Genomic DNA, 57,225 nt, shown 5'->3' with positions numbered 1-57,225 from the left:
ACAGCTGCCTGGTCTTCAGCGCCGAACGCGACGGCGAGGCCCTCGGGTTCGTCCTCTTCCTCCGGGCCGGGAACGCCCTGTACGCGCGCACCGCGGGCTTCGACGAGGACCGGGCCCGGGGCGTCTACTTCTCCCTCACCTACCACGAGGCGGTCCGCTGGTCCCTGGCCAACGGCGTCCGGGAGATCTGGTACGGCCTGGCCGCCTACGAGGCCAAGAGGCTGCGTGGCTGCGACATCGAACCGCGGCGCGGCTGGTTCCGCTTCGCCGGCGACGGCCACCGCACCCTCACCGACACCGTCCGCCTCCAGGGCGTGAGCGAGGACGAACGGCTGCGCAGCCTCGGCCCCCACCGCACCACCACACAAGGAGACTGAGCCGACATGCCCCTGACCCCTACCCCGTACATCTGGATGGACGGCGAACTGGTCCCCTGGGACGACGCCACCGTGCACGTCCTCACCCCGAGCCTGCACTACGGCTGGGGGGTGTACGAAGGCATCCGTGCCTACGCCACCGAGACCGGGTCCGCCGTCTTCCGGCTGCGCGACCACATCTCCCGGCTGCGCGACTCCGCCCGCGTCTACCTCATGGAGCTGTCCTGGACCGACGAGGAACTCGTCGAAGCCGTCCGCGAACTGGTCCGGGTCAACGGCCACGACTCCTGCTACATCCGGCCCATCGCCTACCTCGGCTACGGCGAGATGGGCGTCGCCCCCCAGCTCGACGCCGTCCGTATGTCCATCGCCGTCTGGCCCTGGGGCTCGTACCTCGGCGACACCGCCGAGAGCGAGGGCTGCCGCCTGATCGTCAGCAACTGGCAGCGCAACTCCAACCAGACCGTGCCGCCGCTGGCCAAGGCGACCGGCGCCTACGTCAACAGCGCGCTGGCCAAGGTCGGCGCCCAGCGTGCCGGATACGACGACGCGCTGATGCTCACCGCCAACGGCCATATCGCGGAGGCGTCGGCCGCCAACCTCTTCCTCGTCCGTGACGGCGAACTCATCACGCCGCCCGTCAGCGACGGCATCCTGCCCGGACTCACCCGCGACTGCGCCCTCACCTTCGCCCGCGACCTCGGGCTGAAGGTCACCGAGCGCAGCGTCCCGCGCAGCGAGGTCTACATCGCCGACGAGGCCTTCCTCACCGGCACCGCCGCCGAGATCGTTCCCGTCGCGTCGGTGGACGAGAGGCGCGTCGGCTCCGGCGTCGGCCCTGTCACCAAGCAGCTCCGCGACCTCTTCCACGAGGTCGTCCGGGGCCGCGACGAGAGGTACGCGCACTGGCTGGAGCGCGTGTGACCGGCGAGGTCCTCAGCGCGTCGAAGCGGGCGGCGGCGCGGCTGGAGGCCGCCGCCGCCGGGCTTCCCCCGCTGCGAGCGGGGCAGGAGTCGCTGAACGAGGAGATCTGCGACCGGCTCATCGACCTGGCCGCCGCACGCGCCGCCGTCGCCCGGCCGGCGGACGACGAGGGCGGTCATGACGCGGCGGCCCGGTCCGTCGACGCCTGCGTGTGCCGGGCCGTCGAGGACGACGTCGTACGGACCCTGTCCCGGACCGGAACACGGCTGGACGGCGGGCCGTCCCTGGAGGCCGCCCACCGGGAGGTCGCCCGGATCGTCACCCGCCTCGCCGAACCGGACCACTACGACGCGGTGTGCGCCCTGCTGCGGGCGGGGCTCGGGGGCCGGCCGGACGGCCGGGCCGCCGGTGCCTGGGACATCGCGGACGAAGCCCTGCGCGGTCTGGTCTCCGTCCGCGCCGAGTGGGCCGGCGCCGATCCCGCCTGCACGGTGGCGGGCGGCTGGGTCCTGGTGGACCGCGTCGCCCGGATTCGGCTGACCGCCGCGCTCCTCGCCCAGGCGCGAGCCCGGGGCGGGAACGACGCCGAGCAACTGGTCAACGCGGCCCGCAGATACGCCTGGAACTGGCTGCGGCTGCCCCCACCGGAGGCGGCCACCGCCGTTCATGTCCGCCGGACCGGTGAGCTGGCGGCCTGGATCGGGGCCTTCGCCGCCGGGGGCCCGGCCCAGGAGGGCGGTGCCGGATGAGCGAGTCCCCTGCGAGCCGGTCGTCCGGCCCGGGAACGGACGGGGCGGCGGACCGGCCTGCCGGCCGGATCCTGCGCCTCGCGCTCGCCATCCTGCCCCGGACGTCGGCCGGCCGGAAGCTGGCCGCCGGAGCCGTCGCCGACTCCGTCGGCTCCGGCATGTTCCTGGCCGCCTCCACGCTCTACTTCGTCACCGTCGTCGGGATCCCGGCCACCCAGGTGGGCGCGGTGATCTCCATCGCGAGCATCATCGGACTGATCAGCCCGGTGCCCTTCGGCCGACTGGCCGACCGCGTCGGACCCACCCGTGTCTACGTCATCCTGCTCGCGGCCCGGGGCGTGGGGTACGCGGGCTTCGCGCTGGTCGACAGCTTCTGGCCGTACGCCGTCCTGACCTGCGTCCTCACCGCCCTGGACCGAGGCTGCTCGCCGTTGCAGCAGGTCGTGGTCGGACTTATCGAGGGCGGCGAGAACCAGGCCCGCACCATGGCCTCCATCCGTTCGGTGCGCAACATCGGACTCACCGCCGGATTCCTGCTGGCCGGAGCGGTGCTCGCGATCGAGCACCGGGCCGCGTTCGCCGCCCTGTTCCTCGGCAACGCCCTCACGTTCTTCGTGATCGCGCTGGTCGTCGAGCGGCTGCGCCGAAGGGTGGAGGACCCGGCGGGGGCCGTCACGGTGAAGAAGGCCGTGCCGCTCGCCGAGGAGACAGCCGCAGAGCCGGACCCCGAACCGGCCCCGGTGCGCAGCCCGTTCCTGGACCTGCGCTTCCTGCTGTTCACCGTCTCCAACGGGATCCTTTCCCTGCACGACTCGGTGCTCTTCCTGCTGCTGCCGCTGTGGCTGACCACGGCCACCTCGGCGCCCGCTTCGGCGGTCTCGGTGCTCCTCGCCGTGAACACGGTGCTCACCGTGGTGCTCCAGGTGTACGTGGCGAAGTTCGCCGACACCACCGCCCGGGCGCTGCGGCTCATCTGGTTCGCACTGGTCCCGCTGCTGCTGTCCTGCGGGGTGTTCGCGGGCGCGGAGCACGTCCCGGCCTGGCCCGCCGCGGCCTTCGCGGTGATCGCGGTGGTCCTGCTGACGGTGGGCGAGAACGTGCACTCCGTCGCGGTCTGGAACCTGTCGTACGACATGTCACCGGCCCCCGCCCGCGCCCGCTACCTGGCGACCTTCAGCCTGGGCGTCACCGGCCAGCAGATCGTGGGGCCGGTCCTGATGACCGCTGTGGTGCTGCCCCTGGGGACGGCCGGCTGGGCCCTGCTGGCCGGAGTGTTCCTGCTCGCGGGTCTCGGCCTGCGCGCCACCGGCGGCCCCCGGCCGGAGCCCGCCGTCGACCACGCCCCCGCCCCGGCGCCCGCCGCCACCGCGAGGGCCACCGGCTCTCCGGCTCCCACCGACACCCCGACCACTCCGACACTCTCCGAGGTGGAGTCATGACCGAACATGTCCTCATCGTCGGCGGCGGGCGGGAGATCCCCGGCCTGATCCGCGAGACCGGCGGCCCCGGCACCGCCACCACGATCCTGTGCCGACTCGACCTCGTGCCCAAGATCCGCAAGCCCGCCCAGCACGACCGGATCATCGGCCTGCGCAGCGGAGCACCCGACGAGGAGTGGGTGGCGCTGGCCGCCGCGGTGCACGCCCGCCACCCGTTCACCCGGGTCGGCACGTTCGGCGAGCGGGACCAGGACCGCGCGGCCGCCGTCGCCGACGCGCTGGGGCTGCCCTGCCACAGCCCGCGGACCGTCGCGTGGGTGCACGACAAGCACGCGATGCGCCGGCGACTGGCGGAGACCGGGGTCGACACGACGCCGGTGGCCAGGGTGCCCGACGCCGCTGCGCTGCGGGCGTTCCTCGACGAGCACGGCACCCCGTGCGTCGTGAAACCCGCCCAGGGTGCGGGCAGTTTCGGCGTCTCGGTGGTGCGCGACGCCGAGGAGGCTGACGCGGCCTTCGCGCGGGCCTCGGCCGACTTCGCGCTCATCCCGGACGCGGGCGTGCTGGTGGAACGCTTCCACGAAGGGCCCCAGTTCAGCGTCGAGGCGTTCTCCGAGGACGGCGAGCACGTGATCGTGGCGATCACCCGCAAGTTCTCCGACCCGGTGGGTTTCGTCGAACTCGGGCACGTCGTCCCCGCCGCACTGTCCGAGGACGAGACCGAGGCAGTGCACGGCTACGTCCGGGCGCTGCTCGACGCCCTGGAGATCGGCTACGGGATCACCCACACCGAGGTGGTGCTGACCAAGGAGGGCCCCCGGGTCATCGAGACCCATGTGCGGCTCGCCGGCGACGAGATTCCCTACCTCGTTCAGGACGTCACCGGGGTGGACCTGATCTCCTGCGTGGCCCGCCAGACGCTCGGTCTGCCGGTGCTGGACGACATCCGTACCGCCCTGGCCGACCCGACCGTGGACCGGCGCCCGGAGGCGATCTGGTTCGCGGTACCGCAGGCGCGCGGCCGGCTGGACTCGATCGGCGGGCTCGCGGAGGCGGCCGAACTGCCGGACGTCGTCGCCGTCGAGGCCCTGCTGGAGCCGGGCGACGAGGTGGGCGGGCTGGAGAGTTCCGAGTCCCGCGCCGCGTTCGTCCGGGCCAGGGGAGCGGACGAGGCGGAAGCGGTCGAACGGGCGCGGAGCGCCGCGCTCGGGCTGGACTTCACCGTACGGGTGTCCGGCGGCGCCGGGTCCGCCGCCGCGGAGTGGGTCTGACATGACGACCGACGCCGCACGACCGCGGACGACCGGTCCTTCGGTCACCGCGGGCCGGGGGCTGGCCGAGCGCGCCCGGGCCGTACTGCCGCCCGGGGCGCACGCGTTCTACGCCGCGGGGGCCGACGAGGGGATCAGTGTGGCGGAGGCGGCCGGGGCCTGGCGGACCCGGCGGTTCGCCCCGCGGGTGCTGCGGGACGTGTCGGCCGTCGACACCGGCACGGAGCTGCTCGGCAGCAGGCTCGCCGCCCCTGTGCTGGTGGGCCCGACCGCCTTTCACCGGATGGCCCACGACGAGGGCGAGACGGCCACCGCGGCGGGGGCGGCGGCGGCCGGTTCACTGATGGTGCTCTCCTCCCGGGCGACCCGGCACCCGGAGGACGTCGCGGCGGTGGCGGGGCCGTGGTGGTACCAGGTCTACTGGCTGCGGGACCCCGATCTCACCCGCCGTCAGGTGGAGCGGGCGACGGCGGCGGGGGCACGGGCCCTCGTCCTGACCGTCGACGCCCCCTACGTGCCGCCCCGGGACACCGGCGGGCTCCCGCTCCCGCTGCCGCGGGACGACGAGCTGTGCCGGTCGGTGGGGGTCGCCACCCGGCTGCCCGGCTGGGAGCAGGACCCGTCGGTCGGGTTCGGCGCCATCGCCGAGCTGCGCCGGATTTCCGGTCTGCCGGTACTGGTCAAAGGGGTGCTCCGGGCGGACGACGCACAGGCCTGTGCGGCGGCGGGGGCGGCGGGCGTCATCGTCTCCAACCACGGTGGCCGTCAGCTGGACCGGGCGATGCCGAGCGCCGACGCGCTGCCCGCGGTGGCGGCGGCGGTCGGGGACCGGGTTCCGGTGCTGGCCGACGGCGGCATCGAGACCGGCACGGACGTCCTGGCCGCGCTGGCCCTTGGCGCGCACGGCGTTCTGATCGGCCGTCCGGTGCTCTGGGCCCTGGCGCTGGACGGCGCCGACGGCGTGGCGTCGCTGCTGGACTCCTACCGGAGCCAGCTGCGGACGGCCATGGCCCTGGCCGGGGCGGCCACCGTGGCCGGCATCGGCGCGGACCTGCTGCACCGGTAGGGCCCGGAGGCCGTGGGGACCGCCCGGACGAGGCGAACTGCAACGGTTGGGCACAACGTCGGGTACAACCGGCTCAGCCGGTCGGCGGAGGTGTATACGCTCACCCCACACGTCCGACATACGCCTCCCAGGAGCAGCACATGCACGGCTACGGCCCCATGCCGCAGCAGCCGACGACATCGCGGCCGTCCCCGGCGACGCTCACGACGGTGCGCGTGATCCTCGTCGTGGTGACCGTGCTGAGCTGCGGCCTGTTGGGCTGGGCGGCGATGCTGCGGCTCGCGATCGTCACCCGCAGGCCGCGCGACTGGTTCCTGCTGGTGGTCGTGATCGCCCTCACCATCGGGCTGTTCGCCTTCATCATGGCCACACCGGACGACCCCGACGAGATGTCGGACGCGGCGGCGGTGTTCATGCTGTTCTGGGTCGTCGGCCTGCTGGCCGGGGTGATCACCTACTACCTGTACACGGAGATACGGCACTACAACGCCCTCGGCGCCCCGGTCCCGTACGGCGCGCCCACGCACCCGGCGCCCCCGCTCCCGTACCACCAGCAGCACCTCGCCCAACACCAGCCGCACCAGCCCCAACAGCACCAGCCTCAGCCTCAGCAGCGTCAGCAGCCCAACCCGTACACCGCGCCGACCACCCCGCCCACCCCCACGCCCGCGCCCCAGCGCCTCGACCAGGTCCGGGCCGAGCTGGACGAGCTGAGCGACTACCTCCGTAAGGGGAACAAGGACAGCAGGGACGGCGAGGGCCGGTGAGCGGGCGGACCATCGCCGACCGGTACGAGCTGGCGGCCATCCTCGGCCAGGGCGGCATGGGCCAGGTGTGGACGGCGTACGACCGGCGCCTCGACCGCCGCGTCGCCGTGAAGCTGCTGCGCCCCGACCGGGTCGCCGGGCCCACCGGCAGCGACGCGGCCGACGAACTGCGCAGCCGGTTCGTCCGGGAGTGCCGGGTCACCGCCCAGGTCGACCACCCGGGCCTGGTCACCGTCCACGACGCGGGCAGCGACGGCGACGACCTCTACCTCGTCATGCAGTACGTCGAGGGCGCCGACCTCGCCGACCATCTGGCCGGGCAGGACCCGTACCCCTGGCCGTGGGCCGTCGCGGTCGCCGCCCAGCTCTGCGCGGTGCTCTGCGCGGTGCACGCCGTGCCGATCGTCCACCGGGACCTCAAGCCCCGGAACGTGATGGTCCGCCCCGACGGCACCCTCACCGTCCTCGACCTCGGCGTCGCCTCCGTCCTCGACACCGACACCACCCGCCTCACGCACACCGGTTCGCCCATCGGTTCCCCGGCCTACATGGCCCCCGAGCAGGCGATGGGCGGCGCGGTCGGCCCGCGCACCGACCTGTACGCCCTCGGGGTCGTCCTGCACGAACTCCTCAGCGGTGACGTGCCGTTCGCCGGGTCCACCGCGCTCGGCGTCCTGCACCGCCACCTCTACGAGGCCCCGGTCCCGGTCCGGCAGAAGCGCCCCGAGGTGCCCGTCGCGCTGGAGGCCCTCGTCCTGCGGCTGCTCGCGAAGGACCCGCAGGACAGGCCCGCCTCCGCGCAGGAGGTGTACGAGGAGCTGGCCCCGCTGCTGCCGAAGCACGGCACCCCCGCCGGGCCGCTCGACCCGACCCGGCCGTTCCTGCGGCCGCACGCCCCCTGGCCGGACCGGGCCGCCACCCCGGCCCCCGTGCCCGCGCCCGCCACGTTCGCCGCGCCGCCGCCCGTCTCCGCCGCGACGCGGCCGGCCCTCGGCGGCCCGCCGTCCTTCACCCCGCCCCTGGCCGTCCTCCCGTCCCCGGCCTCGACCCCGGTCCCGGCCGTCCCTGCCCGCCCCGCCACCCCGCCGCCCGGCAGGCTGGACGTCGCGCGGGCCGTGGACGAGGTGAAGAAGCTGCTCGGCGAGGGCCGGATCACCCAGGCCGTGGACGTACTCGGCGCCACCCTCCCGGCCGCCGCCGCCGAACACGGCGAGCACTCACCGGTCGTCCGCATCCTGCGCAAGCAGTACGCCGCCACGCTCATGGACGACGGCCAGTACCGCCGCGCCCTGCCCGAGCTGCGCCGCCTCGCCGAGGACCGCACCGCCGAGGCGGGCCCGGCCGACCCCCAGGCCCTCCAGTTCCGTTACGACGCGGCCCAGTGCCTGGAACAGCTCGGCGAGGCCGGGGCCGCGCTGGTCGAGTACCGCGCGGTCCTCCCGTACTACGAGAACGCCTACGGGCCGATCACCGCCGACCCCGGCCGCGCCCTCGACATCCGGCACCGCATCGGACAACTGCTCCTGGCGGTCGGCGACCACACCGCGGGCCGGGCCCAGCTCCAGGCGCTGCTGTACGACGCCGAGCGTACCTACGGGCCGCACCACCCGCTGCCCATGGACCTGCGCCGCCTGCTCAGCCACCAGCGGGACGTCCGCGGCGGCTGACCACATCCCCAACTCCTCCGGAATCGTTGGTCGAATCAGTGGCACGCACCACATCCACTGCCTAACATCGATCACCGCAAGGCTTTGTGCACCGATGCACAAACTCTCCCCGGGAGGCTCCTTTGCACCGCCGTCGTCGCACCGCGCTCGTCGTCCTCGCCGCAACGCTCGTCTCCGCGCCGCTCCTCGCGGCCTGCGGCAACCAGGCCCACCCCGGTGCCGCGGCCGTCGTGGGCGGCGAGCGGATCACGGTGGCGGCGGTCCAGGAGCGGGCCGCGGAGGTCCGGACCGCCCAGGAGAACTCCCCGCAGGCGGCCCAGCTGGTGAACAAGTCGGGCCAGCTCAACCGCGCCAAGCTGCACGGGCTGATCTTCGGCCGGATCCTCGACCGCGCCGCCGCGGACGCGGGGGTCACGGTCTCCCGCAAGGAGATCCAGGAGATGCGGCAGGCCGGCCTCGCCCAGCAGGGCGGCGAGGAGCAGTTCGAGGCGATGATGCTCCAGCAGCGCTGGGTGGCCCCGGACCAGATCGACGCCGACATGCGCCAGGAGGTCCAGCTCCCGAAGCTGGCCCGCGCACTCGGCGCGGACCTGGGCACGCCCGCCGGCCAGCAGGTCGTCGGCGAGGCCCTCACGAAGGCGTCGAAGGCCCTCGACATCGACGTGAACCCGCGCTTCGGCGCCTGGGACGACCAGAAGATGCAGCTCGGCAACTACAGCGCGCCGTGGATCACGCAGCGCACCGAGTTCACCCCGGAGCAGCCGACGGAGGCCTGACCGTCCCGGCTGCGCAGGGCGGCCCGTCGGCTGCTCGCGGAGCCGGAGGCGGGTTCCCTCTCTCGGGACCGACGGGCCGGAGGCAGGTCCCCTTCCGGAGGTAGGTTCGCAGGGTGAACGCCGAAGCCCCCGACGCCTCCGTCGAGACCCCCGCCGACCCCGGCCGCATCGTCCTGCTCACCGCCAGCCACCGGGTCGCGCCCGGCCTGCTGTCCTGGCCGGCCTGGCAGACGCTGCACGCCGCCGACCGCGTCCTCACCGCGGACCCGGACCAGCCGCAGCTGCCCTACCTCCGCGAGGCGGGCGTACGCGTCGAACACACCACGCCCTCCGCGGACGAGCTGGTCGCGGACTGCGCGGGCGGCCGGACGGTCGTCGTCCTGACCGGCGGCGAGGGCAACGGCCCCCTCACCGACGGCCTGGCCCGCCTCGGCGGCTCCGGCCGGGTGGCCATGCCGGACCTGGAACTGCTCCCCGGCTCCTACGATCTGCCCGGCGCCCGCCTCCTCGACCTGGTCCAGGTCATGGACCGGATCCGCCAGGTGTGCCCCTGGACTTCGCAGAAGACGCACCGGGGCCTCGCCAAGTACGCGATCGAGGAGGCGTACGAACTGGTCGAGGCGATCGAGGTCGGCGACCGGGACGCACTGCGTGAGGAGCTGGGCGACGTCCTGCTCCAGGTCGTCTTCCACGCGCGCATCGCGGAGGAGGACCCCGAGGAGCCCTTCGCCATCGACGACGTGGCGGGCGGCCTGGTCGAGAAGCTGATCCACCGCCACCCGCACGTCTTCGGCGACGAGACGGCGGAGACCCCCGAGGACGTCCACGCGCACTGGCTGCGCACGAAGGCGATCGAGAAGCAGCGCACCTCGGTCACCGACGGCGTCCCCCTGGGCCAGCCCGGCCTGGCCCTGGCCGCAAAGCTGGCGAGCCGCGTCCGCGCGTCCGACCTGGACGTCCCCCTGCCGACAGGCGACACCATCGGCTACGACCTGCTCGCCCTGGCCGTGGAAGCCGAGGCGAACGGCACCGACCCGGAGGCCGCCCTGCGCGCGGCGGCCCGGGCGTACCGGGACGCGATCGTGGCGGCGGAGGGCGGGGCGGGTTAGTACGGTGACGGCAGGGGCTTGACGAGGGGCGGGGGTTGGGTGTGGCCGAGGACCGGGAAGCGCCGGACGTCACGGTGGTGGGCGTGGGCAACTCCGTCTCGGGGGGCGCCTTCCAGGGCCCGGTCGTCCAGACCGGGACCCTCAACGGCGGCATGCACACCTACTACGCGCAACAGCCGCACACCGGCCTGTCCCCGGTCGCCGAATGGCCCCGGCTGGACGCGGCCGACCCGATCGCCTCCGGCGTGCGGCGTACCCGGCGGATCGGCGATGAGCCACCGCTGCCCCCGTACGTCGCCCGGGACGGCGACGCCTTACTGAAGGAGCGGGTCCGCACCGCCGCCAGGTCCGGTGGGCTGGTCCTGGTGACCGGCGAGCCGCTGTCCGGGAAGAGCCGGACCGCCTGGGCGGCGATGCTCGCGAACCTGCCGGGCACGAACCGCCTCCTCGCCCCTGCGGCCGGCACGGACCTGCGCGGCCTGCCCGCCGTGCTGCGCGGCCGGGGCGAGGACCGGTGCGTGATCTGGCTGGACGAGCTGGAAGGCCACCTCGGCGAACACGGCCTCACCCCGGCGCTCCTCGCCGAACTCGTCCGCCTGCGCGTCCCGGTGATCGCCACGATGAGCGACGATGCGTACAAAGCCCACCGCTTCGGCGGACAGGCCCGCGCCCGGGTGCTGGTCGGCGTCGACCCGGTGGAGCTGAGCCGCATGTGGACGCCGCAGGAGCTGAAGCGGCTGACCGGGGCACGCGAGGACGGGCGGCTGGGAGACGCGTCCTACTGGTGCGAGGACGACGGTATCGCCGCGTTCCTCGCCGTCGGCCCGGAGCTGTGGGACGAGTGGTGGTGGGCCCGCCGTCCGAACGCCCACCCGCACGGCCATCTGCTGGTGCGCGTCGCCATGGACCTGGCCCGGTGCGGAACGGACGACACCCCGATCCCGTCGAGCCTGTTGCGCGAGGCGTGCGCACTGTACGGGCCGGAGGCCGCGCAGGCGGCCGGGGAGTCGTTCGAGGACGCTCTCGCGTGGGCGTCCGAGGTCCGGCACGGCGTCACGGGAATGCTGGTCCCGGGTGCCGAGCCCGACACCTGGAGGTCCTTCGCGTCCCTGCACCGGGACGCGGTGTCCCGTCCGGACGCTCCGCCCGTGCCGCTGAACCTGTGGCGCTACGCCCTGGAAGCCGTCCGGGGCAATCCGGAGCTGCGCGAACTCGTGGTGGAGTGCGCCCAGAGCGAGCTGGAGGGCGAGGCGGACGGGTGCCCGGAAGTCGGCCTGGTGCTCGGCCGTCTCTACGAGGCGACCGGGCAGGGCGAGTACGCGGAGGAGTGGTTCCGGCACTCCGCCGACGCGGGCGGCGTGGAGGCCGCCCGCATCGTGGGGCAGGCACTGGCCGACCGGGGAGAAGCCGTACCCGCCATCACCTATCTGGAGCGCGCGGCGGAGGCCGGTGACGCCCAAGCGCGGGCCCGCCTCGCCTGGCTGTTCGCCGACCGTGCCGTCTACTGGCTGGACCGGCTGGGGGAGTCCGGTTACGAGGACGCACAGGGGGCCGCAGACAGGCTGCGGAAGGTCGTCAAGTCCCCGCCCGATACCGTCAAGGAGTGACCGACACCCCCGCCTGCCCCCACAGCTCCACCACCCCCGAGCCCGCCCCCGAACTCTTCACCTGGGAGTTCGCCGCCGACCCCTACCCCGCCTACGCCTGGCTCCGCGAGCACCGCCCCGTGCACCGCACCGCCCTGCCCAGCGGGGTCGAGGCCTGGCTCGTGACGCGGTACGGGGACGCCAAGCAGGCGCTCGCCGACGCGCGGCTCTCCAAGAACCCGGCTCACCACGCCGAGTCGCCGCACGCCAAGGGGAAGACGGGGATCCCGGGGGAGCGCAAGGCGGAGCTGATGACGCATCTGCTCAATATCGATCCGCCGGACCACACCCGGCTGCGCCGGCTCGTGTCCAAGGCGTTCACCCCGCGCCGGGTCGCGGAGTTCGCGCCCCGCGTGCAGGAGCTGACGGACCGGCTCATCGACGGGTTCATCGAAGAGGGGAAGGCCGATCTGATCCATGACTTCGCCTTCCCGCTCCCCATCTACGCCATCTGCGACCTGCTCGGCGTCCCCCGCGAGGACCAGGACGACTTCCGGGACTGGGCGGGCATGATGATCCGGCACGGCGGCGGGCCGCGCGGCGGGGTCGCCCGGTCGGTGAAGAAGATGCGCGGCTATCTCGCCGAACTCATCCACCGTAAAAGGGAGAATCCGGGCGACGACCTGATCTCCGGGCTGATCCGGGCCAGCGACCACGGTGAGCACCTCACGGAGAATGAGGCGGCCGCGATGGCGTTCATCCTTCTCTTCGCCGGGTTCGAGACGACCGTCAATCTGATCGGGAACGGCACCTACGCCCTGCTGCGCCACCCCGAGCAGCGCGCCACGCTGCAAGCTTCGCTGGACGCGGGGGACAGCGCCCTGCTCACCACCGGGATCGAGGAACTGCTCCGGTTCGACGGACCGGTCGAGATGGCGACCTGGCGGTACGCCACCGAGCCGCTGACCCTGGGCGGCGAGGAGATCGCCGCCGGGGACCCCGTACTGGTGGTGCTCGCGGCCGCCGACCGCGACCCGGACCGGTTCACGGATCCGGACACGCTGGACCTTGCACGGCGTGACAATCAGCACCTCGGTTACGGGCACGGCATCCACTACTGCCTGGGGGCTCCGCTGGCCCGGCTCGAAGGGCGGACCGCGCTGGCCACGCTCCTGAGACGCCTCCCTGACCTGCGACTTGCGGAAGAACCTGCCGATTTGCGCTGGCGCGGCGGACTCATCATGCGCGGACTGCGCACGCTCCCGGTCGCGTTCGAGCCGGGAAACCGTTCCGAAAAAAGTGACACGCTGTCAACTCTGTGACTTTCACGTGATCTGCGCTGCATCGACTTGTGACACACGTTCGAGTCCCGCTAGGTTCACGGTTCGACGCGTCGGTCGCACGTTGCTCACGCGTCACTTGTGCGCCGACGCAGGCACGGAATCCCGCTGCGCGGCGCTCAGGTCACTCGCTTGTCAGTCGCACGGAAGGCATACCCATGGGCTCCGCGAACGGCAGACACCGCCGCCCTCGCCAGGCACCCGCCATCGTCGTCGCCGCAGGGGTGACGGGATCGGCCATCGCCATCCCGCTGCTCGGGGCGAGCGGCGCGTCCGCCGCCGAGGCCTCCACCTGGGACCGGGTCGCGGAGTGCGAGAGCGGCGGAATGTGGAGCGCCGACCTCGGCAACGGCTACTACGGCGGGCTCCAGCTCTCGCAGGAGACCTGGTCGGCGTACGGCGGCACGGAGTTCGCGCCCCGCGCCGACCTCGCCAGCCGGTCGCAGCAGATCTCCGTCGCCGAGAAGGTCCTGGACGACCAGGGCCCCAAGGCGTGGCCGAGCTGCGCGGTGATCTCGGGTCTCGCGGTGGACGGCAGCCTCCCGGGCGTCGACCCGGGCACCTCGCCGGCCCCCGACCCGACGACCACCCCGACCGACGAGGCGGACGCACCCGACGAAGCGGATGAATCCGGCAAGTCCGGCAAGGGTGAGAAGAAGGGTAAGGGCGACAAGGGGGACGAAGGGAACGAGGGGGGTAAGGCCGGCAAGGGGGACAGCGCTGACGCGGAGAAGGGCGGCGGCTCCTCCGACCCCTCCGCGACCCCCACCACCCCGCCGTCCTCCGGCGCCCCCGACGACTCCTCCGCCCCCGACGCCTCGAACGGCAAGGGCGGCAAGCACCGCGGCGCCCCCGCCGAGGAAGCCGGAGCGGGTCAGGACGACGCCCCGCGCGGATCCGGCCGGCACGCCTCGCGCGGTGACGGCGACGCGCGGGACGGTGCCGCCGCCTCCGGTGCGTACACCGTGCAGCCCGGCGACAACCTCTGGGCGATCGCGAACGCCCAGGAGCTCCCCGGCGGCTGGACTGGTCTGTACGAGACCAACAAGGACCTCCTGGGCTCCGACCCGGACCTGATCCTGCCCGGCCAGAGCCTGGATCTGGGGCTGGAGCAGGGCGCCGACGAGTCGGCCGAGGAGCCCGCCGCCAACTGATTCAATTCGGGAAAAAGCCCCGAAAGCAGAGGCAGTTAAGAGGCCTATGTCCACTTTGCATAAGTGAGACATGGGTCTCTTTGCTTCAACTCACGCACCCCTTCCGGCCCATTCGTACACATCACCCCCGACCTGCGGAAACGACCCACCGGCCGCCGCGAGTTCGGGTTGATTGCCCCCTATGTCCATCTTTGAATGTCGGGGTTGCCTGTGTTTACGGTCTAAGCCGCTCGCACCGCGGGCCCCGTCGACCGTCACGCCGAATCCTGCCGTCGGTCGAAGGGAACAGACGCGTAAGCGCCGTAGGCAGGAGCGGGGGACCCAGGTAGGCCGCCGGGTCCGCACGGCCCCCTCCGAGGGGGCGTACGGGACCGGCTAGGGGTGAAGCCGTGCGCAAGGACGCACGGCCGGGCAACTCATCAGCCCGAACCCGACAGCTCACCTCGTAGGCGTCGGTGAGGAGATTCGTTCCATGCTGCTGAACAGCAAGGGCAAGCACCGCCGCCCGTCCAAGGCCACCCGTATCGCCACCCTCGCGGGTGTCACCGGTGCCGCCGTCGCCGTCCCGCTGATGGGCGCGACCAACGCTTCCGCCGCCTCCGTCGCCACCTGGGACGCCGTCGCCCAGTGCGAGTCCGGCGGCAACTGGTCCATCAACACCGGCAACGGCTACTACGGCGGACTTCAGTTCTCGCAGTCGAGCTGGGCCGCCGCCGGCGGTACGCAGTACGCCGCGCGCGCCGACCTGGCCTCCAAGGACCAGCAGATCGCCACCGCCGAGAAGCTTCTCGACATGCAGGGCCCGGGCGCCTGGGCCTGCGCCGGCGCCGGCGGCCTCACCAACGACGGTGTGGACCCGGGCGTGAACCCCGGCGGCTCCGGCCAGGCCGAGAGCAAGCCCGAGCAGGCGCAGCCCCAGCGCCAGGCCGAGCAGCCCACCACGCGCAGCGAGCAGCGCGAGGCCCCCAAGGCCGAGAGCAAGAAGACCGTCACCACCCCGACCGGCGAGAAGGTCAAGAAGGGTGACGGCGAGTACAAGGTCAAGGCCGGCGACACCCTGAGCAAGATCGCCGAGAAGGAAGGCGTCAAGGGCGGCTGGAGCAAGCTCTTCAAGCTCAACGACGACATCGTCGAGGACGCGGACCTGATCTTCCCGGGTCAGCAGCTCCACCTGAAGTAATCGCCGTCTCTCCTCCCCGGAGGAGAAGTGTCCGGCGGCACTTCTCCTCGCACGGCTTCCCGGCCCGGCGCGCTCTTCCCCCCAGCGCGCCGGGCCGGGTTCTTCGTGGACGGCGGGCGTCCGGGGGCCCGCATGCGTTCACCTCTTGTTGTTACCGCTCAGTAGATATCTAGAGTTCTGTCCCGTTATGCAGGCCCTTGGGTCCTTTTTCGTCCCAGGAGGCGGGCGGTCGGCCGACGGATACGGCCGGGCCGGATAGGCTCGGGTCGCAAGGCCACAGTGACCCTGCACAACCAGTGTCAGATCCCAGAAGGAGATGCCTCGTGCCGTCCATCGACGTCGTCGTAGCCAGGGAAATCCTCGACTCCCGGGGTAACCCCACGGTCGAGGTCGAGGTCGGCCTCGACGACGGCAGCACGGGCCGTGCTGCCGTTCCGTCCGGCGCCTCCACCGGTGCGTTCGAGGCCATCGAGCTTCGCGACGGTGACCCCAACCGCTACCAGGGCAAGGGCGTCGAGAAGGCCGTCCTCGCCGTCATCGAGCAGATCGGCCCGGAGCTCGTCGGGTACGACGCCACCGAGCAGCGCCTCATCGACCAGGCGATGTTCGACCTGGACGCCACCGAGAACAAGGCCTCGCTCGGCGCGAACGCCATCCTCGGCGTCTCGCTGGCCGTCGCGCACGCCGCCTCCGAGGCGTCCGACCTGCCGCTCTTCCGCTACCTCGGCGGCCCGAACGCGCACCTGCTGCCCGTTCCGATGATGAACATCCTGAACGGCGGCTCGCACGCCGACTCCAACGTGGACATCCAGGAGTTCATGATCGCCCCGATCGGCGCGGAGTCCTTCTCCGAGGCCCTGCGCTGGGGCGCGGAGGTCTACCACACGCTGAAGAAGGTCCTGAAGACCAAGGGCCTGTCCACCGGACTCGGCGACGAGGGCGGCTTCGCCCCGAACCTGGAGTCCAACCGCGCCGCCCTGGACCTCATCGTCGAGGCCATCAACGAGGCCGGTTACGTCCCGGGCCGCGACATCGCGCTCGCGCTCGACGTCGCCGCGTCCGAGTTCTACAAGGACGGCGTCTACGAGTTCGAGGGCAGGTCCCGCTCGGCCGCCGAGATGACCGAGTACTACGAGGAGCTCGTCTCCGCGTACCCGCTGGTCTCCATCGAGGACCCGCTGTACGAGGACGACTGGGCCGGCTGGAAGGTCATCACCGACCGCATCGGCTCCAAGGTGCAGATCGTCGGCGACGACCTCTTCGTCACCAACCCCGAGCGCCTGGCCCGCGGCATCGAGGAGGGCTCCGCCAACGCCCTGCTCGTCAAGGTCAACCAGATCGGTTCGCTGACCGAGACCCTGGACGCCGTCGAGCTGGCCCAGCGCAACGGCTTCAAGTGCATGATGTCGCACCGCTCCGGCGAGACCGAGGACGTCACCATCGCCGACCTCGCCGTCGCCGTGAACTGCGGCCAGATCAAGACCGGCGCCCCGGCCCGCTCGGACCGCGTCGCCAAGTACAACCAGCTGCTGCGCATCGAGGAGATCCTCGACGACGCCGCGGTGTACGCGGGCCGCTCCGCCTTCCCGCGTTTCAAGGGCTGACCCGCAGCGTCGAGCCGGTGGCCTCCGCCCGTCCCCGCACCCGGTCCCGTACCGTGTGCGGGGACGGACGTATGTGATGGGGAGGCGGGGAGACATGGCCGGCAAGGACCGTGACCGGTTCTCCACCGCGACCAGGCTGCGGCTGCTCGGCGAGCAGACCGCGGCCCGCGTGTACCGCTCCCAGAACCGCCGCCAGGCCCGCCGCTCCCGGCTCACCGGCCGGGCCGCGTTCCTGGCGCTGGTCGTCTGCTCCCTGGTGGTGGCGCTCGCCTACCCGATGCGGCAGTACGTCTCCCAGCGCGACGAGATCGCCGAGCAGGAGCGGCTCTCGCAGGAGGCGCAGCGGCGTACCGAGGAGCTGCGGGACGAGAAGGCGCGGCTCCAGGACGACGCGTACATCATGCGGCTGGCCCGCCAGCACCTGCATTACGTCCTTCCCGGGGAGACCGGCTACACCGTGGCCGACCCCGACGCGGCGAAGGACCGCCGGTCGGAGCCCGGCGCGAGCGGCCGTCCCTGGCACTCCAACCTCTGGGACGGCGTGGACAGCGCCGACCGTGACGACCGCGACTGACCGACCCGCGACCCCCCCTTCTTCACGAGCTTCGAGCAGAACCAAGGCAGGCATGGAAACGCCCCCTCCGCAGACCGAGTCCACCAAACCCACCGACGCGGACATCGCCGCGTTCCAGCAGCAGCTCGGCCGCCCGCCGCGCGGGCTGCGCGCCATCGCGCACCGCTGCCCCTGCGGCAACCCGGACGTGGTGGAGACCCAGCCCCGTCTGGAGGACGGCACGCCGTTCCCGACGACGTACTACCTGACCTGCCCCCGGGCGGCCTCGGCGATCGGCACGCTGGAGGCCAACGGGGTCATGAAGGAGATGACGGCCCGTCTGGAGACCGACCCGGAGCTGGCGAAGGCCTACCGGGCCGCGCACGAGGACTACATCACCCGCCGCGACGCCATCGAGGTCCTGGAGGGCTTCCCGAGCGCGGGCGGCATGCCGGACCGGGTGAAGTGCCTGCACGTGCTGGTCGGCCACTCGCTGGCCGCGGGCCCCGGGGTGAACCCGCTGGGCGACGAGGCCATCGCGATGCTGCCCGAGTGGTGGGCCAAGGGCCCCTGCGTCGCGCCGTGCACCGGGGACCGTGAAGGGCAGGACGCATGACCCGGGTCGCCGCCGTCGACTGCGGTACGAACTCGATCCGGCTCCTCGTCGCCGACCTGGACCCCGCCACCGGCTCCTTCACCGAGCTGGACCGGCGGATGACGATCGTCCGCCTCGGCCAGGGAGTCGACCGGACCGGCCGGCTCGCCCCCGAGGCGCTGGAGCGGACGTTCGCGGCCTGCCGCGAGTACGCCGCCGCGATCGAGGAGCTGGGCGCGGAGCGGATCCGTTTCGTCGCCACCTCCGCCTCCCGCGACGCCGAGAACAGCGCCGACTTCGTGGCCGGGGTGCGGGACATCCTGGGCGTCGAGCCCGAGGTGATCACCGGCGACCAGGAGGCCCAGCTCTCCTTCGACGGGGCCACCAAGGAGCTGGCCGGCAGTGACCATCTGACGAAGCCGTATCTGGTCGTCGACATCGGCGGCGGCTCCACCGAGTTCGTCCTCGGCTCGGACGAGGTGGAGGCGGCCCGGTCCGTCGACATCGGCTGCGTACGGATGACGGAGCGTCACCTCGTCGTGGACGGGGCCGTGATGGACCCGCCGAGCCACGAGCGGGCCGCCGCGATCCGCGCGGACATCGACGCCGCCCTCGACCTCGCCGAGCGGACCGTCCCGCTCACCGGAGCGGGCACCCTCGTCGGCCTCGCGGGCACCGTCACCACGGTCGCCGGGATCGCGCTGGAGCTGGAGGAGTACGACTCCAAGGCCATCCACCACTCCCGGGTCTCCCGCGGCCAGGTCCGCGCGATCACCGAGCGCCTTCTCCGGTCCACGCACGAGGAGCGCGCCGCGATCCCCGTGATGCACCCGGGCCGCGTCGACGTGATCGGCGCCGGGGCGCTCGTCCTGCTCGCGGTGATGGAGCGGACGGGAGCCCACGAGGTCGTCGTGAGCGAACACGACATCCTGGACGGGATCGCGTGGAGCGCCGCGGGCTGACCGGGCCTGCCGCTCAATCGCTTCATCACATGCACCTTTGAGCCGCCCACCGGCTTCGGTGGGCCGCTCGGGGGCCTTCTCCGGGGCGCACCGCGAGAAAGTTCGTGAACTTCTTCACAAGGAATTGGGCTCTGTCGGGCGCGGTTCGTGGCCCGTACGCCCCTATGGGGCACCCCCGGGGTCGCGGAGGGGTGTCGCGGGCGTGTTCCGGGGGTGTTACGCCGGAGTGGACGGGGACCGTGGTTCGCCCCGTTCGGAGGGTCAAGGGCCTGCTCACAAGCGGTGAAGAACGTTTCCCGCAGTGTCGTGGTTCCCTTTCGTACCCATGACCTGGGTCACGTGGGCGGCGAAGTGTAGCAGAGGGTCGGCCAATCCTTGTGAAGGGGCTCACGAGCACCCCCCTGGGGCGGGGTGGATACTCGATGGCATGAGCACCACGGAGCGTCCCAGGATCCTCGTTGTAGGCGGTGGGTACGTAGGCCTGTACGCAGCTCGTCGCATTCTGAAGAAGATGCGATACGGAGAGGCGACCGTCACGGTCGTCGACCCGCGGTCGTACATGACGTACCAGCCCTTCCTCCCCGAAGCTGCCGCCGGCAGCATCTCGCCTCGGCATGTCGTCGTCCCGCTGCGACGCGTGCTGCCCAAGGCTGAGGTTCTCACCGGTCGTGTCACGACCATCGACCAGGACCGCAAGGTCGCCACGGTCGCGCCGCTCGTCGGCGAGGCCTACGAGCTGCCCTTCGACTACCTGGTCATCGCGATGGGCGCGGTCTCCCGCACCTTCCCGATCCCCGGCCTCGCCGAGCAGGGCATCGGCATGAAGGGCATCGAGGAGTCCATCGGCCTGCGCAACCACGTCCTGGAGCAGCTGGACAAGGCTGACTCCACGACCGACGAGGACGTCCGCCGCAAGGCGCTGACGTTCGTCTTCGTGGGCGGCGGCTTCGCCGGCGCGGAGACCATCGGCGAGGTCGAGGACATGGCCCGCGACGCGGCGAAGTACTACACCAACGTGAAGCGCGAGGACATGCGCTTCATCCTCGTCGACGCCGCCGACAAGATCCTTCCCGAGGTCGGCCCGAAGCTGGGCGCCTACGGCAAGGAGCACCTGGAGAGCCGCGGTGTGGAGATCTACCTCTCCACCTCGATGGACTCCTGCGTCGACGGCCACGTGGTCCTGAAGAACGGCCTGGAGGTCGACTCCAGCACCATCGTGTGGACCGCCGGTGTGAAGCCGAACCCGGCGCTCGCCCGCTTCGGTCTGCCGCTCGGCCCCCGCGGCCACGTCGACACCACCGAGAAGCTCCAGGTGCAGGGCACCGACTACATCTGGGCCGCGGGCGACAACGCCCAGGTGCCGGACATGGTCGGCCGCCGCGCCGGCAACCCGAACGCCTGGTGCCCGCCCAACGCCCAGCACGCGCTGCGTCAGGCGAAGGTCCTCGGCGACAACGTGATCTCCGGCATGCGGGGCTTCCCGCAGAAGGAGTACAGCCACGCCAACAAGGGTGCGGTCGCCGGTCTCGGTCTGCACAAGGGCGTCGCGATGATCGTCATGGGCAAGGTGAAGATCAAGCTCAAGGGCCGTCTCGCCTGGTACATGCACCGCGGCTACCACGGCATGGCCATGCCGACCTGGAACCGCAAGATCCGGGTCTTCGCCGACTGGACGCTGGCGATGTTCCTCAAGCGCGAGGTCGTCTCGCTCGGCGCCATGGAGACGCCGCGCGAGGAGTTCTACGAGGCCGCCAAGCCGGCCCCGGCTCCGGCCGCCGCCAAGTCCGAGGGCGAGAAGGCCAAGGCCTCCTGACCCTCCGGTGACCGCTCCGCGAGGAGCACCCCGTACGACGCCCGAAGGGGCCGTCCGCCATCCGTGGTGCGGACGGCCCCTTCGGCGTATCCGGCGACCCGCCCGGGCCGGGACCGGGAACGGCGCGATGGCCCGCTCCCGCCCCTATGGATGGCGCGTACACGTGCTTTGCCGTTTCGTTGCCCGGTAGCGGGATGACGCGGTGTGCGGGAAGAGTTGACGCAGGTGTACCTCGCGACGGCGCTTCGGGGTGTCGCGGCGGGGCTTACGAGCATGTCTGTTGCCTGTTGTTGCCTGCTGTTCCTGTTGTGCTTGCTGTGCTTGTCGGGGAAACACCACGGAGGTGTGCGCCATGGCAGACGCCGCGTCGCGGCTGACCGCTCTCGCCGAAGAGTTGCTCTCGGAACCCCTGCCGGTCCGGATCCGGGCCTGGGACGGCAGCGAGTCGGGACCGCCCGACGCCCCCGTCCTCGTGATCCGGCACCGCCGCGCCCTGCGCCGGCTCCTGTGGAAGCCCGGCGAACTGGGCCTGGCCCGCGCCTGGGTGGCCGGGGAGATCGACGTCGAGGGCGATCTGTACGACGTGCTCGGCCGGATCGCCGGGCTGCTCTGGGACCGGGGCGCCGACGCCAAGGACACCGTCCACCCGGTCCGCGACCCCAGGGTCCGCGCCTTCGCCCGCGGCCTCCTCGGCCTCGCCGGGCCCTGGCCGCCGCCCGCCCCGCCCGCCGAGGAGGTGCGCCGCCGCACCGGCCCGCTGCACACCAGACGCCGCGACAAGGAGGCCATCAGCCACCACTACGACGTCGGCAACGACTTCTACGCCCTGGTGCTCGGCCCCTCCATGGTCTACTCCTGCGCCTACTGGCAGGACGGCTCCACCCTGGAGGACGCCCAGCGCGACAAGCTCGACCTGGTCTGCCGCAAGCTCGGCCTGAAGGAGGGCGACCGGCTCCTGGACGTCGGCTGCGGCTGGGGCTCGATGGCCATCCACGCCGCCCGCCACTACGGGGCCCGGGTCACCGGCGTCACCCTCTCCCGGGAACAGGCCGCCCACGCCCGTAAACGCATCGCCGAGGAGGGCCTGACCGACCGGATCGAGATCCGCGTCCAGGACTACCGGGACGTCAGCGACGGCCCGTACGACGCGATCTCCTCGATCGGCATGGCCGAGCACGTCGGCTCGGTCCGCTACCGGGAGTACGCCGAGGTCCTCCACGCCCTCCTCAAGCCCGGCGGCCGCCTCCTGAACCACCAGATCGCCCGCCGCCCCGAGAAGGACGAGGACGCGTACCACATCGACGCGTTCATCGACTCCTACGTCTTCCCCGACGGCGAACTCGCCCCGGTCGGCCGCACCCTGGCCACCCTGGAGGAGGCCGGCTTCGAGGCCCGGGACGTTCAGGCGCTGCGCGAGCACTACGCGCTGACCCTGCGTCAGTGGGTGGCCAACCTGGAGCGGCACTGGGAGCAGGCCGTACGCGCCACCTCCCCGGGCCGGGCCCGCGTCTGGCGGCTCTACATGGCCGCCTCCGCGCTCTCCTTCGAGCACAACAAGATCGGCGTCAACCAGATCCTCGCGGTGCGCCCGCTGGACGGCGGCGGCTCCCGGCTGCCGCTGCGCTCGCGCGCCTGGACGGAGTCCGCCGAGGGCGGGGTCGCCTGACCCGTACGAGGGCGAGGACGCCTGACCCGTACGCGTACGAACGCACGGGCGAGGGGCCGGTGCTCCGCTCCCCAGCGGTGCACCGGCCCCTCGTCGTCCCCTGTGTCCCGGATGTGTCCCGGCCCCGGGCCCGTGGCTACTCCGTCTTGATCGCCGTCAGCATGTTGAGCTTCGCGGCGCTGCGGGCGGGCCACAGTGAGGCGAGGACGCCCACCAGGCCGGCCAGGAGCAGGAAGATGCCGAGCCGGTCCCACGGGATGACCAGGGCGTAGCCGGGGATGTCGGCGGACAGCGTCCGGCCGATCGCCCAGCCGAGGAAGACACCCAGGCCGACCCCGATCACCGCGCCGAAGACCGAGATGACGACGGCCTCCAGACGGATCATCCGCTTGACGCGGCCCCGGTCGAGACCGATCGCGCGGAGCATGCCGATCTCCTGCTGCCGCTCGAACACCGACATCGCGAGGGTGTTGACGACCCCGAGGACCGCGATCAGCAGGGCCATGGCGAGCAGCCCGTACATGATGTTCAGGGCGGTGTTGATGAAGCCGCCGAACATGTCACGGATGTCCTGCCGGTCCATGACGCTCATCGCCGGGTTGTCGCCGAGCGCGTTCACGAGGGACTGCTCGTTGGCCTTGCTCGCGCCGCCGTCCGTCTTGATCCAGATCTCGCGGATCTGCGGGCGGGTGGAGGCGCTGTACTTGTCGGCCATCTCCTTCGGGATCACGAAGGGCGAGAGGAACTCGTTCTCCTTGTAGGTCGCGCCGACCTTCAGCTCGCCCTTCTTGTCGTTGTCGAACTTCACGGGAAGGGTGTCGCCGGCCTTCCAGCCGTGCTTCTTCGCGGTCTTGGAGCCGATCGCGACCTGGCCGTCCTTGAGCGTGGACAGCGAACCGGACTCGGTCGTCAGGGAGAAGACCTTCTCCACATCGCCCGGGGTGACGCCGGAGGCCGAGAAGTAGTCGCCGTCGACCTCGAACCACGCCGCCTGCTGCGGGGAGAGCGCGGAGACGCCGTCGGCCTTCGACAGGGCCGTGAGCGCGGACTCGTCGAGCGAGTCGCCGCTGGCCATCGTGATCAGGTAGTCGGCCTTGATGTTGTCCGTGGTCATCTTGTCGATGGCCTGGCCGAGCGTGACGCCGAGCACCGAGATGCCGGTGACCAGGGTCAGCCCGATGGCCAGCGCGGAGGCGGTGGCTCCGGTGCGCCGCGGGTTGCGGACCGCGTTCTGCGAGGCCAGCTTCCCGGAGACGCCGAACACCTTCTTCAGCAGCGGCCGGACCAGCGCGATCACCGGGCGGGAGAGCAGCGGGATCAGGATGATGACGCCGATCAGGGCGAAGAACGCGCCCGCCGCGACCAGCTGCCGGCCGGAGGTGCCGCCCGTCGCGGCGCCGCCGACGATGCCGGCCGAGCCGAGCAGGGTGATCACGCCGCCGATCGAGTTCCGTACGACGAGGGACTTGACGGAGGCGGCGGCGTGGACGCTGCTCATCGCGGCGACCGGGGCGATCTTCGCGGCCCGGCGGGCGGGCAGCCAGGCGGCCAGCACGGTGATGAGGATGCCGACCGCGAAGGCGGAGACGACGGCGGTGGGCGAGACGATCAGCGGACCGGCCGGGATCTTGCCGCCCAGCAGGCCCATCGCGGAGCGCAGACCGGTGGCGAGGCCGAGACCGAGGAGGAAGCCGATGACGGAGGCGAGGGTGCCGACGAAGGCGGCCTCCAGCAGCACCGAACGCTTCACCTGGCGGCGGGTGGCGCCGATGGCCCGCATCAGGGCCAGCTCACGGGTCCGCTGGGCGATCAGCATCGTGAAGGTGTTGGCGATGAGGAAGACGCCGACGAACAGCGCGATGCCCGCGAAGGCCAGCAGCATGGTGTTGAGGCTGGTCAGACCGGACTCGATGTCCTCGGCCTGCTTGTCGGCGAGCGCCTTGCCGGTCTGCGCGGTGGCGTCCTTCGGCAGCAGCGGCTCGATCGCGTCCAGCAGCTTCTGGTCGGAGACGCCGCCCGCCGCGGAGACCGTGGCGTTCCGGAAGACACCGGGCTTCAGGTAGAGCTGCTGGGCGGTCGCGGTGTCGAACAGCACGAGGCTGCCGCCCGCGTTGACCGCGCCGTCCTCGGTGGTGAAGATCCCCGAGAGGGTGTACTCCTTCACCGGGCCGTTGGTCGCGACCCGCACCGGGTCGCCGACCTTGTACTTGCCCTTGCTCGCGGTGTCCTTGTCGAGCGCGACCGAGCCGCTCTTCACCGGGCCCGAGCCGTCGGTGAAGTCGTACTGGGTGTCCTTGCCGTCCTTGCCGGGGGAGAAGTTCGCACCGGTGTTGGACCAGCCGTTGCCGATCAGCTTGCCGTCGGGGTCGGCGACCCCGGCGAAGCCGTCGACGCGGCCGGTGGCGGAGGCCACGCCGTCCAGGGCCCGGATCTTCTCCAGGGTGGCGTCGTCGATGCCGGGGGTCTTCTCGTCGTCGCCGGCGAACGTCTCGATGGAGACGGCGACGTTGTCGTAGCTCTTGGCGGACTGGTTGCGGAAGGCGTTGCCGAGGGTGTCGGTGAAGACCAGCGTGCCGGAGACGAACGCTACGCCGAGCATGACGGCGAGCACGGTCATCAGCAGCCTGGCCTTGTGCGCGAGCACATTGCGCAGGGCGGTACGGAACATGTCTGTGTCCTGGGATGGGGTCCGGAAGGGGAGGGCGGGGGCGCACGCGGGTACGGGGCCGGGGTGCGGCGGCCGTACGCGTCAGCCGTGCGGCGGCCGGTCGCGGTGACCGGCCGCGGGCGTCAGCTCGTGCGGTCCTTCGCGTCGAACGCCTTCATCCGGTCGAGGACCCGGTCGGCGGTCGGCTGGATCATCTGGTCGACGACCGCGCCGTCCGCGAGGAAGACGACCCGGTCCGCGTAGGAGGCGGCCACCGGGTCGTGGGTCACCATCACCACGGTCTGGCCCAGCTCGCGCACCGAGTTGCGCAGGAAGCCCAGCACCTCGGCGCCGGAGCGGGAGTCCAGGTTCCCGGTCGGCTCGTCACCGAAGATGATCTCGGGCCGCGCGGCCAGGGCGCGGGCCACGGCGACGCGCTGCTGCTGACCGCCGGAGAGCTCGGTCGGGCGGTGCTTCAGCCGCTCCGAGAGACCGACCATGTCGATGACCTTCTGGAGCCACGCGGCGTCCGGCTTACGGCCCGCGATGTCCATCGGCAGGGTGATGTTCTCCAGCGCGGTGAGCGTCGGAAGCAGGTTGAACGCCTGAAAGATGAAGCCGATCTTGTCCCGGCGCAACTGGGTGAGCTGCTTGTCCTTCAGCGTGGACAGCTCGGTCTCGCCGATCCGCACCGAGCCGCTGCTGAAGCTGTCGAGCCCGGCGACGCAGTGCATCAGCGTCGACTTGCCGGAGCCCGACGGGCCCATGATCGCGGTGAACTCGCCCTGCGGGAAGTCCACGGTCACCCGGTCCAGGGCGACGACCTGCGTCTCGCCCTCGCCGTAGACCTTCGACAGCTCCGTGGCGCGGGCAGCCACCGCGGTGGCGCGGTGAACGGTGGGGGTGGTGGTCACTGGGACGCTCCTGGTTCGGGTGATGCGGATGGCCTGGGCCGTGGTGAGGCGGGGCGCTGACGCCATGCCTCGGGGACTTACTCCATCCTTACGGTCCGATCGCCTCCGGTCGTCACTCCCGAAGCCCGTTCCCGGGGCCCTCTTGAGTCGCATCACGGGCGTGAATCCGTCCTCCTCGGGTATGACATCGACCCTGAGCGGAGTAGTGCCGGCGCCCCACGGTCACCCAGCGTGAGCGGACGGGGGTGCCGGCGGAGGACGGTCGCGACGGCGGGAGGGCGGCCCCGGAGCGGTGTCGGCCACCGGGCCGGAGCGGGGCGGCGGCCGAGGGTGGCGCACGCCCTGGCGAGGCCTGGCGCGGACCTGGCGCGTTGGGCCGTACGAGTGCGGCGACTTTCCGTCATTCCGCTGCGGCGCGCACACCGCCCGGGATCGGTCGCGGGCGTGTGGTCAGCCCGGCCCCATGTGCTGACGGACCCTCAAGCGGTCAATAAAATAAGACAACATCGCGCCACTGTTCCGCTGATCGAGGGACGGCCCCCGATAGGGTCGGTAGCCAGACGCGGAGCCGCGCGGCACGCCCGGATGGTGGAACGTAGACACGGCGAGCTTAAACCTCGCTGCCCCTCGGGGGCGTGCCGGTTCGAGTCCGGCTCCGGGCACCACGCACCGCACGCTGCGTGACCCGGGCGGCCCGGACCGTGACCGCACCATCGCCCCGCATCCCCGCCACCGGACCGCCTCGGGACCCGGCCGGGCCCCCGGCGGGCGGTCCGTCACGGATGCCGGAAAGATCCTCCCCGGGCACTAGGGTGATTCTTTTGCCTACCCATTACTCTTGTGGCAAGGCCACGCAGTGTGGCCATGGAGGAGTGAGATGAGGAGCAGCAACCCGGTCTTCTCGCGACGGGGGTTCAGCCGCGACAACGGCCACGCGGGCTTCAACGCGGCGCCGCAGGCCGGGGCCCCCGCGACGGGCAACCCGTACGCACAGGGCACCGCCGCCAACCCGTACGCCACGAACCCCTACGCGCAGACGGACATGCACGGCGCCCCGCAGGCGCCCGCCCGTACCGACGTGATGACCATCGACGGCGTGGTGACGCGCACGGCGATGACGCTCGGCACCGTGATCCTGGCCGCCGCCGTCGCGTGGTGGGTCATGCCGGTCGACGAGGCGAACCTGAGCACCGCCTACGGCGTGGCCATCGGCGCCGCGCTCATCGGCTTCGTGCTGTCGCTGGTCAACTCGTTCAAGCGCCGGCCCTCGCCCGCGCTGATCCTGACGTACGCGGCGTTCGAGGGTGTCTTCCTCGGCATCGTCAGCAACATCGTCAGCATGTACGTCGCCCCCGGCGCCGCGATGCAGGCGGTGCTCGGCACCATGGCGGTCTTCGCCGGTGTGCTGATCGCCTACCGCACCGGTCTGATCCGGGTCACGCGCCGCTTCTACGGCTTCGTGATGGCGGCCGCCATCGGCTTCATGCTGCTGATGATGGTCAACCTCCTGTTCGCCGTCTTCGGCGGTGGTGACGGCCTCGGCTTCCGCAGCGGCGCCCTCGGTGTCGTCTTCGGCATCGTGGCCATCGTCATCGGCGCGTGCATCCTCGCCCTGAACTTCAAGCAGGTCGAGGACGGCATCGCGTACGGCGCTCCCCGCGAGGAGGAGTGGCTGGCCGCGTTCGGTCTCACCGTGACCCTGGTGTGGATCTACATCGAGATGCTGCGCCTGGTCGCGATCCTCAGCGGCGACGACTGAGCGACCTCGTAGTACCCGTAGTACCCGCAGAACCCAGTAGCACCGGAACGGCCCGCAGGCACCGCGCCTGCGGGCCGTTCCGCGTTCGCGGGTGCCGGGCCGTTGGCCGGGGCGCGGGAGGGGCGCGTAGGGTCGGCCGGGTGCTCGATACGACGCCCCTGATCCTGGCCGTGGACCGTTTCGCCGACCGGCTGCGCTCGGCCCCGCAGAGCCGCCTCCAGCGCGGCGCGGCCGCCGAGGCGCTGGCCGCCGCCCGGGAGCTCGCCGTACGGGCCCAGCGGCTGGAGAACCCGGCCGCCGAGCCGCGCGAGCTGCCGGACGCCGGGCTGTTCGCCGTGGGCGACCAGCTCGCCGTCGCCGGGCGGGACCTGGCCGTGGCACTGGAAACGGCCCCGTCCCAGGAGCTGGACGAGGCCGTGCGGTATGTCGACGAGGCGGCGGCGCGGGCTTTCGCGTGAGCGGCCCGCGCCCGGCGGTCAGAACGAGGCGATGACGCGGTCGGCGAGGATGTACACGTTGTCCTCGCCGCAGGAGAAGGTCAGCGCGTAGGCGCCCGAGACGCCCGAGCCGCCCAGCAGCACCGGCTGCCGGCCCGCCCGCAGCGCGTCCGCGAGCCGCTCGGCGGTCTCACGGTGGCCCGGGGTCATGCAGAGCGTGGTGCCGTCGGCGAAGACGTACACATCGAGCGTGCCCAGCGGGCCGGGCCGCACATCGGTCAGCTCGGTCGCGGTGTCGGCCAGCTCCTCAAGACGGTTCACGGTGCGCTCGTGGTCGGTGACCACCGGCGTCTGCACGGGGACGAAGTCCGGGTGCGAGGGGTGGCGGCGGCGGGCGGCGGCCAGCTCGGGGGAGTCCTCGGGGAACTCCGCGGTCTCCGGAAGCCCGGTCGCCAGGTCCGTCGAGAGCTCCGTCTGAAGCTCCGTCGGGAGATCGGTCAGCTCGCCGGCCTCGTGCTCCGCGAGGGTCCGCTCGCTCAGCTCGACGAGCTCCTCCATCGCCTCGGCCGCCTCCAGGTCCATCGACTCCAGGCCGGCGAAGTCGGCCTGCCGGGGCAGGTAGTACGGGGCGTCGTCGCCCAGGCCCGGCAGACCGCCGAGCAGGGACGGGGCGTCGGCGGCGTCACGGGCCTCCTGGGCCGCCCAGAAGGCGCGCGCCTCGGCCAGCTCGCGCTCCCGCTCCTCGGCGAGGGCGTCGGCGACGGCCGCGCGTATCTCCTCGGCCGGGGTGGCCGTACTGCGGCTCTGCGGTGGCACCGAGGCGCCGGAAGCACGGCCCGCGGCCAGCTCCGTGCGCAGCGCCGCGACCTGCTTGCGCAGCCCGTGAGCGGCGTGCAGTGCGGCGGCGCCGACGGCCGTGGCAGCGGCGGTGGTCAGCAACAGGGCAAATGACATGGCGCTCACTGACATACTCCCGGTCTCAATCGATACCCCCGACTTCCTACATCAGCTTGGCCTGTACCGGTACGGGCTGTCAGTGCATTACGTCACGAAATGGACAGGTCTTTCGGTCCGATGTTTAGCCCCAAACCGGCCTGACCTGCGAAAACGACTCTCCCCCGGGACGCAGATCACATCCTGGGGGAGATTCGGTCACGGTCGGAGCTCGGAGAGGTTAGCTCAGCCGCTCGATCACCATCGCCATGCCCTGGCCGCCGCCCACGCACATCGTCTCCAGGCCGAACTGCTTGTCGTGGAACTGGAGGCTGTTGATCAGCGTGCCGGTGATGCGGGCGCCGGTCATGCCGAAGGGGTGGCCGACCGCGATCGCGCCGCCGTTGACGTTGACCTTCTCCAGCGGCAGGCCGAGGTCCCGGTAGGAGGGGATGACCTGGGCGGCGAACGCCTCGTTGATCTCGGCGAGGTCGATGTCGTCGATCGTCAGGCCGGCCCGCTTCAGCGCCTGCTTGCTGGCCTCGACCGGGCCGTAACCCATGATCTCGGGGGAGAGGCCGGAGACGCCGGTGGAGACGATCCGGGCCAGCGGGGTCAGGCCCAGCTCCCGTGCCTTGGTGTCGGACATGATCACCAGGGCGGCCGCGCCGTCGTTGAGCGGGCAGCAGTTGCCCGCGGTGACCAGGCCGTCGGGGCGGAACACCGGCTTCAGGCCCTGCACGCCTTCCATGGTGACGCCCGCGCGCGGGCCGTCGTCCTTGGCGACCACGGTGCCGTCGGGGGTGGTGACCGGGGTGATCTCCCGCTCCCAGAAGCCGTTCTTCAGGGCTTCCTCGGCGAGGTTCTGCGACCGTACGCCGAACTCGTCCATGTCCTGGCGGGTGACGCCCTTCAGCCGGGCCAGGTTCTCCGCCGTCTGCCCCATCGCGATGTACGCGTCCGGGACGAGGCCGTCCTCGCGCGGGTCGTGCCAGTCGGTGCCGGTCTGCTCGGCGCGGGCGGCGGTGCGGGCCTCGGCGTCGGCGAACAGCGGGTTGTGCGTGTCCGGCAGGCTGTCGGAGTTGCCCTTGGTGAAGCGGGACACCATCTCGACACCGGCCGAGATGAAGACGTCGCCCTCGCCCGCCTTGATCGCGTGCAGCGCCATCCGGCTGGTCTGGAGCGAGGAGGAGCAGTAGCGGGTGACCGTACAGCCGGGAAGGTGGTCCATCCCCATCTGTACGGCGATGATGCGGCCCAGGTTGTTGCCCTGCTCGCCGCCGGGCAGACCGCAGCCCAGCATCAGGTCGTCGATGTCCTTCGGGTCCAGCTCGGGGACCTTGGCCAGCGCGGTCTGGATGATCGTGGCGGTCAGGTCGTCCGCGCGCAGGTCCTTCAGGGATCCCTTGAAGGCGCGGCCGATCGGCGAACGGGCGGCAGAGACGATCACGGCTTCGGGCATCACGCGGCTCCAAGGGGCTGGAAGGCTGTGTGGACGGCAGAACTCCTCTGGAAGTTACCCGGACGTATCGCCGGGGTCACCCGGCAGGCCGTGTGATGCGGAACTCTTTTCTAAGCGCTTGCTCAGCACGGCCTGCCGCGTTGGGCGCCATCCGTCACGCGTGCCCGTGGGCGGCGTCCGGGTGGGTGTGCGGGGTGGGTTCCGTGGAGGCGGGCAGACGCCGCCGCCTGCGGTGCTTGAGGAGGGCCCAGGGAGCCCGCGCCCCCGTGACCTCCGTACCGGCCTCCCGGGCCGCCTGGGACGCGGCCTTCGCCACCGGGAGGATGTCCTCGCGCCGGGCGCCGTCCAGCCGGTCGGTCTCCGGCCACAGGCCCAGCACCGCGCACAGCGTGGGCAGCACCGCCATGGCCGCCGTGGCATACCCCTCGGCCGAGGGGTGGTAGTTGTCCGGGCCGAACAGCTCGCGCGGGTTCGCCGCGAACTCCGGGCCCAGCAGATCGCCCAGCGACACCGTGCGCCCGCCCTGCTCCACCGTGCCGATCGTCTGCGCCGCCGCCAGCTGCCGGCTCACCCGCCGGGCCAGCCAGCGCAGCGGCTGGTAGACCGGCTCGATCGTGCCCAGGTCCGGGCAGGTCCCGACGACCACCTCCGCCCCCGCCGTCCGCAGCCTGCGCACCGCCGTCGTCAGACAGCGCACCGACTGGGTCGCGGGCATCCGGTGGGTGACGTCGTTCGCCCCGATCATGATCACGCAGACGTCCGGGACCCGCGCCGGATCCGCGAGCAGCAGCGACACCTGCCGCTCCAGATCGTCCGAGCGGGCCCCGGGCAGGGCCACGTTCCGCAGGTCCACCGGCCGCTCGGCCACCGCCGCGAGCCCCGAGGCCAGCAGGGCGCCCGGAGTGTGCCCGGCCCGCCGCACCCCCTGGCCCGCGGCCGTCGAATCCCCGAGCATCCCGAGCCGTATGGCGTCGTTCGGCCCGGCGAACGCCACTCCGTACCGCCCGTCCGCGCTCGGCGGAACCGGAGCCGTACCCCCGCCCACCTGCCTCTTCGCGAGCTGGACCTCCGCCAGGAACACGCCCACGGCCGCCGCACCGATCAACCCGATGCTGCCACCGCCGTAGGCCGCGCCCGCCGCGATCCGCCGTGCCACCCTTGCCCTCGACACAGTCCGGTCCACCTCCTCCTCGCCGTACAGCCGTACACGTACCTACTTGCCCCGCTCGGGGCCGCGTGTACTCCTTCCCGTACGCACAGTGCGTCCCGTACGCATACTCTGGGCCGGACCATCTCGGAGATCCCGGAGTACACGGTGCAATTCCACGATTCGATGATCAGTCTTGTCGGCAACACCCCGCTGGTGAGGCTGCGCAACGTCACGGCAGGTATCCAGGCGACCGTCCTGGCCAAGGTCGAGTACTTCAACCCCGGCGGGTCCGTGAAGGACCGCATCGCGCTGCGCATGATCGAGGCGGCCGAGCAGAGCGGGGAGCTGAAGCCCGGCGGCACGATCGTCGAGCCGACCAGCGGCAACACCGGCGTCGGCCTCGCCATCGTCGCGCAGCAGAAGGGCTACAAGTGCATCTTCGTCTGCCCGGACAAGGTGTCCACGGACAAGATCAACGTGCTGCGCGCGTACGGCGCCGAGGTCGTGGTCTGCCCCACCGCCGTTGACCCCGAGCACCCGGACTCGTACTACAACGTCTCCGACCGGCTGGTCACCGAGACGCCGGGCGCCTGGAAGCCCGACCAGTACTCCAACCCGAACAACCCCCGCTCGCACTACGAGACCACCGGTCCCGAACTGTGGGAGCAGACCGAGGGGAAGATCACACACTTCGTCGCGGGCGTCGGCACCGGCGGCACCATCAGCGGCACCGGGCGCTACCTCAAGGAGATCAGCGACGGCGCGGTCCAGGTCATCGGCGCGGACCCGGAGGGCTCGGTCTACTCCGGCGGCTCCGGGCGGCCGTATCTGGTCGAGGGCGTCGGCGAGGACTTCTGGCCGAGCGCCTACGACCGCAATGTGACGGACGAGATCGTCCCGGTGTCCGACAAGGACTCCTTCCAGATGACCCGCCGCCTCGCCAAGGAGGAGGGCCTGCTCGTCGGCGGCTCCTGCGGCATGGCGGTCGTCGGCGCCCTGGAGGTCGCCAAGCGGCTCGGCCCCGACGATGTCGTCGTGGTGCTGCTCCCCGACAGCGGGCGCGGCTACCTCAGCAAGATCTTCAACGACGAGTGGATGGCCGACTACGGCTTCCTGGAGGACTCCGGCACCTCCGCCAACGTCGGCGCGGTCCTGGACTTCAAGGAGGGCCCGATGCCCTCGCTCGTCCATATGCACCCGGAGGAGACGGTCGGCGAGGCCATCGACGTGCTGCGCGAGTACGGCGTCTCGCAGATGCCGATCGTGAAGCCGGGCGCCGGCCACCCGGACGTGATGGCCGCCGAGGTCATCGGCTCCGTCGTGGAACGGCAGCTGCTGGACGCGCTGTTCACCCAGCGCGCCTCGCTGACCGACCCGCTGGAGAAGCACATGTCGGCCCCGCTGCCGCAGGTCGGCTCCGGCGAACCGGTCGAGGACCTGATGGCCGTGCTCAGCGGCGCGGAGGGCGCCGACGCGGCGATCGTGCTCGTCGAGGGCAAGCCGAAGGGCGTCGTGAGCAGGCAGGACCTGCTGGCGTTCCTCGCCAAGGACGCGGGCACGGCGAAGGCCTGACGGGCCGTTCCCGCCGCCCGGCCGGACCGGGCGACGGGGCTGCGGGACAGCCGGGCGACGCGCCTGGGGCAGGCCGGGCACAGGTCGGCGTGGGGCCTCGGGACAGCCGGGCGGCGCGCCTCGGGCAGGCCGGCCGCGGGGCTTCGCGAAAACGGTACGAGCGCGTCACGTCCGCGCAGCACCCGCTTAACACGGCTCCGGCACATTGGTGGGTGTCGGCAGGGGAAACCCGCCGGCACCCAGAACGGCGACACCGGACTACGGAGCGGCTCCCGGACCTCCACCGTCGCCCGGACGCGGGCATCCGGCCCTGACCCGGACCGCGTCCCTCGCGGGGACCGCCGTCGTCCCGCCCCCCGGGCAACCGGGGGTGCGGCGGTCCCCGCGACATAACCTTCGGGCTCGCCCCTTCTCCATCCCCCCGCCGGGCTCAGTCCTTCCAGTCGGACGACGTCCGTTCGTCCCGGCGGCGGAACAGCCCCCCGCCCCGCGCCGCCTGGAACGCGTTGACGCCGACGATGCCGAGCCAGGCCACCACCAGCCCCTCGATCCCGGCGTTCACGACGCCGATCGCGGACAGCGGGACGGCCAGGATCAGCGAGACGATCCCCAGCGCATGCCGCTCCCCGAAGCTCTCCGGCTCCGCCGGGCGCGGCCCCCGGGCGGTGCTCGTCTGCTGCTCGGCGAGCTGGCGGCGGACCCGGCGGTCGAGCGTGGAGTCGAGGCGCTGCTCGACCTTCTCCAGGAACGATTCGATGAGCACGGCCTCGTACTCCGCGCCCAGCTCGCCGCGGGCCTGGAGGGTGGCGGCGAGCTCCTTCTTGAGCTCGTGGTCACGGGCTTCCATACGAATGACGTTACGGAGTCCGGGCCCCCATGACAGTAGGGCTAGCCCCCGAATCCCGTGGGGCTAACCCCCGCACAGGGCTCCTGCATATGGACATACAGCGACCTTCCTGGCTGAATAGAATGGTCGGCGCCGGTCGGGCGCGACGGATCCAGCAAGGGGACACCATGAGCGGGAGCAGCCCCACCGCACGGTTGCAGCGGCTCTTCGAGGGCCACCGGCTCACGCCCACCCAGCGGCGCATCGCGCACTGCATGGTCCGCCGGGCCGCCGACGCGCCGTTCCTCTCCAGCGTCGAGCTGGCCGAGCTGGCCGGGGTCAGCCAGCCCTCCGTCACCCGCTTCGCCGTCGCCCTCGGCTTCGACGGCTATCCGGCGCTGCGCAGGCATCTGCGCGAGGTCGCGCCCGCCGAGCCGGAGCAGGAGGAGGCGGGGGAGCGGTACAACGAGTACCAGCAGGCCGTCCGCGCCGAGATCGAGAACCTTCAGCACCTCTGTGACGTGCTCGCCGACCCCGCGCCCGTCGAGCGGGCCGGCCGACTGCTCGCCGGCTCCCGGCCCCTGCCGGTGCTCGGGCTGCGGGCCGCCTCCTCGCAGGCGCGCGGCTTCGGCTATTTCGCCGCCAAGGTGCACCCCGACGTCCGGGTGCTCGACGAGGGCGGCAGCATGCTGGCCGACCGGATCGACTCCGCCCGCCGGGCCGGGGCCACCGCCCTGATGTGCTTCGCGCTGCCGCGCCACCCCAAGGAGAGCGTGGACGCGCTGGCGTACGCCCAGGACCAGGGGCTGACCGTCGTGACGGTCGCCGACTCCGCGTTCGCGCCCGTCGCCAAGCACAGCGATCTGCTGCTCCCGGCGGCGATCGGCTCCGGGCTCTCCTTCGACACCGTCTGCGCGCCGATGCTGCTCGGCCGGGTGCTGCTGGAGGCCATGTGCGACGGACTTCCCGACGCCCAGGCGCGGCTGGAGGAGTTCGACGTACGGGCGGCGGCGCGCGGCCTGTTCGTGGAGTGAGGGCCCCGGGCCCCGCGCCGCCCCGGACGTGTCAGACCTCCAGCTCCGACTCGATCTTCTTCAGCTGGTGGCGGGCCATGGCCAGGTTGGCCCGGCTGGCGTCCAGCACCAGGTAGAGGAACAGGCCGTTGCCGCCACGGGTCTTGAGCAGCCGGATCAGGTGGTACTGGGTGCCCAGGGTGATGAGGATGTCCTCGATCTCCTCCTTGAGCCCCAGGTGCTCCATGGTGCGGAGCTTGGCGCGGATGACGTCGGTGTTGCCCGCGGCGGCGACCTCCAGGTTGAAGTCCTTCCCGCCGCCGAGCGTGCCGAGAGCCATCCCGCTCGTGTAGTCGACGAGGGCGACACCCGTGGTGCCCTCGATCGAGCTCATCGCTTCCTTCAGAGACGCTTCGGTGTTCGCCATGGTGGCTCGTTTCCTTTCCCTGGCCGGTCGCGGTGACCGGGTCCGTTTCTGTGCCGGCCGCTGGGCCGGCTTCCTTGCGGGCTGGTGCTCGGGCTTCTGCGTGATGGCTGAGTCCCGGTGGGTGTGGCGGTACGGGTGGGGGGAATCGGGCGACCGCTGCGCGAAGGTGCGTTACGTGGGGCGTTGCGGCAGGGCGCGGTCGGGTGCGGTGGCCGGGCGCGGCGGCGCGGCCCGGGTGGCCGCGGCGGCGGGGCGCTCGACGCGCTCCAGTGCGGTGTCGACGAGTTCGCCGATCCGGGCGCCCGCGCGGCGGCCCTCCAGATGGAGCCGGCCGACGTTGATGCGGTCCTCGGCCAGCAGGGTGAGGACGGCGGATGAGCCCGCGGCGTAGGTGGCGATGTAGCCGCTGCCGCCGCGGACCAGCAGTTCCCGGAAGCCGCCCCGGCCGGTGGCGTCGGTCATGCGGATGGAGACGCCGAGGGCCGCGGCGGTGAGGGCGGCGACGCCCTCCGCCTCGACGCCCGGGGTGTCGTGGGCCAGGACGAGCCCGTCGGTGGAGGCGGCCAGCGCCCCGGAGAGCAGGGGGACCCGGGCGCGTAACCGCTGGAGCTCGTCGAGGACATCACGCACTTCGGCCTCGGGCACCATCAGCTGTCTCCTCCCGGCACGCTGTCTGAGCGCGCGTATCACAGGGCCTCCAATGCGTCTCGGAGTCGGCGCAGCAGGGCGATATCGGGGTCGGCGGTCACCTCGGGGAGCGTGATCCGGCCGGGCGTCTCGGCGGCCGGCAGGGGCTGGGCGCGGACCGCCTCCACCAGGCCGGCCGCCGCGAGGCGCCGCAGGTCGACCAGGATGTGGAACGCGGAGCGGCCCAGCGCCTGCGCGATGTCCGAGGCCGTACGGACCCCGTCGACCAGGTCCAGGAGCCGGCGCTGCCGGGCCGGGACCAGGGCGTCGGTGCGGTGCGCGGTCCGCAGGAGCGGGGCGCTGTCGCAGGCGGGGTCGGGCCAGATCCGGTCCAGGAACTCCCGTCTGCGCAGTGTCTCGCGCTCCACGGCGGCCACCGGCACGGGCCGCACCGGACCGATCCAGTGCGCCACCCCGTAACGGAAGCGGGCGGGCGTCCCGGTCGGGGCGAGCGCGAAGAACGCGGCGTCGTACAGCGCGCCCAGATGGCACAACTCCAGCGCCCCGCCCGGCACATGGCCGCTGTCCACGAGATAGCGGCCGACCCGGTGGCCCGCCCCGGCCTGCGCCACCGCGTCCCACCAGCCCTCGTGCCGCAGGGTCCCGCCGGTGGTGAGCAGGACGTCGATGCCGGGGGTGGCGGGGCTCTCGGCGTGCACCACCTGGCCGTCGGCGAGATAGAGCGTGCCGCGGTCGCGCATCAGGGCGCCGGTGGCGCGCTCGGCGGCCAGGCGCTGGAGCATCGGGGAGAGGACCGGGAGCCGGTCCGTCCCGGGGACGTCGGGGGCGGCTATCGCGCTCATGCCAGCACCAGCCGCTCGGCCAGTTCGCCCAGCCGCCTCCGGGCGAGCGCGAGATTGCCCGCCGAGCGGTCCAGCCACAGATGCAGGAAGACGCTGCTGTCGAATGCCGTCTCCACGAATCGGAGCATGTGGTATCCGTCGTGGGTGGTGACGATGACGTCCTCGACGGGGGTGCTCGGTGACTCCGCGGTCCGTTCGCCTTCCGCGCCGAGGTGGGCGAAGGCGGGCTGTTCCGCGGTCATCCGGGCGACCTCCGCCGTCTCGGCGGCGGTCGCCTCGTGGTCGCCGTTGGGGGAGTCCCCGATGGTGCCGAGGGCGAGACCGCTCGTCCAGTCGACCACCGAGGCGCCCCGGGCACCGGGCAGCCTCATGACTTCGAGCAGGCACTCGTCGATTCCGGGCACGCGGATTTCCCCTCCCGACGTGGCGTACGGCTGTAACGCAGAGGCTACGCAACGTGCTCACGGCTGGTGGAGGTTCTGGCATTTTCCTTTGGTACATGCCCTCCGGGGTGTAAAGGAGCGGCTGAAATGCGGTGGCCGGGGGGTGTGGTGACGTCCGGTCAGGAGGCGTCGGCGCCGGACCTCTCGCGGGCGGTCATCACCGCCTTGTTGAGCACCCAGAGCCCGATCCCGATGAGCAGCAGGATTCCGGCGCGTATGTACACGTCGGAGCCCCGGTCGGCCAGGGGGCTCGCCAGGACGAGCGAGGTGAGCGCACCGAGCACCGGAAGCGCCGTGGGCGTACGGAAGTGGCGGTGGCCCACCGGGCCCCTGCGCAGCACCAGTACGGCGATGTTGACCACGGCGAAGACGCAGAGCAGCAGGAACGAGGTGGTGTCGCCGAGCCCCTCGATCTCGCCGGTGGAGACCAGGCCGATCGCCAGGGCGGAGACGAAGACGATCCCGACCCAGGGGGTGCGCCGGCCGGACAGCACCTTGCCCATCGTGGGCGGCAGGATGCGTTCGTTGGCCATGCCGTAGCAGAGCCGCGAGGCCATCATGAGGTTGATCAGGGCCGAGTTGGTGACGGCGAACAGGGCGATCAGCGCGAAGAGTTTCGGCGGGAAATCGACGCCCCCGGCCTTCACCACCTCCAGCAGCGGGCCGCTGGACCCCGACAGGGTCCGGGAGTCGACCAGGAGCGAGGAGATCAGGGCGACCAGGACGTAGATGGTGCCGGTGACGCCCACGCCGATGAAGATGGCGCGGGGGAAGTTGCGGGCCGGGTTCTTCGTCTCCTCGGCCATGTTGACCGAGTCCTCGAAGCCCACGAACGCGAAGAAGCCGAGCGCGGTGGCGCCGAGGACGCCGGTGAGCAGGGCGTATCCGGTGCCGCCGGTCTCGATCTGGGTCAGCCGGGAGGGTTCGCCCTCGCCGCTGAGCACGGCGTACGCGCCGATCGCGATGATCACCGCGAGCCCGCTGACCTCGACCAGGGTCAGGACGACGTTCGCCTTGACCGACTCGGAGACCCCGCGCAGGTTGATCGCGGCGAGGGCCAGGATGAACAGGATCGCGATCAGGGTGGGCGGCACCGCGTCGGTGAACTCGCCCAGGTAGTCGCCGCTGAACGCCCGGGCCGCGGCGCTCGCCGAGGAGAGGCCCGAACACATGACCATGAAGGCGATGACGAAGGTCAGGAAGGGGACCTTGAACGCCTTCTGGGTGTAGAGCGCGGCCCCGGCCGCCTTCGGGTACTTGCCGACCAGTTCCACGTACGAGGCCGCCGTCAGCAGCGCGACGACGAAGCCGATCGCGAACGGCAGCCACAGCGCGCCGCCGATCTTGCCCGCCACGTCTCCGGTGGTGGCGTAGATGCCGGTGCCGAGGATGTCGCCGATGACGAAGAGGATCAGCAGCTTGGGGCCGAGGGCGCGCTTGAGCGGCGGCGATCCGCCGTCCTTCTCGGGCGGCTGCGCACTTGGGGGTGGGTCGGGAGTGCTCATCGATGCCTCCGGGACGGCCGCTGGGACGGGTAGGAAACACGCCTTCCCGGCCGCGACGCGAACCCCACCTGTTGACTACGACTATTCAGAGCATCAGGATGTGAATAGATTTCCACCGTCGCGAGGAGGCACCGCCATGTCAGGACCCCGCCCCGTACGGGCACCGCGCGGCAGCGCGCTGACCGCCCTGGGATGGCAGCAGGAAGCCGCCCTGCGCATGCTCCAGAACAACCTGGACCCCGAGGTCGCCGAGCACCCGGACAAGCTCGTCGTCTACGGCGGCACGGGCAAGGCGGCCCGCGACTGGCGCTCGTTCGACGCGATGGTCCGCACGCTCCAGACGCTCAAGCAGGACGAGACGATGCTCGTCCAGTCCGGGCGGCCGGTCGGCGTCATGCAGACCCACGAGTGGGCGCCGCGCGTCCTCATCGCCAACTCCAACCTGGTCGGCGACTGGGCCAACTGGGAGGAGTTCCGCCGCCTGGAACAGCTGGGCCTGACCATGTACGGCCAAATGACCGCCGGGTCCTGGATCTACATCGGCACTCAGGGCATCCTCCAGGGCACCTACGAGACCTTCGCCGCCGTCGCCGCGAAGAAGTTCGGCGGAACGCTGGCCGGGACGATCACCCTGACCGCCGGGCTCGGCGGCATGGGCGGCGCCCAGCCGCTGGCCGTCACCATGAACGACGGCGTGGCGATCTGTATCGACGTGGACCCGCGCGCCATCGAGCGCCGCATCGAGCACCGCTACCTGGACGTGAAGGCCGACAGCCTGGAGCACGCGCTCCAGCTCGCCACCGAGGCCCGCGACGCTCGCCGCCCCCTCTCCATCGGCCTCCTCGGCAACGCGGCCGAGCTGCTGCCCCGGATGCTCGCCGAGGGCGCGCCGATCGACATCGTCACCGACCAGACCAGCGCCCACGACCCGCTGGCCTACCTGCCGCTCGGCGTCGACTTCGACGACATGGCCACCCTCGCCGCCGAGAAGCCCGCCGACTTCACCCAGCGCGCCCGCGAGTCGATGGCCCGCCATGTGGAGGCCATGGTCGGCTTCATGGACGCCGGTGCCGAGGTCTTCGACTACGGCAACTCCATCCGCGGCGAGGCCCAGCTCGCCGGGTACGACCGCGCCTTCGACTTCCCCGGCTTCGTCCCCGCCTACATCCGCCCCCTCTTCTGCGAGGGCAAGGGCCCCTTCCGCTGGGCGGCCCTCTCCGGCGAGGCCTCCGACATCCACAAGACGGACAGGGCGATCCTGGACCTCTTCCCGGAGAACGAGTCGCTGCACCGCTGGATCAAGATGGCCGGCGAGCGCGTCCACTTCCAGGGGCTGCCCGCCCGGATCTGCTGGCTCGGCTACGGCGAGCGCGACAAGGCCGGCGAGCGCTTCAACGACATGGTCGCCGGCGGCGAACTGGCCGCCCCACTGGCCATCGGCCGCGACCACCTCGACTGCGGCTCGGTCGCCTCCCCGTACCGCGAGACCGAGGCCATGCTCGACGGCTCCGATGCCATCGCCGACTGGCCGCTCCTCAACGCCATGGTCAACGTCGCCTCCGGCGCCTCCTGGGTCTCCCTCCACCACGGCGGCGGCGTCGGTATGGGCCGCTCCATCCACGCGGGCCAGGTCTCCGTCGCGGACGGCACGAAGCTGGCGGGCGAGAAGATCCGCCGCGTCCTGACGAACGACCCCGGCATGGGCGTCATCCGCCACGTCGACGCGGGCTACGACATCGCGGAGTCCGTCGCCGCGGACAAGGGTGTACGGGTCCCGATGACGGAGGGCAACTGATGCCCACGGGCACCTCGGGGCAGGGTCCGGCCGGTGCGGCCGGGCCCACCCCTCCCGCCCCGGGACGGCAGCCGTGGCGTGCCGGGGACTCCTTCCTCTCGATGTGGCGGGAGCTGGCTCCCGTCGGGCGCCACCCCGACAGCGGCGGCTACCGGCGCTACGCCTGGTCGGCGGCCGACCTCGACTGCCGGGCCTGGTTCCGTACGCAGGCCGAGGCGCGCGGGCTCGCGTACGAGACCGACCGCAACGGCAACCAGTGGGCCTGGCTCGGCGACCCCCTGGCCGGGGACGCCGTCGTCACCGGCTCCCATCTGGACTCCGTCCCGGACGGCGGGGCCTTCGACGGCCCGCTCGGCGTGGTGTCCTCCTTCGCCGCTCTGGACGAACTCCACCGCAGGGGAGTGGAGTTCACCCGGCCGCTGGCCGTCACCAACTTCGGTGACGAGGAGGGCGCCCGCTTCGGCCTGGCCTGCGTCGGGTCCCGGCTCGCCGCCGGACAGCTCACCGTCGCCGACGCCCACCGCCTGCGGGACGCGGACGGGACCACCCTGCCCGCCGTCATGGAGGCGGCCGGGTACGACCCCGGGACCATCGGTCCCGACCCGGAACGCCTCGCCCGGATCGGCGCGTTCGTCGAACTCCACGTGGAGCAGGGCCGCGCCCTCGACCTGACCGGCGACCCCGTCGGCATCGCCTCCGCCATCTGGCCGCACGGCCGCTGGCGGTTCGACTTCCGGGGCGAGGCCAACCACGCGGGCACCACCCGGCTCGTCGACCGCCGCGACCCGATGCTCACGTACGCCGAGACCGTGCTCGCCGCCCGCCGCGAGGCCGAACTGACCGGCGCGCTCGCCACGTTCGGCAAGATCGCGGTCGAGCCCAACGGGGTCAACGCCATCCCCTCCCTCGTGCGCGGCTGGCTCGACTCCCGCGCCGCCGACCAGGCCACTCTGGACGCCGTCGTCACCGGCGTCGAGCGCGCCGCCCGGGAGTACGCCGAGCGGGCCGGGATCGATCTCGACGTCGTACGCGAATCGTTCACGCCCGTCGTCGAGTTCGAGCACGCCCTCCGCGACGAGCTGGCCAAGATCCTGGAGGGCAGCGGCGACACGGGGCGGCCCGTGCCCGTCCTCGGCACCGGCGCGGGCCACGACGCGGGTATTTTGTCCGCCTCGGTGCCCACCGCCATGCTCTTCGTACGGAACCCCACCGGCATCTCGCACTCACCCGCCGAGCACGCCGCCGAGGACGACTGCACGGCCGGGGTCGAGGCACTCGCCGACGTACTGGAAGGTCTCGCGTGCAGCTGACACAACGGACGGCGGGCGCCCCCGTCACCGCGACCTACTGGATGGACCACGCCTGGCTCGGCACGCACGTCGAGCCGGGCGTCACCCTGGACGTCGCGGACGGCCGCATCGCCGGGATCAGGACCGGGGTCGAGACACCCCCGCCCGGCGCGACCGCGCTGCGCGGCCTGACCCTCCCCGGCCTCGCCAACACCCACTCCCACGCCTTCCACCGGGCCCTGCGCGCCACCGTCCAGGTGGGCACCGGGACCTTCTGGACCTGGCGCGAGCTGATGTACCGCACGGCGGCGAAGCTCACCCCGGACACCTACTTCGACCTGGCCCGCGCCACGTACGCCGAGATGGCCCTGGCCGGCATCACCTCCGTCGGCGAATTCCACTATCTGCACCACGCCCCCGGCGGCACCCCCTACGCCAACCCGAACGCCATGGGCGAGGCGCTCATCGCGGCCGCCGCCGAGGCGGGGATCCGGATCACCCTGCTGGACACCGCCTATCTCGCCGCCGGATTCGGCGAGCGGCCCAACCGGCACCAGCTGCGCTTCTCCGACACCACCGCCGAGGCCTGGGCGGAGCGCGCCGCCCTCCTCAAGGGCGACGACCACACGCTGATCGGCGCGGCGATCCACTCCGTCCGGGCGGTCCCGGCGGACCAGCTGGACACCGTGGCGCGGTGGGCCGAGGAGCGGGAGGCCCCGCTGCACGTCCACCTCTCCGAGCAGACGGCGGAGAACGACGCCTGCCGGGCCGCCCACGGCCGCACCCCCACCCGGCTGCTGGCCGACCACGGAGTCCTCGGCCCGCGCACCACCGGCATCCACAACACGCACCTCACCGAGGCGGACATCGAACTGCTGGGCTCCTCGGCGACGGGCACCTGCATGTGCCCCACCACCGAACGCGACCTGGCCGACGGCATCGGCCCCGCCGCCGCCCTCCAGAAGGCGGGCTCGCCGCTCTCGCTGGGCAGCGACAGCCACGCCGTGATCGACCTCTTCGAGGAGGCGCGGGCGATGGAGCTCAACGAGCGGCTGCGCACCCACATCCGGGGCCACTGGACGGCCGCCGCCCTGCTGAGGGCCGCCTCCGCCGACGGGCACGCCGCACTGGGCCGCCCCGACGCGGGCGTGCTGGAGCCGGGCGCCCCTGCCGATCTGACCACCGTCGCCCTGGACTCCGTCAGAACAGCGGGACCGGTGCCCCGACTGGCAGCGGAGACCGCCGTATTCGCCGCCTCCGCCGCTGATGTGCGGCACACGGTCGTGGCGGGGCGGCACATCGTCCGGGACGGCCGTCACACACAGATCGAGGACGTACCCCGGGCGCTCGCGACAGCCATCGCCGCCCTGCACGGCTGAGAGCCGCACGCGACCGCCCCGGGCGACCGAGCGCAGGAAGCACCCGGCCCGCACCACCGCCCCCGGAACCTTCGGAACGCAAGGAGAACACTCTCCAGATGACGACCACCGCCGTCACCCACATCGCCAGCCTGGTCACCAATGACCCCTCCCTCGGCAACGGGACCCCCCTGGGCCTGATCCAGGACGCGGCCGTCGTCATCGAGGGCGACCGCATCGTCTGGACCGGTGAATCCAGCAAAGCACCCGCCACTGACAACGTCCTCGACGCGGCCGGCCGCGCCGCGATCCCGGGCTTCGTCGACTCCCACTCCCACCTGGTGTTCGCGGGCGACCGCACCCAGGAGTTCAACGCCCGCATGTCCGGGCAGCCCTACCGCGCGGGCGGCATCCGCACCACCGTCGCCGCCACCCGGGCCGCCTCCGACGAGGAGCTGTCGGCCAACGTGGCCCGCTACCTCGCCGAGGCCCTGCGCCAGGGCACCACCACCTTCGAGACCAAGTCCGGCTACGGCCTCACCGTCGAGGACGAGGCCCGCGCCCTGCGCATCGCGGGCCGCCACACCGACGAGGTCACCTACCTCGGCGCCCACATCGTGTCCCCCGACTACGCCGACGACCCCGCCGGATACGTCGACCTGGTCACCGGCCCGATGCTGGAGGCCTGCGCCCCGCACGCCCGCTGGATCGACGTGTTCTGCGAGCAGGGCGCCTTCGACGGCGACCAGGCCCGCGCCATCCTCACGGCGGGCCGCGCCAAGGGGCTGCACCCGCGCATCCACGCCAACCAGCTGAGCTACGGCCCCGGCGTCCAGCTCGCCGTCGAGCTCGACGCGGCGTCGGCCGACCACTGCACCCACCTCACCGACGCGGACGTCGACGCGCTCGGCCAGGGCAACACCGTGGCCACCCTCCTCCCCGGCGCCGAGTTCTCCACCCGCGCCACCTGGCCCGACGCCCGCCGCCTCCTCGACGCCGGGGCCACCGTCGCGCTCTCCACGGACTGCAACCCCGGCTCGTCGTTCACCTCGTCCGTGCCGTTCTGCATCGCACTGGCCGTACGCGACATGGGGATGACCCCGGACGAGGCGATCTGGTCCGCCACCGCGGGCGGAGCCGCGGCCCTGCGCCGCACCGACATCGGCCGCATCACCCCCGGCGCCCGAGCCGACCTGGTCCTCCTCGACGCCCCCAGCCACGTCCACCTCGCCTACCGCCCGGGCGTCCCGCTGGTCAGCGCGGTGTGGCGGGGCGGGGAGCGGGTGGTGTGACGGACGGTCCGGGGGGCCGCCGCCGGGGCCCAGTCGCGCTCCGGCCACGTGTACTCGTAGAAGCCGTCGGGAAGCTTCCCGCAGCCCGCGTAGACGCTGACGGCGTACGTTCCGGTCTCCCGGTACCAGCGCGCGTCCACATGCTCCACGTGCTCGCCGTCGTCCCCGGCGTCCGGGTTCCGGAAGCGGAAGCCGGGCCGGTCCACGCCGCTGCCGACGAAGGTCCAGCCCTCGCGTTCCAGCCGCGCCCGCATCCGGTGCAGGCCGGACCGGGCCGGGCCGGTCCACGCCGCTGCCGACGAAGGTCCAGCCCTCGCGTTCCAGCCGCGCCCGCATCCGGTGCAGGCCGGACCGGGCGACGTCCTCCGGGACCGCAGTCACCTGCCAGTCCAAGTTGAAGCTCCTGACGTCCGAGCGGCCCCGGTCGATGTGGGCCAGGCTCCGCAGGCCTCGGTAGTAGCACGTTCCCGTCTCCACCCGGCCGAGCTCCACCTCGGGCCGGCCGGGCAGCGCGGCCTCGTCGTAGGCGCGCTGGGCCTGGTCCTTGAGCTGGGCGGCGATGCGGTCGGGGTCGGACTTCGGATACGGCGTCCCGTTCCACAGCCAGGCGAGTGCGGCGACCGTTGCCACCGCGACGACCACCGCGCGGAGGACGCGGGCGGCGCGGGACCGGGGGAGGGGTGGACGGCGCAGGAGGTGCCGGCGGGGTGCCGTGCGATACCAGGGGTGGGGCCGGGGCGCGTTCATGATCGAAACGCTAGGAGCCCGCGGACACCGACCGCCTCCGGTGGCGTACTCATCGCGGATGAGTAGCCGACCCCCGGGCCCGGCTCCGTACCGCCCCACACGCGGAAGGACCCGCTCCCGATGTCCGGGGCGGGTCCTTCCGCGGTGCTCCTCGGCCACCGGGCCCCGTGGCGGGGCGGTGGGCCGGGTGGGGGATCACTCCTCCAGGGTCAGACCCTTGCGGAGCTTGGTCAGCGTGCGGGAGAGCAGGCGGGAGACGTGCATCTGCGAGATGTTCAGCTCCTCGCCGATCTCCGACTGCGTCATGTTGCTGACGAAGCGGAGCGAGAGGATCATCCGGTCCCGGGCGGGCAGCGCGGCGATCAGCGGCTTCAGGGACTCGACGTACTCGATGCCTTCGAGCCCGTGGTCCTCGTAGCCGATGCGGTCCGCGAGGGCGCCCTCGCCGTCGTCCTCCTCGGGCTTGGCGTCGAGCGAGCTCGCGGTGTACGCGTTGCTCGCGGACATGCCCTCGACGACCTCGTCCGGGGTGATCCCGAGCCGCTCGGACAGCTCCGCCACGGTGGGCGCGCGGTCCAGCTGCTGGGAGAGCTCGTCGCCGGCCTTCGCCAGGTCGAGCCGCAGCTCCTGGAGCCGGCGCGGCACGCGCACGGACCAGCTGGTGTCCCGGAAGAAGCGCTTGATCTCGCCGACGATCGTCGGCATCGCGAAGGTCGGGAACTCCACCCCGCGGCTCAGCTCGAACCGGTCGATCGCCTTGATCAGGCCGATGGTGCCGACCTGGACGATGTCCTCCATCGGCTCGCTGCGGGAGCGGAACCGGGAGGCGGCGAACTTGACGAGCGCGAGGTTCAGCTCGACGAGGGTGTTGCGGACGTAGCTGTACTCGTGGGTGCCCTCTTCGAGGGACTCCAGCCGCTCGAAGAGCGTCTTCGACAGGGCCCTGGCGTCCAGAGCGCCCACTTCGGCGTACGGCGGGATCTCGGGAAGCCCTTCGAGCCCTTCGAGGCCCTCGTCGGAAGCGCCGGAGAAGTCTGAGGTGGTGCTGGTGGTGCTGGGGTTACCGGCGGTGCCGGTGCGCGGGCCGGGGACGGCGCTCGCGGCGGGGGAGTCGGAATTGGTCGGTCCCTGAGGACATGCCGACGACGCGTTCTGGGTACGCGCTACGTCGAGCCGGGGTGACATGGTTCTCCTCCATCGTTCTCGGCATATGGCTGCCGATGCCCATACGTGTTCCTGCGGTGAAGCGGCGCCTCCGAAGCCGGTCGCATTTCTGGTGTCCCTCTACCCATACCCGGTCTTGACCAGCAGTGACAAGCGCCAATTGCCGCCATATGTCCGGTTTGTTGAGGTCTCCGACTACCGTGTGGCGTGCGGAACGCGTACTGTTTTACGCACGTCGGCGGCAGCTACGCATACAGCCGCACAGGCAGTGACGCGCACAGTGACGAACGGCGAAGAGGGACAGGCATGGACCGCGGGACGGTCGGCAGTGCGAACCGGGGTCGGCTTCAGGTCGAGGCCCGGACCGAGGGGCGCAGCGAGGTGGTGACCCCGGTGGGTGAGCTCGATCACCACACCGCGGATCTGCTGCGCGAGCCTCTGGAGAGTGCGGTCGAGCAGGGGCGCTCGCGCCTGGTGGTCGACTGCTCCCGCCTGGATTTCTGCGATTCCACCGGGCTGAACGTGCTGCTCGGCGCCCGCCTCAAGGCGGAGGCGGCCGGCGGCGGCGTCCATCTGGCCGGAATGCTGCCCGTCGTGGCGAGGGTGTTCGAGATCACCGGCGCCGAGGCGGTCTTCACCGTCCACGCCACGCTCGACGAGGCCCTGGCCACCTGACCCGGCACGACCGTGCGGCCGCGGGCGTCCCTGATGTCGGCTGTGTCACGCGATCGTGTGCCTCAAGTGGGTGTTGTTGCGACATGGCAGGGCAGGAGACACCCCGTCGGTGCCCCGCGAGGGCTCCGGCACACTCGGTAACTGATCACTATCTGTTCAACGGCGACATGGCGACATGGCGAATCGGTGAGGTGAAGCGCTGATGAGCACCACCCGGCAGCATCCGCCGGGCGACCTCGGTCGCGAGCCGGACGAAGCGGGCGCGGCCTCGCCCGTCCCGGCCGAGCGGCAGTGGCGCACGCTCTCGCTCGCACAGGCCAGTGGCATCGTTCCGACGGCCCGGGACTTCGCCCGGCAGGCCCTGCACGACTGGGGCTGGCTCCCGGCGTCCACCGCCGACCGCAGGGCCGCCGCCGAGGACGTCCTGCTGGTCGTCTCCGAGCTGGTGACCAACGCCTGCCTGCACGCGGACGGCCCCGAGGAGCTCCGCATCGGCCGCACCCCCAAGGGGCTGCGGGTCGAGGTCGCCGACCGGGGCGCCGGCCAGCCCGCCCCCCGCACCCCGCACCGCGCCGGCCGGCCCGGGGGCCACGGCATGTTCATCGTGCAGCGCCTCTGCCTGGACTGGGGCGTGCTGCGTACGCCGGACGCCCCGGGCAAGACCGTCTGGGCGGAGCTCGCCGCCCCCGCGTAGAGGCCGCCCCCACCCGCACCGAAAAGAGCGCGCCGGATCGGCGCGCTCTTTGTCTTCCCTCCATCAGGCCCCGGGCGTACCTTGAGCGCCCAATCTGATGTGCCGTCAGCAATGTGCGTCCGTACGGGTCGTGGCGCGCGGCGGCGTCCGGCAAGAGGGGAACACGAGGTGCCGAACCGGAAACGGACAACTCTCGCGCTGGCGGCCGCGCTGGCGGGCTCGATCGTGGTGGCGGGCGCGCCTGCCGCGTACGCCGAGGTCGTGGACGTCGACTACCAGTGCGTGACGCCCATCGGACCCAAGGGCGCCGTCTCGCCCATCGACATCAAGAGCGTCAAGAGCGGCGCCGGCTACAAGCTCACCATGTCCTTCCAGAAGGGCGTCTCCTCCAGCCCGGTCGAGTTGGGGAAGGGGGCCATGAACCCGAGCGCCGTGATCGAACTGGGCGGTGCGGAGACGGGCAAGGTCCAGGTCTCCGGCCCGGCGAACGCCGAGGCGATTCCGGCCAACACCCCGATCAGGATTAGTGACTTGTCGGGGACGTACACCCCGAAGAAGAGCGGCAAGGTCACCTTCACCGCCGGGGTCCTCACCATCAAGGCCCTCGGTACGACCACCACCTGTACGCCCAAGAACAGCCCCGGCCCGTCCCTCGAACTCGACGTCCAGGGGGCGGGCGGTTCGTCGGGAGGCGGCTCCACGGGCGGTTCCACCGGAGGCTCCACGGGCGGCTCCACCGGTGGCAGTTCGGGAGGCTCCACGGGCGGCGGCGAACTGCCCCGCACCGGCCCCCTGGACTCGGCGGCGGCGCTCGGCACGCTCGGCGGCACCGTGCTGCTGACCGGAGCGGCCGGAGTGCTCTGGCTGACCCGGCGCGGACAGCGCTCCACGGGCTGATCACGGTCCGTGCGGTCCGTGCGGCGTGCGCGGGCCCCGGCCGTCCGCACGTACGGCCCGCACGGCAGCGCCATCGCCGCCGGAAGGCAGAGGAGCCGCCCATGTCGCCACCCACCCCGCGCCTCCGCCGGGCACTGCCCGTCCTGACGGCGGCACTCGCCGCGCTGCTCTGCGGGCTCGCGTCCCCGGCCGCCGCCGACGACGGTCCGGCCGACTGGACGGCCCGGCCCGCCGGTGGCACCGACCGGGACGCCCGGCCGTACGTCTATCTGGAGGGCACCCCCGGCACGGTCCTCCAGGACCGCCTCGCGGTGACCAACTCCGGCCGGACCCCGCTGACCGTACGGCTCCGGGGCGACGGCCGGGCCGGGCGCTGGATCAGGTTCGCCGAGGACACGGTCACCGTCCCGGCCCGGACCCGCGCCGACGTGCCGCTCGCCCTCACGGTGCCGCCCGACGCGGTGCCCGGCGACGCCTCCGGGGAGGCCGTGGCCACCGGCGGGGGCGAGGAGGTCCGCGTACCGGTCCGGGTCCGGATCGGCGGCCCGACGCTGGCGGCGCTCACCGTCGAGGACGTCGAGATCTCCGGCGGGACCATCCGGTACGCCCTGGTCAACCGGGGCAACGCGATGCTGAGGCCCCGGCTGGCGGTGCGCGCCGAGGGGGTGTTCGGCACGCTGCTGGACCGCCCGGAACGCGCCCTGCCGCTGGAGCTGGCCCCCGGCCGGAGGGCCGAGCGGACCGAACCCTGGCCGGACGCCCCGGCCCTGGACGCGGTCACCGTACGGCTGCGGGTCACCGCGCCGGGGGGTGCCCGGGACGAGGCCGAGGGCTCGGCGACGTACATCCCGGTGGCCCCGGCCGTGGGCGGCGGGCTGCTGGTCCTCGGCGGCCTGGCCGCGCTCGCCTCCGGCGCGTACCGACGGCGACGGACGCGGCGGCGAGGCACGGGGCGGCGACGCACGCGACTGCGGCGCACGGGGCACGCGCCCCCGCAACCGGCCCCGCACCTTCCGCCGGTCGAGGAGCAACCCCCGGTGGCCACCGAACCGTTGCTGAAGGCGGGAGCGAAGACGTGACGCGGCAGCTCGGACCCGAACCCCCTCGTACCCTCCGGCCCGCCCTCCTGGCGCTCCTGACACTCCTCGCCCTCCTCTCCGCCCTGTTCGTCCTGACCGCGCCGGGCGCGCGGGCGGCCGACGGGGACCCCACCGTCAGCCTGTCGAAGAAAGAGGCGGGCAAGGGCGGGGAGATCACCGTCAGCGGCAGCGGCTGGCGGTCCGATGCGCTGCTGATGCTGCTGATCTGCGGGCAGTCCACGCCGGAGCGGGGCGTCATCGGCGGCACCAACTCCTGCGCCAACGCCGACGGCCGCGCCGTCACGACCGACAAGAAGGGCGACTTCAGCAAGAAGCTGCCGGTGACCGAACCGCCGGAACCGTGTCCCTGCGTGGTGCACGTCGCCACGGTGACGGGTGAACAGGCACTGGTCGACGCGGTGTTCACGGTGGCGGGCCATCCCACGGCGGATCTGCCGCGGCAGAGCGGCGACGGGAAGCTCGCGGTGCTGGCCACCACCCGGCTGGACGGTGACAGCTCCCTGCTCACCTGGTTCGGGGCCCCGCCCGCGCGCCAACTCGTCTTCACCGTGGGCAATCTCGGGTCCGCCCCGGTGAAGGACCCCGTCTTCGAGATCGGCACCGCGCACGGCGTCTACGCGCCGCAGTGGGAGGAACGCCAGTGGCGCGGCACGGTCCCGCCCGGCGGCAAGGCGCGGATCACGCTGCCGGTCGAGCTGTCCGCGGGCGCGCACGGCGACTACCAGGTCTCCCTGCGGTACGGGGACACGGTGCTGGCCGAGCAGCCGTGGGGGGTGGGCCGCCCCTGGGGCGTCACGCTCTTCTGGGTCCTGCTCTGCCTGGTCGTCCCGGCGGCGGTCTTCCGTATCGGCATGGCGATCGTGGACAAGGTCCGGCCCCGCCCCGCCGGCGCGCACCGCATGCGAAGGCCGGCCGCGCCCCCGGCGCCCGCCGCCACGAGTACGAGCACGAACGCGACCACGACCACGAACGCGACCACGGCCGTGCTGCCGTGGTTCACCCCGGATTCCGCACCGTCAGAGAACCGACCCCGACCCACGACGAAGGGACAAGCGTGAGAACGCAACGGAGGATGAGCGCGGCAGGAGTCGCGCTGATGCTCGGCGGCGCGGGCATCCTGATGGCCGCGAGCCCGGCCCAGGCCGCCGAGGTCAGTTACGCGACGGAATGTATTCCGCCGCCGATCTCGGGACTGCCCGCCGTGCAGGGCACCACGAAGGTGGAGCTGACCGCTCCGGCCGAGGCGAAGGTGGGCGACGAGATCGAGGTCGTCTGGAAGACGGTCGAGGCCGCGTCCAGGAACCCGGACGTGCTGGACCTGGGGGCGGACACGGTCAAGCCGACCGGAACCGTCACCCTGGGCGGTGCGGCGAGCGGCGAACTGAAGCTGGAGGGCCCCCGGCAGAACCCGCCGATCCCCAAGAACAGCCCGATGGTGCTGCCCGACATGAAGGGCACGCTGAAGCTGGAGCAGGCCGGGGAGATCACGCTGACGCCGGGTGCGTACAACATCAACGTGTCGAAGCCGATCTCCACGGACACCAAGTGCGCGCCGAAGGAGGAGGTGGGGCCGGGCGCCACGATCAAGGTCACCGAGGACGGAGGCTCCACGACGGGCGGCACGGACACCGGCGGCACGACCACGGGCGGCACGGACACCGGCGGTTCGGACAGCGGTGGCACGGACTCCGGCGGCACCACGTCCGGAGGAACAGACACCGGAGGCACGACCTCCGGAGGCGGTGACGGCGGAAGCACCGGCGGCGGGGGCGGCGAGACCGACTTCCCCGGCAAGGAGGTGTCCGTCGCCTACGCGTGCAAGACCCCCATCGGGGACAAGAACGCCACCTCCCCGGTCCGTATCAGCGCCAAGAAGAGCGGCGGCGACTACGACCTGACGGTGGAGTTCAGCAAGTCCGTGATGGACAGCCCGATCGACATCCCGGCCAACCAGGTCAAGCCGTCGATGGAGGTCAAGCTCGGCGGGGCGGACCAGGGCACGGTCACGGTCGAGGGCCCGCTGAACAAGGAGGTCATCAAGACCGGCGCCCCGATCGAGATCCCCGACCTCACCGGCACCTACAAGCCCGGCGCGAGCGGCAAGTCCACGCTCAGCCCCGGCGTCCTCACGGTGATGGCCGCCGGTACGACGACCACCTGCACCCCGCCCGCCGATGTGGCCGTCTCCCTGGAGCTGGACACCTCGGCCCAGCCGGGCGGCGCGTCCGGCGGCAGCGGAAGCGGCGGAGCGGCAGGCTCCGGCGGAGCGGCGGCGTCCGGCGGCGGCACGGACTCGGGCGGCGGCCTGGCCGCCACCGGGGCCGAGGACGGCGGCGCGCTGAGAGCACTCGGCCTGGTCGCCGGCACGGCGATCCTGCTGGGCGGCGCGGTGTTCACGTTCACCCCGTGGCGAAAGCTGCGCGGCGTGCGCCGACCACCCTCGGCCCAGGCTCAGAACTAGCTCAAATCGACCGCCCCGCCTTGCTCGTACAAGATCGAAAAGGCTAGATTCCTCAGGTGTCTCTTCGCAGGAGCGAAGGGAAGGATCTGGGTGCGGCGCTCACCGGCAGGCTTGACCACCTGCCCGCGCCGCACCCTGGAGAAAAGGAACATCATGAAGGTGACCTGGGGGAAGAAGGCTGCGACGGGCGTGCTCGCCGGCCTGCTGATGACGTCCGGACTGTCGCTCGCCACCGCGGCGCCCGCCGCCGCGGCCGGTGCGAAGTACACCTGCAAGGCCACGCCCAGCCTCTCGCTGGGCCGTCCGGTCTCGACGTCCACCTGCAAGAAGTCGGCCAAGGGGAAGGCCGTCAAGAAGCACCGCGCCGTGCTCGTGTGCGACGTCGTGCGCGGCCGCGGCGCCGAGCACACCATCCCGTGGACGGTGTTCGGCGACTGGAAGAAGCCCGGCGAGAAGTCCTCGGTGAAGTGCGGGTTCAGCAGCTTCCTGCGCAGCGTCAAGGTCGAGACCAAGAAGTAGCCGGGGCCGAGAAGCACGGCCGACGGCAAACGACAGCGGGTCCGCACGAGAAGTTCGTGCGGACCCGCTGCCGTACCTTCGTACCTTTGTACGTCCCCTCGACGGGGAGCTACTTCACGCCACCCATGAGGGCGCGGATCTTGCGGCCCGCCACCATGAAGGCGATACCCGCGGCGACCGCCACGATCGCCTGCAAGGTGTAGTACGCGGCGTCGCCCAGCGGCGCGTTGAGCTTCGTGGTCCAGCCGTTCAGGGCGTTGCCCGTCGACGTGGCCAGGAACCACAGACCCATGATCTGGCCCACGAACATCTTCGGCGCCAGCTTCGTGGAGAGCGACAGACCGACCGGCGAGAGGCACATCTCACCCATGGTCTGCGCCAGGTAGACCGCGAGCAGCCAGAAGACGGTGACCTTGCCGGTTTCGCTGTTGGCCGCGGCGGCGCCCGCCAGGCCCATGATGCCGAAGGAGCCACCGATGAGGAGCATCGCCAGGGCGAACTTCATCGGGGTGCTGGGCTCACGGTTGCGCGTGGCCAGCCGGACCCAGAGGGCGGCGAAGACCGGGGCCAGGATGATGACCATGGCCGGGTTGACCGATTGCAGCCAGGAGGCCGGGAACTCCCAGCCGCCGATGAAGCGGTCCGTCTTGTTGTCTGCGAAGATCGTCAGCAGCGAACCGGACTGGTCGTAGATCATCCAGAACAGCACGGCGGTGATGAAGAACCACACGTACGCCTTGATCTTCGGCCGGTCCTCCTTCGTCAGCGCCGGGTCCCGGAAGATCGTGATGAAGTAGACGATCGGCACGACGACGCCCAGCACGGCCAGGACGTTGACGATGTGCTCGATGTCGTACGTGCCCAGCGCCAGGTCGATCAGCAGCGCGGCGACCGCGATGCCGGCCCACAGGGCCACCTTGCGCAGCGTGCTGCGGCGCTCCTCGGGGGAGATGGGCTTCGCGGGCAGCTTGCCGACGTCGCCGAGGTGCTTCGAGCCCAGGGCGTACTGGATCACCGCGAAGGTCATACCGACACCGGCGACACCGAAGCCGAGGTGCCAGTTGACGTGCTCGCCGAGGTAGCCGACCAGCAGCGGGGCCGCCAGGCCACCGATGTTGATCGCCATGTAGAAGAGCGTGAAACCGGCGTCGCGGCGCGCGCTGGGCTGGCCCTCGTAGAGGCCGCCCACCATCGCCGAGATGTTCGGCTTCAGCAGGCCCGTACCGGCCGCGATCAGCGCCAGGCCGACGAAGAACGCGATGTCGCTCGGCAGCGCCAGGGTGAAGTGGCCCAGCGCGATGATGATCCCGCCGACCAGAACGGCCTTGCGGGCGCCCCAGAGACGGTCGGCGACCCAGCCGCCGGGCATCGCGGCCATGTAGACGACGGCGTTGTACACACCGTAGATGGAGGCGGCGAGCGCCTCCCGGCCCTCAAGGGGGCCGTCGAGCACCGCGGCCACCAAGTACAGGGTGAGGATGGCGCGCATCCCGTACCAGGAGAAGCGTTCCCACATCTCCGTCATGAACAGGGTGGCCATACCGCGGGGGTGGCCGAAGAAGGTCTTCTCGCCGGAACTCGGCGAGTCCTTCGTCAGGCTGGACGCCATGGTCGATCCTTGCTGGTCGGGACGCGCCGCCTCGTGAGCGGTACGCGCCCGGTGGGGGCAGCCGGCACCGGCGCGGCATACCCCATCCCCACGCCTGAGGGGGACGTGCTCCGTGCGGCCGGGCTCCTGGCAGGGGGCTCGGCGGCGGAGCGGGGAAGAACCGCGTCGGGATCCACACCCGGGGCGCGTCCTCGCGCTCCGGGCCCGGCTCACAGGTCATTCACTCAGAAAGGGCCGGCGGGAAGCCGGCCCCGCACACAAAAGGGACCCTTGGCGCTCATGGCTGCCCAAAGGTCCTTGAGTAGTGCAACAGGCGTCGGGACACCATACGACACGACACAGCGGGATATGGAAGGACTTGAGATATGGATCACAGGTCCTGGCGGAACCAGGCTCCCATATTCAAAGGTCCCTGTCCTCTTTGTGGCGCTGACCCGCAGGTGACGTCGTGGGCCTCACTTCGGGGCTCCCGACCGGACTACCATCAGTCCATGACCCGTGTACTGCTCGCCGAGGACGACGCGTCCATCTCGGAGCCCCTGGCCCGCGCACTGCGTCGGGAGGGTTACGAGGTCGAGGTCCGCCAGGACGGTCCGACCGCGCTCGACGCCGGACTCCAGGGCGATATCGACCTGGTCGTCCTCGACCTGGGGCTGCCCGGGATGGACGGTCTCGAAGTCGCCCGCAGGCTCCGGGCCGGCGGCCACACCATTCCGATCCTGGTGCTGACGGCCCGCGCGGACGAGGTCGACACGGTCGTCGGCCTGGACGCGGGCGCCGACGACTACGTCACCAAGCCGTTCCGGCTCGCCGAACTGCTCGCCCGGGTCCGCGCCCTGCTGCGCCGCGGCGCCTCCGAGCCCGTGCCGCAGCCCGCCACCCACGGCGTCCGGATCGACGTCGAGTCGCACCGCGCCTGGATGGGCGAGGAGGAACTCCAGCTCACCGCCAAGGAGTTCGACCTGCTGCGGGTCCTCGTCCGGGACGCCGGCCGGGTCGTCACCCGCGACCAGCTGATGCGCGAGGTCTGGGACACCACCTGGTGGTCCTCCACCAAGACCCTCGACATGCACATCTCCTGGCTGCGCAAGAAGCTCGGCGACGACGCCGCCAATCCGCGCTACATCGCCACCGTCCGGGGCGTCGGCTTCCGGTTCGAGAAGAGCTGACGTACGAAGCACCCATGCATCTCGATCGAAGCACCCATGCACCTCGATGACGCGGGACAACGATGCGCCGCCGGCTGATCAACTCCACGCTCGCCGTGGTGCTCGTCGTCATCGCCGTCTTCGGCGTCTCGCTGGTGATCGTGGAGACCCGCACCATCAGCGCCAGCGCCCAGGAGAGCGTCGAGTCCGAGGCGCTGCGGCTGATCAGCGTGGTCGAGAGCCGGCTGCTGGGCGACGAGGCGATCAACTCCGGCGTGCTGGCCGAGCAGATCGACCCGGACCGGTTCGCGCTGATCGAGATCCCGGGCCGCGACCCCATCGGCGTCGGTGAACGCCCCGCCGGCAGTGTCCTGCGCGCCACCGAGACCGGCGAGCAGGGCGAGAAGGTCACCGTCGAGGAGTCCCGCTCCGCCGTCACCCGCGAGGTCGGGCGCACGCTCCTGATCATCGGCGCGGTGGCGCTGCTGGCGATCGTCTCGGCCGTGCTCCTCGCCGTACGCCAGGCCAACCGGCTGGCCTCCCCGCTCACCGACCTCGCCGAGACCGCCGAACGTCTCGGCTCCGGGGACCCCCGGCCGCGCCACAAGCGGTACGGGGTGCCCGAGCTGGACCGGGTCGCCGACGTCCTGGACTCATCGGCCGAGCGGATCGCCCGGATGCTGACCGCCGAACGCCGGCTGGCCGCGGACGCCTCGCACCAGCTGCGGACCCCGCTGACCGCGCTCTCCATGCGGATCGAGGAGATCTCCGTCACCGACGACCCCGAGACGGTGAAGGAGGAGGCGAACATCGCCCTCACCCAGGTCGAGCGCCTCACCGACGTCGTCGAGCGGCTCCTGACGAACTCCCGCGATCCGCGCACCGGCTCCGCCGTCGTCTTCGACCTCGACGAGGTCATCAAGCAGCAGATCGAGGAGTGGCGCCCCGCCTACCGCTCCACGGGCCGGGCCCTCGTCTGCTCCGGCAAGCACGGGCTGCGGGCCGTCGGCACCCCGGGCGCGGTCGCCCAGGTCCTGGCGGCGCTGATCGAGAACTCCCTCATGCACGGCGGCGGCACCGTCGCCCTGCGCACCCGCGTCACCGGCAACCAGGTCGTCGTCGAGGTCACCGACGAGGGCCCCGGCGTCCCCGCCGAACTGGGGGCGCGGATCTTCGAGCGGGCCATCAGCGGCCGCAACTCCACCGGCATCGGCCTGGCCGTCGCCCGCGACCTCGCGGAGGCGGACGGCGGACGGCTGGAACTGCTCCAGCAGCACCCGGCGGTCTTCGCGCTTTTCCTC

51 protein-coding genes, 1 tRNA gene and 1 riboswitch (2 of these 53 running past the window's edge) are annotated in these 57,225 nt (G+C 72.0%); of the genes, 38 read left to right on the top strand and 14 right to left on the bottom strand.

Annotated elements, in window-relative coordinates; translation table 11 throughout:
* The 20 genes from A3Q37_RS20635 to A3Q37_RS20540 all read left to right on the top strand — a co-directional run.
* Positions 1-377: the end of a GNAT family N-acetyltransferase gene (locus A3Q37_RS20635; protein WP_218064563.1), read on the top strand. 841 nt of this gene lie to the left of the window's left edge; only the last 377 of its 1,218 coding nucleotides appear in the window; its start codon lies off the left edge, out of view; the stop codon is at positions 375-377.
* Between the two features lie 6 nt (positions 378-383).
* On the top strand, positions 384-1,301 hold the full coding sequence (locus tag A3Q37_RS20630; RefSeq protein ID WP_032767270.1) for a branched-chain amino acid transaminase: 918 nt from the start codon (positions 384-386) through the stop codon (positions 1,299-1,301).
* Positions 1,298-2,050: a hypothetical protein gene (locus A3Q37_RS20625; RefSeq protein WP_065486807.1), complete on the top strand. Its 753-nt coding sequence runs from the start codon at positions 1,298-1,300 to the stop codon at positions 2,048-2,050. Before A3Q37_RS20630 ends, A3Q37_RS20625 begins: the two co-directional genes overlap by 4 nt.
* On the top strand, positions 2,047-3,489 hold the full coding sequence (locus A3Q37_RS20620; protein ID WP_065486804.1) for an MFS transporter: 1,443 nt from the start codon (positions 2,047-2,049) through the stop codon (positions 3,487-3,489). The genes A3Q37_RS20625 and A3Q37_RS20620 overlap by 4 nt, the downstream gene beginning before the upstream one ends.
* Positions 3,486-4,760, top strand: a complete 1,275-nt coding sequence (locus A3Q37_RS20615) for an ATP-grasp domain-containing protein (protein ID WP_065486802.1) — start codon at positions 3,486-3,488, stop codon at positions 4,758-4,760. The genes A3Q37_RS20620 and A3Q37_RS20615 overlap by 4 nt, the downstream gene beginning before the upstream one ends.
* Position 4,761: 1 nt before the next feature.
* Positions 4,762-5,826 (top strand): alpha-hydroxy acid oxidase, encoded by a 1,065-nt coding sequence (locus A3Q37_RS20610; protein ID WP_079137895.1) that lies wholly within the window; start codon positions 4,762-4,764, stop codon positions 5,824-5,826.
* A gap of 140 nt (positions 5,827-5,966) precedes the next feature.
* Positions 5,967-6,593 carry a hypothetical protein gene (locus A3Q37_RS20605; protein WP_065486800.1) on the top strand — a complete coding sequence of 209 codons (627 nt, stop codon included), beginning with the start codon at positions 5,967-5,969 and terminating at the stop codon, positions 6,591-6,593.
* Complete coding sequence (locus A3Q37_RS20600) at positions 6,590-8,260, top strand: serine/threonine-protein kinase (protein ID WP_065486798.1); 1,671 nt, start codon at positions 6,590-6,592, stop codon at positions 8,258-8,260. Before A3Q37_RS20605 ends, A3Q37_RS20600 begins: the two co-directional genes overlap by 4 nt.
* A gap of 122 nt (positions 8,261-8,382) precedes the next feature.
* On the top strand, positions 8,383-9,036 hold the full coding sequence (locus tag A3Q37_RS20595; RefSeq protein ID WP_065486795.1) for a SurA N-terminal domain-containing protein: 654 nt from the start codon (positions 8,383-8,385) through the stop codon (positions 9,034-9,036).
* A 113-nt stretch (positions 9,037-9,149) separates the two neighbouring features.
* Positions 9,150-10,145: a nucleoside triphosphate pyrophosphohydrolase gene (locus A3Q37_RS20590; RefSeq protein ID WP_065486793.1), complete on the top strand. Its 996-nt coding sequence runs from the start codon at positions 9,150-9,152 to the stop codon at positions 10,143-10,145.
* Positions 10,146-10,180: 35 nt separating this feature from the next.
* A complete protein-coding gene (locus tag A3Q37_RS20585; RefSeq protein ID WP_141693584.1) occupies positions 10,181-11,752 on the top strand; it encodes a tetratricopeptide repeat protein in 1,572 nt (523 codons plus the stop codon).
* Complete coding sequence (locus A3Q37_RS20580) at positions 11,749-13,053, top strand: cytochrome P450 (RefSeq protein ID WP_065486789.1); 1,305 nt, start codon at positions 11,749-11,751, stop codon at positions 13,051-13,053. The genes A3Q37_RS20585 and A3Q37_RS20580 overlap by 4 nt, the downstream gene beginning before the upstream one ends.
* A 176-nt stretch (positions 13,054-13,229) precedes the next feature.
* On the top strand, positions 13,230-14,225 hold the full coding sequence (locus A3Q37_RS20575) for a transglycosylase family protein (RefSeq protein ID WP_065486787.1): 996 nt from the start codon (positions 13,230-13,232) through the stop codon (positions 14,223-14,225).
* Between the two features lie 288 nt (positions 14,226-14,513).
* A riboswitch (cyclic di-AMP (ydaO/yuaA leader) is annotated at positions 14,514-14,692 on the top strand.
* Between the two features lie 5 nt (positions 14,693-14,697).
* Positions 14,698-15,405, top strand: a complete 708-nt coding sequence (locus A3Q37_RS20570; RefSeq protein ID WP_065486785.1) for a transglycosylase family protein — start codon at positions 14,698-14,700, stop codon at positions 15,403-15,405.
* 323 nt (positions 15,406-15,728) lie between these two features.
* The gene (gene eno / locus A3Q37_RS20565) at positions 15,729-17,009 is read left to right on the top strand and encodes a phosphopyruvate hydratase (protein ID WP_065486784.1); all 1,281 of its coding nucleotides are present in this window, start codon (positions 15,729-15,731) and stop codon (positions 17,007-17,009) included.
* Between the two features lie 94 nt (positions 17,010-17,103).
* A complete protein-coding gene (locus tag A3Q37_RS20560) occupies positions 17,104-17,583 on the top strand; it encodes a septum formation initiator family protein (protein ID WP_065486782.1) in 480 nt (159 codons plus the stop codon).
* A 52-nt stretch (positions 17,584-17,635) separates the two neighbouring features.
* Positions 17,636-18,178, top strand: coding sequence for a DUF501 domain-containing protein (locus A3Q37_RS20555; protein ID WP_065486780.1), 543 nt, complete (start codon positions 17,636-17,638; stop codon positions 18,176-18,178).
* Entirely contained in the window at positions 18,175-19,119 is a 945-nt protein-coding gene (locus A3Q37_RS20550) for a Ppx/GppA phosphatase family protein (RefSeq protein ID WP_065486775.1), read from the top strand. Before A3Q37_RS20555 ends, A3Q37_RS20550 begins: the two co-directional genes overlap by 4 nt.
* A gap of 427 nt (positions 19,120-19,546) precedes the next feature.
* Positions 19,547-20,932 carry an NAD(P)/FAD-dependent oxidoreductase gene (locus A3Q37_RS20545; RefSeq protein ID WP_079137894.1) on the top strand — a complete coding sequence of 462 codons (1,386 nt, stop codon included), beginning with the start codon at positions 19,547-19,549 and terminating at the stop codon, positions 20,930-20,932.
* Positions 20,933-21,284: 352 nt separating this feature from the next.
* Positions 21,285-22,598, top strand: a complete 1,314-nt coding sequence (locus A3Q37_RS20540) for a cyclopropane-fatty-acyl-phospholipid synthase family protein (protein ID WP_065486772.1) — start codon at positions 21,285-21,287, stop codon at positions 22,596-22,598.
* A 136-nt stretch (positions 22,599-22,734) separates the two neighbouring features.
* Here the strand turns inward: A3Q37_RS20540 and A3Q37_RS20535 are convergent, their stop codons facing one another.
* Entirely contained in the window at positions 22,735-25,266 is a 2,532-nt protein-coding gene (locus A3Q37_RS20535; RefSeq protein ID WP_065486770.1) for an ABC transporter permease, read from the bottom strand.
* A gap of 122 nt (positions 25,267-25,388) precedes the next feature.
* Positions 25,389-26,159, bottom strand: coding sequence for an ABC transporter ATP-binding protein (locus A3Q37_RS20530; protein ID WP_065486768.1), 771 nt, complete (start codon positions 26,157-26,159; stop codon positions 25,389-25,391).
* 579 nt (positions 26,160-26,738) lie between these two features.
* Between A3Q37_RS20530 and A3Q37_RS20525 the strand changes: the two genes are divergently transcribed.
* The 3 genes from A3Q37_RS20525 (at position 26,739) to A3Q37_RS20515 (ending at position 28,376) form a co-directional block, all read left to right on the top strand.
* Positions 26,739-26,824 (top strand) — tRNA-Leu (locus tag A3Q37_RS20525).
* Positions 26,825-27,036: 212 nt separating this feature from the next.
* Positions 27,037-27,918, top strand: a complete 882-nt coding sequence (locus A3Q37_RS20520) for a Bax inhibitor-1/YccA family protein (protein ID WP_065486766.1) — start codon at positions 27,037-27,039, stop codon at positions 27,916-27,918.
* 140 nt (positions 27,919-28,058) lie between these two features.
* A complete protein-coding gene (locus A3Q37_RS20515; protein WP_065486764.1) occupies positions 28,059-28,376 on the top strand; it encodes a hypothetical protein in 318 nt (105 codons plus the stop codon).
* Positions 28,377-28,394: 18 nt separating this feature from the next.
* On the opposite strand, the gene A3Q37_RS20510 is transcribed toward A3Q37_RS20515, so the two are convergent.
* From A3Q37_RS20510 to A3Q37_RS20500, 3 genes are all read right to left on the bottom strand, one after another.
* Positions 28,395-29,309: a hypothetical protein gene (locus A3Q37_RS20510; protein ID WP_255311880.1), complete on the bottom strand. Its 915-nt coding sequence runs from the start codon at positions 29,307-29,309 to the stop codon at positions 28,395-28,397.
* Between the two features lie 220 nt (positions 29,310-29,529).
* Complete coding sequence (locus A3Q37_RS20505; protein WP_065486761.1) at positions 29,530-30,750, bottom strand: acetyl-CoA C-acetyltransferase; 1,221 nt, start codon at positions 30,748-30,750, stop codon at positions 29,530-29,532.
* 154 nt (positions 30,751-30,904) lie between these two features.
* Positions 30,905-31,906: an SGNH/GDSL hydrolase family protein gene (locus tag A3Q37_RS20500; protein WP_065486759.1), complete on the bottom strand. Its 1,002-nt coding sequence runs from the start codon at positions 31,904-31,906 to the stop codon at positions 30,905-30,907.
* Positions 31,907-32,065: 159 nt separating this feature from the next.
* Between A3Q37_RS20500 and A3Q37_RS20495 the strand changes: the two genes are divergently transcribed.
* Complete coding sequence (locus A3Q37_RS20495) at positions 32,066-33,472, top strand: cystathionine beta-synthase (protein ID WP_065486757.1); 1,407 nt, start codon at positions 32,066-32,068, stop codon at positions 33,470-33,472.
* Between the two features lie 430 nt (positions 33,473-33,902).
* On the opposite strand, the gene A3Q37_RS20490 is transcribed toward A3Q37_RS20495, so the two are convergent.
* The gene (locus A3Q37_RS20490; RefSeq protein ID WP_065486753.1) at positions 33,903-34,319 is read right to left on the bottom strand and encodes a hypothetical protein; all 417 of its coding nucleotides are present in this window, start codon (positions 34,317-34,319) and stop codon (positions 33,903-33,905) included.
* A 167-nt stretch (positions 34,320-34,486) separates the two neighbouring features.
* Here A3Q37_RS20490 and A3Q37_RS20485 point away from each other — a divergent pair, with 167 nt between their 5' ends.
* Positions 34,487-35,332 carry a MurR/RpiR family transcriptional regulator gene (locus A3Q37_RS20485; protein ID WP_065486751.1) on the top strand — a complete coding sequence of 282 codons (846 nt, stop codon included), beginning with the start codon at positions 34,487-34,489 and terminating at the stop codon, positions 35,330-35,332.
* 31 nt (positions 35,333-35,363) lie between these two features.
* Here the strand turns inward: A3Q37_RS20485 and A3Q37_RS20480 are convergent, their stop codons facing one another.
* The 5 genes from A3Q37_RS20480 to A3Q37_RS20460 form a co-directional block, all read right to left on the bottom strand.
* On the bottom strand, positions 35,364-35,738 hold the full coding sequence (locus A3Q37_RS20480) for a hypothetical protein (protein WP_065486750.1): 375 nt from the start codon (positions 35,736-35,738) through the stop codon (positions 35,364-35,366).
* A gap of 171 nt (positions 35,739-35,909) precedes the next feature.
* Positions 35,910-36,386 carry a roadblock/LC7 domain-containing protein gene (locus A3Q37_RS20475; protein ID WP_065486748.1) on the bottom strand — a complete coding sequence of 159 codons (477 nt, stop codon included), beginning with the start codon at positions 36,384-36,386 and terminating at the stop codon, positions 35,910-35,912.
* A 38-nt stretch (positions 36,387-36,424) separates the two neighbouring features.
* A complete protein-coding gene (locus A3Q37_RS20470; RefSeq protein WP_065486746.1) occupies positions 36,425-37,228 on the bottom strand; it encodes a helix-turn-helix domain-containing protein in 804 nt (267 codons plus the stop codon).
* Entirely contained in the window at positions 37,225-37,632 is a 408-nt protein-coding gene (locus A3Q37_RS20465; RefSeq protein ID WP_065486745.1) for a hypothetical protein, read from the bottom strand. The genes A3Q37_RS20470 and A3Q37_RS20465 overlap by 4 nt, the downstream gene beginning before the upstream one ends.
* A gap of 158 nt (positions 37,633-37,790) precedes the next feature.
* A complete protein-coding gene (locus tag A3Q37_RS20460; protein WP_065486743.1) occupies positions 37,791-39,176 on the bottom strand; it encodes an APC family permease in 1,386 nt (461 codons plus the stop codon).
* A gap of 136 nt (positions 39,177-39,312) precedes the next feature.
* Here A3Q37_RS20460 and hutU point away from each other — a divergent pair, with 136 nt between their 5' ends.
* From hutU to hutI, 4 genes are all read left to right on the top strand, one after another.
* A complete protein-coding gene (hutU, locus tag A3Q37_RS20455; protein ID WP_065486742.1) occupies positions 39,313-40,971 on the top strand; it encodes a urocanate hydratase in 1,659 nt (552 codons plus the stop codon).
* The gene (locus A3Q37_RS20450) at positions 40,971-42,281 is read left to right on the top strand and encodes an allantoate amidohydrolase (RefSeq protein WP_065486740.1); all 1,311 of its coding nucleotides are present in this window, start codon (positions 40,971-40,973) and stop codon (positions 42,279-42,281) included. Before hutU ends, A3Q37_RS20450 begins: the two co-directional genes overlap by 1 nt.
* Entirely contained in the window at positions 42,272-43,639 is a 1,368-nt protein-coding gene (locus A3Q37_RS20445; RefSeq protein WP_065486739.1) for a formimidoylglutamate deiminase, read from the top strand. Before A3Q37_RS20450 ends, A3Q37_RS20445 begins: the two co-directional genes overlap by 10 nt.
* Positions 43,640-43,737: 98 nt before the next feature.
* Positions 43,738-44,910, top strand: a complete 1,173-nt coding sequence (gene hutI / locus A3Q37_RS20440; RefSeq protein ID WP_065486737.1) for an imidazolonepropionase — start codon at positions 43,738-43,740, stop codon at positions 44,908-44,910.
* Here the strand turns inward: hutI and A3Q37_RS37890 are convergent.
* Both A3Q37_RS37890 and A3Q37_RS20430 read right to left on the bottom strand, forming a co-directional pair.
* On the bottom strand, positions 44,850-45,164 hold the full coding sequence (locus A3Q37_RS37890; RefSeq protein ID WP_255311879.1) for a hypothetical protein: 315 nt from the start codon (positions 45,162-45,164) through the stop codon (positions 44,850-44,852). The two genes, hutI and A3Q37_RS37890, sit on opposite strands and share 61 nt — an antisense overlap.
* Positions 45,165-45,852: 688 nt before the next feature.
* Positions 45,853-46,842 (bottom strand): RNA polymerase sigma factor SigF, encoded by a 990-nt coding sequence (locus tag A3Q37_RS20430; RefSeq protein ID WP_065486735.1) that lies wholly within the window; start codon positions 46,840-46,842, stop codon positions 45,853-45,855.
* Between the two features lie 285 nt (positions 46,843-47,127).
* Here A3Q37_RS20430 and A3Q37_RS20425 point away from each other — a divergent pair, with 285 nt between their 5' ends.
* The 7 genes from A3Q37_RS20425 (at position 47,128) to A3Q37_RS20395 (ending at position 53,167) form a co-directional block, all read left to right on the top strand.
* Positions 47,128-47,496, top strand: coding sequence for an STAS domain-containing protein (locus A3Q37_RS20425; protein WP_065486733.1), 369 nt, complete (start codon positions 47,128-47,130; stop codon positions 47,494-47,496).
* A gap of 202 nt (positions 47,497-47,698) precedes the next feature.
* Positions 47,699-48,190 carry an ATP-binding protein gene (locus tag A3Q37_RS20420; protein ID WP_065486731.1) on the top strand — a complete coding sequence of 164 codons (492 nt, stop codon included), beginning with the start codon at positions 47,699-47,701 and terminating at the stop codon, positions 48,188-48,190.
* 168 nt (positions 48,191-48,358) lie between these two features.
* Positions 48,359-49,087, top strand: a complete 729-nt coding sequence (locus A3Q37_RS20415) for a peptidase (protein ID WP_065486729.1) — start codon at positions 48,359-48,361, stop codon at positions 49,085-49,087.
* 101 nt (positions 49,088-49,188) lie between these two features.
* Positions 49,189-50,166 (top strand): hypothetical protein, encoded by a 978-nt coding sequence (locus A3Q37_RS20410; protein ID WP_065486726.1) that lies wholly within the window; start codon positions 49,189-49,191, stop codon positions 50,164-50,166.
* Complete coding sequence (locus A3Q37_RS20405) at positions 50,163-51,245, top strand: hypothetical protein (protein WP_065486724.1); 1,083 nt, start codon at positions 50,163-50,165, stop codon at positions 51,243-51,245. The genes A3Q37_RS20410 and A3Q37_RS20405 overlap by 4 nt, the downstream gene beginning before the upstream one ends.
* Positions 51,246-51,259: 14 nt before the next feature.
* Positions 51,260-52,648 (top strand): hypothetical protein, encoded by a 1,389-nt coding sequence (locus A3Q37_RS20400; RefSeq protein WP_065486722.1) that lies wholly within the window; start codon positions 51,260-51,262, stop codon positions 52,646-52,648.
* A 153-nt stretch (positions 52,649-52,801) separates the two neighbouring features.
* The gene (locus A3Q37_RS20395; RefSeq protein WP_065486720.1) at positions 52,802-53,167 is read left to right on the top strand and encodes a hypothetical protein; all 366 of its coding nucleotides are present in this window, start codon (positions 52,802-52,804) and stop codon (positions 53,165-53,167) included.
* 109 nt (positions 53,168-53,276) lie between these two features.
* Here the strand turns inward: A3Q37_RS20395 and A3Q37_RS20390 are convergent, their stop codons facing one another.
* Positions 53,277-54,776: a peptide MFS transporter gene (locus tag A3Q37_RS20390; protein WP_065486718.1), complete on the bottom strand. Its 1,500-nt coding sequence runs from the start codon at positions 54,774-54,776 to the stop codon at positions 53,277-53,279.
* Between the two features lie 491 nt (positions 54,777-55,267).
* Here A3Q37_RS20390 and A3Q37_RS20385 point away from each other — a divergent pair, with 491 nt between their 5' ends.
* Together A3Q37_RS20385 and A3Q37_RS20380 are read left to right on the top strand one after the other, a co-directional pair.
* Complete coding sequence (locus A3Q37_RS20385; RefSeq protein WP_065486716.1) at positions 55,268-55,945, top strand: response regulator transcription factor; 678 nt, start codon at positions 55,268-55,270, stop codon at positions 55,943-55,945.
* A 62-nt stretch (positions 55,946-56,007) separates the two neighbouring features.
* On the top strand, positions 56,008-57,225 hold the 5' portion of the coding sequence (locus tag A3Q37_RS20380; protein ID WP_065486714.1) for an ATP-binding protein. 48 nt of this gene lie beyond the right edge of the window; the window shows 1,218 of its 1,266 coding nt (coding positions 1-1,218); the start codon lies at positions 56,008-56,010; the stop codon falls past the right edge of the window.

Source organism: Streptomyces sp. PTY087I2, assembly GCF_001687325.1.
GTDB lineage: Bacteria > Actinomycetota > Actinomycetes > Streptomycetales > Streptomycetaceae > Streptomyces.
The sequence above is the reverse complement of the archived record's forward strand: the minus strand, read 5'-3'. Positions and strand labels throughout refer to the sequence as shown.

Excerpts from the sequence above, each read along its gene's own strand:
- A3Q37_RS20630 (WP_032767270.1), top strand. The coding sequence starts at position 384 with ATGCCCCTGACCCCTACCCCGTACATCTGGATGGACGGCGAACTGGTC.
- A3Q37_RS20620 (WP_065486804.1), top strand. The coding sequence starts at position 2,047 with ATGAGCGAGTCCCCTGCGAGCCGGTCGTCCGGCCCGGGAACGGACGGG.
- A3Q37_RS20615 (WP_065486802.1), top strand. The coding sequence starts at position 3,486 with ATGACCGAACATGTCCTCATCGTCGGCGGCGGGCGGGAGATCCCCGGC.
- A3Q37_RS20610 (WP_079137895.1), top strand. The coding sequence starts at position 4,762 with ATGACGACCGACGCCGCACGACCGCGGACGACCGGTCCTTCGGTCACC.
- A3Q37_RS20605 (WP_065486800.1), top strand. The coding sequence starts at position 5,967 with ATGCACGGCTACGGCCCCATGCCGCAGCAGCCGACGACATCGCGGCCG.
- A3Q37_RS20575 (WP_065486787.1), top strand. The coding sequence starts at position 13,230 with ATGGGCTCCGCGAACGGCAGACACCGCCGCCCTCGCCAGGCACCCGCC.
- A3Q37_RS20570 (WP_065486785.1), top strand. The coding sequence starts at position 14,698 with ATGCTGCTGAACAGCAAGGGCAAGCACCGCCGCCCGTCCAAGGCCACC.
- A3Q37_RS20560 (WP_065486782.1), top strand. The coding sequence starts at position 17,104 with ATGGCCGGCAAGGACCGTGACCGGTTCTCCACCGCGACCAGGCTGCGG.
- A3Q37_RS20555 (WP_065486780.1), top strand. The coding sequence starts at position 17,636 with ATGGAAACGCCCCCTCCGCAGACCGAGTCCACCAAACCCACCGACGCG.
- A3Q37_RS20550 (WP_065486775.1), top strand. The coding sequence starts at position 18,175 with ATGACCCGGGTCGCCGCCGTCGACTGCGGTACGAACTCGATCCGGCTC.
- A3Q37_RS20545 (WP_079137894.1), top strand. The coding sequence starts at position 19,547 with ATGAGCACCACGGAGCGTCCCAGGATCCTCGTTGTAGGCGGTGGGTAC.
- A3Q37_RS20540 (WP_065486772.1), top strand. The coding sequence starts at position 21,285 with ATGGCAGACGCCGCGTCGCGGCTGACCGCTCTCGCCGAAGAGTTGCTC.
- A3Q37_RS20535 (WP_065486770.1), bottom strand. The coding sequence starts at position 25,266 with ATGTTCCGTACCGCCCTGCGCAATGTGCTCGCGCACAAGGCCAGGCTG.
- A3Q37_RS20520 (WP_065486766.1), top strand. The coding sequence starts at position 27,037 with ATGAGGAGCAGCAACCCGGTCTTCTCGCGACGGGGGTTCAGCCGCGAC.
- A3Q37_RS20510 (WP_255311880.1), bottom strand. The coding sequence starts at position 29,309 with ATGTCATTTGCCCTGTTGCTGACCACCGCCGCTGCCACGGCCGTCGGC.
- A3Q37_RS20505 (WP_065486761.1), bottom strand. The coding sequence starts at position 30,750 with ATGCCCGAAGCCGTGATCGTCTCTGCCGCCCGTTCGCCGATCGGCCGC.
- A3Q37_RS20490 (WP_065486753.1), bottom strand. The coding sequence starts at position 34,319 with ATGGAAGCCCGTGACCACGAGCTCAAGAAGGAGCTCGCCGCCACCCTC.
- A3Q37_RS20485 (WP_065486751.1), top strand. The coding sequence starts at position 34,487 with ATGAGCGGGAGCAGCCCCACCGCACGGTTGCAGCGGCTCTTCGAGGGC.
- A3Q37_RS20480 (WP_065486750.1), bottom strand. The coding sequence starts at position 35,738 with ATGGCGAACACCGAAGCGTCTCTGAAGGAAGCGATGAGCTCGATCGAG.
- A3Q37_RS20475 (WP_065486748.1), bottom strand. The coding sequence starts at position 36,386 with ATGGTGCCCGAGGCCGAAGTGCGTGATGTCCTCGACGAGCTCCAGCGG.
- A3Q37_RS20470 (WP_065486746.1), bottom strand. The coding sequence starts at position 37,228 with ATGAGCGCGATAGCCGCCCCCGACGTCCCCGGGACGGACCGGCTCCCG.
- A3Q37_RS20460 (WP_065486743.1), bottom strand. The coding sequence starts at position 39,176 with ATGAGCACTCCCGACCCACCCCCAAGTGCGCAGCCGCCCGAGAAGGAC.
- hutU (WP_065486742.1), top strand. The coding sequence starts at position 39,313 with ATGTCAGGACCCCGCCCCGTACGGGCACCGCGCGGCAGCGCGCTGACC.
- A3Q37_RS20450 (WP_065486740.1), top strand. The coding sequence starts at position 40,971 with ATGCCCACGGGCACCTCGGGGCAGGGTCCGGCCGGTGCGGCCGGGCCC.
- hutI (WP_065486737.1), top strand. The coding sequence starts at position 43,738 with ATGACGACCACCGCCGTCACCCACATCGCCAGCCTGGTCACCAATGAC.
- A3Q37_RS37890 (WP_255311879.1), bottom strand. The coding sequence starts at position 45,164 with ATGCGGGCGCGGCTGGAACGCGAGGGCTGGACCTTCGTCGGCAGCGGC.
- A3Q37_RS20430 (WP_065486735.1), bottom strand. The coding sequence starts at position 46,842 with ATGTCACCCCGGCTCGACGTAGCGCGTACCCAGAACGCGTCGTCGGCA.
- A3Q37_RS20425 (WP_065486733.1), top strand. The coding sequence starts at position 47,128 with ATGGACCGCGGGACGGTCGGCAGTGCGAACCGGGGTCGGCTTCAGGTC.
- A3Q37_RS20420 (WP_065486731.1), top strand. The coding sequence starts at position 47,699 with ATGAGCACCACCCGGCAGCATCCGCCGGGCGACCTCGGTCGCGAGCCG.
- A3Q37_RS20410 (WP_065486726.1), top strand. The coding sequence starts at position 49,189 with ATGTCGCCACCCACCCCGCGCCTCCGCCGGGCACTGCCCGTCCTGACG.
- A3Q37_RS20400 (WP_065486722.1), top strand. The coding sequence starts at position 51,260 with ATGAGCGCGGCAGGAGTCGCGCTGATGCTCGGCGGCGCGGGCATCCTG.
- A3Q37_RS20395 (WP_065486720.1), top strand. The coding sequence starts at position 52,802 with ATGAAGGTGACCTGGGGGAAGAAGGCTGCGACGGGCGTGCTCGCCGGC.
- A3Q37_RS20390 (WP_065486718.1), bottom strand. The coding sequence starts at position 54,776 with ATGGCGTCCAGCCTGACGAAGGACTCGCCGAGTTCCGGCGAGAAGACC.
- A3Q37_RS20385 (WP_065486716.1), top strand. The coding sequence starts at position 55,268 with ATGACCCGTGTACTGCTCGCCGAGGACGACGCGTCCATCTCGGAGCCC.